At 62.6% G+C, this 55,538-nt stretch carries 52 protein-coding genes and 1 pseudogene (2 of these 53 only partly in view); 20 read left to right on the top strand and 33 right to left on the bottom strand.

From position 1 onward, the window contains the following. Nucleotides 1–145 carry the beginning of a hypothetical protein gene (locus tag AC1RT4_RS18205; protein WP_007951010.1) on the bottom strand. It extends 149 nt beyond the left edge of the window, so only the first 145 of its 294 coding nucleotides appear in the window; its start codon is at nt 143–145; its stop codon lies off the left edge, out of view. Between the two features lie 143 nt (nt 146–288). On the opposite strand from AC1RT4_RS18205, the gene AC1RT4_RS18210 reads away from it, so the two are divergent. The 5 genes from AC1RT4_RS18210 to AC1RT4_RS18230 all read left to right on the top strand — a co-directional run bounded on the left by AC1RT4_RS18210 (nt 289) and on the right by AC1RT4_RS18230 (nt 4,709). Next, a complete protein-coding gene (locus tag AC1RT4_RS18210) occupies nt 289–591 on the top strand; it encodes a MazG-like family protein (RefSeq protein WP_011332275.1) in 303 nt (100 codons plus the stop codon). Beyond that, nucleotides 591–1,340 carry a methyltransferase gene (locus AC1RT4_RS18215; RefSeq protein WP_085700971.1) on the top strand — a complete coding sequence of 250 codons (750 nt, stop codon included), beginning with the start codon at nt 591–593 and terminating at the stop codon, nt 1,338–1,340. Before AC1RT4_RS18210 ends, AC1RT4_RS18215 begins: the two co-directional genes overlap by 1 nt. A gap of 12 nt (nt 1,341–1,352) precedes the next feature. Next, nucleotides 1,353–1,967 (top strand): DUF4136 domain-containing protein, encoded by a 615-nt coding sequence (locus AC1RT4_RS18220; protein WP_493086747.1) that lies wholly within the window; start codon nt 1,353–1,355, stop codon nt 1,965–1,967. A gap of 54 nt (nt 1,968–2,021) precedes the next feature. Further along, complete coding sequence (locus tag AC1RT4_RS18225) at nt 2,022–2,579, top strand: DUF4136 domain-containing protein (protein ID WP_007951006.1); 558 nt, start codon at nt 2,022–2,024, stop codon at nt 2,577–2,579. Between the two features lie 150 nt (nt 2,580–2,729). Then, a complete protein-coding gene (locus AC1RT4_RS18230; RefSeq protein WP_493086749.1) occupies nt 2,730–4,709 on the top strand; it encodes a pilus assembly protein TadG-related protein in 1,980 nt (659 codons plus the stop codon). On the opposite strand, the gene AC1RT4_RS18235 is transcribed toward AC1RT4_RS18230, so the two are convergent. Together AC1RT4_RS18235 and AC1RT4_RS18240 are read right to left on the bottom strand one after the other, a co-directional pair. Further along, on the bottom strand, nt 4,679–7,444 hold the full coding sequence (locus AC1RT4_RS18235; protein ID WP_493086752.1) for a PAS domain-containing sensor histidine kinase: 2,766 nt from the start codon (nt 7,442–7,444) through the stop codon (nt 4,679–4,681). The genes AC1RT4_RS18230 and AC1RT4_RS18235 overlap by 31 nt on opposite strands. After that, entirely contained in the window at nt 7,441–7,881 is a 441-nt protein-coding gene (locus AC1RT4_RS18240) for a TadE/TadG family type IV pilus assembly protein (RefSeq protein WP_493086755.1), read from the bottom strand. Before AC1RT4_RS18240 ends, AC1RT4_RS18235 begins: the two co-directional genes overlap by 4 nt. Before the next feature lie 75 nt (nt 7,882–7,956). On the opposite strand from AC1RT4_RS18240, the gene AC1RT4_RS18245 reads away from it, so the two are divergent. Both AC1RT4_RS18245 and AC1RT4_RS18250 read left to right on the top strand, forming a co-directional pair. Further along, on the top strand, nt 7,957–8,427 hold the full coding sequence (locus AC1RT4_RS18245; protein ID WP_493086758.1) for an A24 family peptidase: 471 nt from the start codon (nt 7,957–7,959) through the stop codon (nt 8,425–8,427). Between the two features lie 91 nt (nt 8,428–8,518). Beyond that, entirely contained in the window at nt 8,519–9,328 is an 810-nt protein-coding gene (locus AC1RT4_RS18250; RefSeq protein ID WP_493086763.1) for a response regulator transcription factor, read from the top strand. 642 nt (nt 9,329–9,970) lie between these two features. Here AC1RT4_RS18250 and AC1RT4_RS18255 read toward each other — a convergent pair. From AC1RT4_RS18255 to cpaB, 8 genes are read right to left on the bottom strand one after another with little or no spacing between them, the layout of a single operon-like run. Then, a complete protein-coding gene (locus AC1RT4_RS18255) occupies nt 9,971–10,243 on the bottom strand; it encodes a DUF3613 domain-containing protein (RefSeq protein WP_493086765.1) in 273 nt (90 codons plus the stop codon). 11 nt (nt 10,244–10,254) lie between these two features. Continuing rightward, nucleotides 10,255–10,944 carry a tetratricopeptide repeat protein gene (locus AC1RT4_RS18260; protein WP_273899118.1) on the bottom strand — a complete coding sequence of 230 codons (690 nt, stop codon included), beginning with the start codon at nt 10,942–10,944 and terminating at the stop codon, nt 10,255–10,257. A gap of 10 nt (nt 10,945–10,954) precedes the next feature. Continuing rightward, the gene (locus tag AC1RT4_RS18265) at nt 10,955–11,845 is read right to left on the bottom strand and encodes a type II secretion system F family protein (RefSeq protein ID WP_493086768.1); all 891 of its coding nucleotides are present in this window, start codon (nt 11,843–11,845) and stop codon (nt 10,955–10,957) included. Then, nucleotides 11,842–12,723: a type II secretion system F family protein gene (locus AC1RT4_RS18270; protein WP_273899116.1), complete on the bottom strand. Its 882-nt coding sequence runs from the start codon at nt 12,721–12,723 to the stop codon at nt 11,842–11,844. The genes AC1RT4_RS18265 and AC1RT4_RS18270 overlap by 4 nt, the downstream gene beginning before the upstream one ends. A gap of 10 nt (nt 12,724–12,733) precedes the next feature. After that, nucleotides 12,734–14,005 carry a TadA family conjugal transfer-associated ATPase gene (locus AC1RT4_RS18275; RefSeq protein ID WP_230735196.1) on the bottom strand — a complete coding sequence of 424 codons (1,272 nt, stop codon included), beginning with the start codon at nt 14,003–14,005 and terminating at the stop codon, nt 12,734–12,736. Next, nucleotides 14,002–15,192 (bottom strand): CpaE/TadZ family protein, encoded by a 1,191-nt coding sequence (locus AC1RT4_RS18280; RefSeq protein WP_273899114.1) that lies wholly within the window; start codon nt 15,190–15,192, stop codon nt 14,002–14,004. The genes AC1RT4_RS18275 and AC1RT4_RS18280 overlap by 4 nt, the downstream gene beginning before the upstream one ends. Beyond that, nucleotides 15,189–16,457, bottom strand: a complete 1,269-nt coding sequence (locus AC1RT4_RS18285) for a type II and III secretion system protein family protein (protein WP_493086773.1) — start codon at nt 16,455–16,457, stop codon at nt 15,189–15,191. The genes AC1RT4_RS18280 and AC1RT4_RS18285 overlap by 4 nt, the downstream gene beginning before the upstream one ends. 21 nt (nt 16,458–16,478) lie before the next feature. Further along, nucleotides 16,479–17,417 carry a Flp pilus assembly protein CpaB gene (gene cpaB / locus AC1RT4_RS18290; RefSeq protein WP_493086776.1) on the bottom strand — a complete coding sequence of 313 codons (939 nt, stop codon included), beginning with the start codon at nt 17,415–17,417 and terminating at the stop codon, nt 16,479–16,481. Between the two features lie 338 nt (nt 17,418–17,755). On the opposite strand from cpaB, the gene AC1RT4_RS18295 reads away from it, so the two are divergent. From AC1RT4_RS18295 to AC1RT4_RS18305, 3 genes are all read left to right on the top strand, one after another. After that, complete coding sequence (locus AC1RT4_RS18295; protein WP_493086779.1) at nt 17,756–17,962, top strand: Flp family type IVb pilin; 207 nt, start codon at nt 17,756–17,758, stop codon at nt 17,960–17,962. A 78-nt stretch (nt 17,963–18,040) separates the two neighbouring features. Continuing rightward, nucleotides 18,041–18,448 carry a response regulator gene (locus AC1RT4_RS18300; protein WP_493086781.1) on the top strand — a complete coding sequence of 136 codons (408 nt, stop codon included), beginning with the start codon at nt 18,041–18,043 and terminating at the stop codon, nt 18,446–18,448. Between the two features lie 198 nt (nt 18,449–18,646). Then, nucleotides 18,647–21,055, top strand: a complete 2,409-nt coding sequence (locus AC1RT4_RS18305) for an autotransporter family protein (protein ID WP_493086783.1) — start codon at nt 18,647–18,649, stop codon at nt 21,053–21,055. Between the two features lie 17 nt (nt 21,056–21,072). Here AC1RT4_RS18305 and AC1RT4_RS18310 read toward each other — a convergent pair whose 3' ends face one another. The 4 genes from AC1RT4_RS18310 to AC1RT4_RS18325 form a co-directional block, all read right to left on the bottom strand. Continuing rightward, a complete protein-coding gene (locus AC1RT4_RS18310; RefSeq protein ID WP_493086787.1) occupies nt 21,073–22,740 on the bottom strand; it encodes a ShlB/FhaC/HecB family hemolysin secretion/activation protein in 1,668 nt (555 codons plus the stop codon). 134 nt (nt 22,741–22,874) lie between these two features. Beyond that, nucleotides 22,875–24,449, bottom strand: coding sequence for a collagen-like triple helix repeat-containing protein (locus AC1RT4_RS18315; protein WP_493086841.1), 1,575 nt, complete (start codon nt 24,447–24,449; stop codon nt 22,875–22,877). 318 nt (nt 24,450–24,767) lie between these two features. Continuing rightward, entirely contained in the window at nt 24,768–25,622 is an 855-nt protein-coding gene (locus AC1RT4_RS18320) for a MaoC family dehydratase (RefSeq protein WP_493086789.1), read from the bottom strand. Nucleotides 25,623–25,624: 2 nt separating this feature from the next. After that, nucleotides 25,625–26,977, bottom strand: a complete 1,353-nt coding sequence (locus AC1RT4_RS18325) for a 3-oxoacyl-ACP reductase (protein ID WP_207984928.1) — start codon at nt 26,975–26,977, stop codon at nt 25,625–25,627. A 177-nt stretch (nt 26,978–27,154) separates the two neighbouring features. Here AC1RT4_RS18325 and AC1RT4_RS18330 point away from each other — a divergent pair, with 177 nt between their 5' ends. After that, the gene (locus tag AC1RT4_RS18330) at nt 27,155–28,432 is read left to right on the top strand and encodes an acetyl-CoA C-acetyltransferase (RefSeq protein ID WP_064379268.1); all 1,278 of its coding nucleotides are present in this window, start codon (nt 27,155–27,157) and stop codon (nt 28,430–28,432) included. A 49-nt stretch (nt 28,433–28,481) separates the two neighbouring features. Here AC1RT4_RS18330 and AC1RT4_RS18335 read toward each other — a convergent pair whose 3' ends face one another. Further along, nucleotides 28,482–29,249 carry a methyl-accepting chemotaxis protein gene (locus tag AC1RT4_RS18335; protein WP_371850984.1) on the bottom strand — a complete coding sequence of 256 codons (768 nt, stop codon included), beginning with the start codon at nt 29,247–29,249 and terminating at the stop codon, nt 28,482–28,484. A 90-nt stretch (nt 29,250–29,339) separates the two neighbouring features. Then, a pseudogene (locus AC1RT4_RS18340) lies at nt 29,340–30,428 on the bottom strand (cache domain-containing protein); the annotation flags it as partial. A gap of 442 nt (nt 30,429–30,870) precedes the next feature. Between AC1RT4_RS18340 and AC1RT4_RS18345 the strand changes: the two are divergent. Both AC1RT4_RS18345 and AC1RT4_RS18350 read left to right on the top strand, forming a co-directional pair. Further along, the gene (locus tag AC1RT4_RS18345) at nt 30,871–31,767 is read left to right on the top strand and encodes a PA4780 family RIO1-like protein kinase (RefSeq protein ID WP_011332300.1); all 897 of its coding nucleotides are present in this window, start codon (nt 30,871–30,873) and stop codon (nt 31,765–31,767) included. Nucleotides 31,768–31,823: 56 nt separating this feature from the next. Next, nucleotides 31,824–33,041, top strand: coding sequence for an MFS transporter (locus tag AC1RT4_RS18350; RefSeq protein ID WP_493086792.1), 1,218 nt, complete (start codon nt 31,824–31,826; stop codon nt 33,039–33,041). Here the strand turns inward: AC1RT4_RS18350 and cueR are convergent. The 3 genes from cueR to AC1RT4_RS18365 all read right to left on the bottom strand — a co-directional run bounded on the left by cueR (nt 32,995) and on the right by AC1RT4_RS18365 (nt 36,259). Then, the gene (gene cueR / locus AC1RT4_RS18355; protein ID WP_007958485.1) at nt 32,995–33,408 is read right to left on the bottom strand and encodes a Cu(I)-responsive transcriptional regulator; all 414 of its coding nucleotides are present in this window, start codon (nt 33,406–33,408) and stop codon (nt 32,995–32,997) included. The two genes, AC1RT4_RS18350 and cueR, sit on opposite strands and share 47 nt — an antisense overlap. Beyond that, a complete protein-coding gene (locus AC1RT4_RS18360; RefSeq protein ID WP_493086795.1) occupies nt 33,405–35,798 on the bottom strand; it encodes a heavy metal translocating P-type ATPase in 2,394 nt (797 codons plus the stop codon). The genes cueR and AC1RT4_RS18360 overlap by 4 nt, the downstream gene beginning before the upstream one ends. 77 nt (nt 35,799–35,875) lie before the next feature. Next, nucleotides 35,876–36,259: a hypothetical protein gene (locus tag AC1RT4_RS18365; RefSeq protein WP_085609268.1), complete on the bottom strand. Its 384-nt coding sequence runs from the start codon at nt 36,257–36,259 to the stop codon at nt 35,876–35,878. 148 nt (nt 36,260–36,407) lie between these two features. Between AC1RT4_RS18365 and AC1RT4_RS18370 the strand changes: the two genes are divergently transcribed. Together AC1RT4_RS18370 and AC1RT4_RS18375 are read left to right on the top strand one after the other, a co-directional pair. Continuing rightward, a complete protein-coding gene (locus AC1RT4_RS18370) occupies nt 36,408–36,605 on the top strand; it encodes a heavy-metal-associated domain-containing protein (protein ID WP_096819700.1) in 198 nt (65 codons plus the stop codon). Nucleotides 36,606–36,721: 116 nt separating this feature from the next. Beyond that, nucleotides 36,722–37,924 carry a multidrug effflux MFS transporter gene (locus tag AC1RT4_RS18375; RefSeq protein ID WP_493086843.1) on the top strand — a complete coding sequence of 401 codons (1,203 nt, stop codon included), beginning with the start codon at nt 36,722–36,724 and terminating at the stop codon, nt 37,922–37,924. Between the two features lie 11 nt (nt 37,925–37,935). Here AC1RT4_RS18375 and AC1RT4_RS18380 read toward each other — a convergent pair whose 3' ends face one another. From AC1RT4_RS18380 to AC1RT4_RS18390, 3 genes are all read right to left on the bottom strand, one after another. Continuing rightward, nucleotides 37,936–38,109: a hypothetical protein gene (locus tag AC1RT4_RS18380; protein ID WP_493086798.1), complete on the bottom strand. Its 174-nt coding sequence runs from the start codon at nt 38,107–38,109 to the stop codon at nt 37,936–37,938. 166 nt (nt 38,110–38,275) lie between these two features. After that, a complete protein-coding gene (locus tag AC1RT4_RS18385) occupies nt 38,276–39,289 on the bottom strand; it encodes a zinc-binding alcohol dehydrogenase family protein (RefSeq protein WP_493086800.1) in 1,014 nt (337 codons plus the stop codon). A gap of 31 nt (nt 39,290–39,320) precedes the next feature. Further along, entirely contained in the window at nt 39,321–39,614 is a 294-nt protein-coding gene (locus tag AC1RT4_RS18390; RefSeq protein ID WP_011332308.1) for a putative quinol monooxygenase, read from the bottom strand. Nucleotides 39,615–39,731: 117 nt separating this feature from the next. Between AC1RT4_RS18390 and vimR the strand changes: the two genes are divergently transcribed. From vimR to AC1RT4_RS18405, 3 genes are all read left to right on the top strand, one after another. Next, entirely contained in the window at nt 39,732–40,661 is a 930-nt protein-coding gene (gene vimR / locus AC1RT4_RS18395; protein WP_007958495.1) for a transcription regulator VimR, read from the top strand. 305 nt (nt 40,662–40,966) lie between these two features. After that, nucleotides 40,967–41,701, top strand: a complete 735-nt coding sequence (locus tag AC1RT4_RS18400) for an ArsR/SmtB family transcription factor (protein WP_007958496.1) — start codon at nt 40,967–40,969, stop codon at nt 41,699–41,701. A gap of 126 nt (nt 41,702–41,827) precedes the next feature. Further along, nucleotides 41,828–43,207: an MFS transporter gene (locus AC1RT4_RS18405; protein ID WP_493086803.1), complete on the top strand. Its 1,380-nt coding sequence runs from the start codon at nt 41,828–41,830 to the stop codon at nt 43,205–43,207. 49 nt (nt 43,208–43,256) lie between these two features. Here the strand turns inward: AC1RT4_RS18405 and AC1RT4_RS18410 are convergent, their stop codons facing one another. The 3 genes from AC1RT4_RS18410 to AC1RT4_RS18420 form a co-directional block, all read right to left on the bottom strand. Next, the gene (locus AC1RT4_RS18410) at nt 43,257–44,210 is read right to left on the bottom strand and encodes an adenosine deaminase (protein ID WP_007958502.1); all 954 of its coding nucleotides are present in this window, start codon (nt 44,208–44,210) and stop codon (nt 43,257–43,259) included. 80 nt (nt 44,211–44,290) lie between these two features. Then, nucleotides 44,291–45,256 (bottom strand): 2-oxoglutarate and iron-dependent oxygenase domain-containing protein, encoded by a 966-nt coding sequence (locus tag AC1RT4_RS18415; protein ID WP_493086806.1) that lies wholly within the window; start codon nt 45,254–45,256, stop codon nt 44,291–44,293. 57 nt (nt 45,257–45,313) lie between these two features. Continuing rightward, the gene (locus AC1RT4_RS18420) at nt 45,314–46,387 is read right to left on the bottom strand and encodes a BMP family ABC transporter substrate-binding protein (RefSeq protein ID WP_262161739.1); all 1,074 of its coding nucleotides are present in this window, start codon (nt 46,385–46,387) and stop codon (nt 45,314–45,316) included. Between the two features lie 287 nt (nt 46,388–46,674). Here AC1RT4_RS18420 and AC1RT4_RS18425 point away from each other — a divergent pair, with 287 nt between their 5' ends. Continuing rightward, the gene (locus AC1RT4_RS18425; RefSeq protein WP_493086809.1) at nt 46,675–47,766 is read left to right on the top strand and encodes a calcium:cation antiporter; all 1,092 of its coding nucleotides are present in this window, start codon (nt 46,675–46,677) and stop codon (nt 47,764–47,766) included. Between the two features lie 123 nt (nt 47,767–47,889). Here AC1RT4_RS18425 and AC1RT4_RS18430 read toward each other — a convergent pair whose 3' ends face one another. From AC1RT4_RS18430 to AC1RT4_RS18440, 3 genes are all read right to left on the bottom strand, one after another. Next, nucleotides 47,890–49,248, bottom strand: a complete 1,359-nt coding sequence (locus AC1RT4_RS18430; RefSeq protein ID WP_493086811.1) for an 8-oxoguanine deaminase — start codon at nt 49,246–49,248, stop codon at nt 47,890–47,892. 183 nt (nt 49,249–49,431) lie between these two features. Then, entirely contained in the window at nt 49,432–50,118 is a 687-nt protein-coding gene (locus AC1RT4_RS18435; protein WP_493086845.1) for an SDR family oxidoreductase, read from the bottom strand. Between the two features lie 36 nt (nt 50,119–50,154). Beyond that, entirely contained in the window at nt 50,155–50,505 is a 351-nt protein-coding gene (locus AC1RT4_RS18440; protein ID WP_492620191.1) for a MerR family DNA-binding transcriptional regulator, read from the bottom strand. Between the two features lie 83 nt (nt 50,506–50,588). On the opposite strand from AC1RT4_RS18440, the gene AC1RT4_RS18445 reads away from it, so the two are divergent. After that, entirely contained in the window at nt 50,589–51,005 is a 417-nt protein-coding gene (locus AC1RT4_RS18445; RefSeq protein ID WP_493086813.1) for a hypothetical protein, read from the top strand. On the opposite strand, the gene AC1RT4_RS18450 is transcribed toward AC1RT4_RS18445, so the two are convergent. From AC1RT4_RS18450 to AC1RT4_RS18465, 4 genes are all read right to left on the bottom strand, one after another. Beyond that, nucleotides 51,002–51,928 (bottom strand): ABC transporter permease, encoded by a 927-nt coding sequence (locus tag AC1RT4_RS18450; RefSeq protein WP_115076438.1) that lies wholly within the window; start codon nt 51,926–51,928, stop codon nt 51,002–51,004. The two genes, AC1RT4_RS18445 and AC1RT4_RS18450, sit on opposite strands and share 4 nt — an antisense overlap. Next, on the bottom strand, nt 51,928–53,034 hold the full coding sequence (locus AC1RT4_RS18455; protein WP_493086816.1) for an ABC transporter permease: 1,107 nt from the start codon (nt 53,032–53,034) through the stop codon (nt 51,928–51,930). Before AC1RT4_RS18455 ends, AC1RT4_RS18450 begins: the two co-directional genes overlap by 1 nt. 12 nt (nt 53,035–53,046) lie before the next feature. Continuing rightward, on the bottom strand, nt 53,047–54,597 hold the full coding sequence (locus tag AC1RT4_RS18460) for an ABC transporter ATP-binding protein (RefSeq protein ID WP_493086818.1): 1,551 nt from the start codon (nt 54,595–54,597) through the stop codon (nt 53,047–53,049). A 536-nt stretch (nt 54,598–55,133) separates the two neighbouring features. Beyond that, nucleotides 55,134–55,538, bottom strand: partial view of an IMPACT family protein gene (locus AC1RT4_RS18465; RefSeq protein WP_493086820.1) — the 3' portion only. The gene runs 177 nt beyond the window's last position; only the last 405 of its 582 coding nucleotides appear in the window; its start codon lies off the right edge, out of view — the gene reads right to left on this strand; the stop codon is at nt 55,134–55,136.

Consider the following 55,538-nt stretch of genomic DNA (forward strand, 5'->3'; position numbering starts at 1 on the left):
TGCCCAGCGCCTTCGACAGCCCGTCGACAAAGTTGCCGCCAGCGTTGCCGAGCAGATTGAACAGGCCGCTGAGGCCGTCGACGATGAAGCGGATGATCGAGCCGAGCGCCTGGCCCAGCCATTCGAAAAAGCTTTCTACCTGCATGTCTGTTTCCTGATGAAAGAGCTGAGCCTTGGGCCGCAGCGGGTGCGGTCGAGTTCCCTGCAAGCATAGAGGGTTTTAACGGGCGACTGGCCCTTGCCTTCGCTCGGCATCCCCCCGAAGCTATACGCCTTCAGGAGAGCCCGATGAACCTTGTTGAACTGACCGAACGCCTGCACGCCATTCGCGACCGCAATGACTGGCGGCAATTTCACAGCCCGAAAAACCTGGCCATGGCCGCCAGTGTGGAAATGTCCGAACTGGTGGAAATCTTCCAGTGGCTGACCGAAGACCAGTCCCGCGAACTGCCGGCGGACAAACTCGCCCACGCCGGGCAGGAAGTCGGCGACATCGTTCTGTATCTGTTGCTGCTGTGCAGTGAACTGGGGCTGGACATGAATGAAGTGGTGCGCAGCAAACTCGCCGACAGCGAACGGCGGTTCAGCTGATGAGCGACCGTCATTTCGATCAGTTGGCGACCCGTTTCGCCGAAAAAATCTACGGTGGCGCCAAAGGCGCGATCCGCCTCGCGGTGCTGCAGGCCGACCTCGCCGAAGCCCTGCCGGATCGTCCGTTGCGGGTGCTGGACATCGGTGGCGGCCTGGGCCACATGTCGCTGTGGCTGGCCGAACGCGGGCACCAGGTGACTTTCACCGAGCCGGCCGAACCGATGCTTGAAGGCGCACGCCAGCGCTTTGCCGACGCCGGGCAAACCGCGACGTTCATTCAGGCGCCCTGGCAGGAACTGCTCGGCCAGCTCACCGAACCCTACGACCTGGTGCTGTGCCATGCGGTGCTGGAATGGCTGGCAGAGCCCCACGCGATCCTGCCGGTGCTGCATCAGTTGACCAAGCCCGGCGGCTGGCTGTCGCTGGCGTTCTACAACCGTGATGCACTGATTTACCGGAACCTGCTCAAAGGCCATTTCAAGAAAATGCGCAAGAACGACATGGCCGGTGAAAAGCAGAGCCTGACGCCTCAGCAGCCACTCGATCCACGGGAACTGGCAACGCAACTCGCCGGGTTGTGGCAGGTCGAAACCCAGAGCGGGGTGCGGGTTTTCCACGACTACATGCCGGTGGAATTCCAGGCCCGCGCCGAGTTGATTGATTTGCTCGAGATGGAGCTCGCCCATCGTCGTCACCCAAGCTTCGCCGGGCTTGGGCGCTACTTGCACTGGATCTGCCGGCCGATCTGATCGGAGCGAGATATGAAAGGTCATTCAGGGTTACTGCTGATCTGTCTGGGATTGGCCGCGTGCCAGGGCAGCAACCCTTACGTGGCGCAGTCGCGACCGTTGCCGCCGGCACCGCTGCAAGCGGCGACCACCTTCGACCGCAGCGCTTATCCCGCGCCGCCTCGGGATTACGGGCGTTACCGCAGCTGGGCGTGGCTCAACGGTCAGTTGCCGCCGGGCACGGCCTGGGCGGATTCGGCGCAATTGGCCGAAGCCGTGAGCAGTGCGCTGGACCAGCGCGGTCTGCGCCCGCTGCATGACAATCGCCCGGCCGATCTGCTGGTCAGTGCCAACCTGAGTCTGGAAACCCGCCTGCGTCAGGTGCAGGACGATTACGGTTATTACGGCGGCGGCTACGGTGGTTATGACCGTTACGGCCGCGGTTACGGGATGTACAACACGGTGCCGATCGTTCGTACCTACCAGGAACAGGTCGTGGTGGTGCGGGTCGATCTGTTCGACGCCGGCAGTGGTCAGCCGGTCTGGAGCGCCAGCGCCGAAACCGGCACCCAGGGCAAGCAAAGTGATCGCACCGATGCGATTCGGGAGGCTGTCGAAAAGGCCATGTCGGCGTATCCTCCCAGTTAGCTTCCTGCAATTGAGAAGCTCCCTCAGGTTCATGTCTTCCACCGGAGAAAAACCATGTTCCGCCGTCTCGCTTTACTGGCCGTGGCCGCACTGCTCAGTGCCTGCGCCGCCAACCAGGTCAATCATGACTTCGACGCCAGCCGCGACTTTGCCGCGTACCGCAGCTGGAGCTGGAAAGACCCCGCCCTGCAATACCGTCCCGACGATCCACGGATCAAGAGTGATCTGACCGAGCAACGCATCCGTCAGGCCGTCGCCGACCAACTGGATCAACGTGGCCTGCGCCCGGCCGCTTCGGGTGCCCGGGGCGATCTGTTTGTGCAGACCTACCTGATCGTCGAGGACCGCCAGCAACAGGTGACCACCAACTACGGCGGCGGTTGGGGTGGCCCGTGGAACGGTTATTGGGGCGCGCCGATGTACAACGAAACCCGCAACATCACCTACAAGGTGGCGACCATTCAGGTCGATCTGCTCGACGGCAAGGACGGCAAACTGGTGTGGCGCGGCAGCGACGAGCAAATGCTCAGCCGCACGCCGAACCCGGCGGATCGCAGCAATGCCATCCGCGAGACGGTGGCGCGGATCCTGTCCAACTATCCACCGCGTTGAGTTTGTTTGAAAAAAGACGGGAGTCCATGGCTCCCGTTTTTTATGGGTGGATGAAACTGGCGTCTTGCCAGCAGTGTTGCCTGCGCATGTCTACACTCATACCCATCCATGGAGGTTGCGCCCGGCCGTGCGCCGGCAAAGGAGTGCGCCATGTCCCGCCATTCGCCGTTCATCGATCCTGCCCGACAACGCGGGGCCATCGGCCTGATGGCGGCGCTGACCCTGAGCATGGCGCTGGTGTTCATCCTGGTGGTGGTCGACAGCGGCCGCTTGTACCTCGAGCGTCGCCATCTGCAACAGATCGCCGATGTCGCCGCCCTCGAAGCCGCGACCCGTGGCGGCAATTGCGGCGCCGGGGCCACGGCCAACGCCTATGCGCTGGCCAGCGTCGTGCGTAACAATTTCCCGATTCCCAGTGCCGGTCGCACCCTGGCCGTCGCCTGCGGCACGTTGAACCTGGACGCCAGCAATCTGCGGGTGTTTGCCGTCAACGCCGCCAGCACGGATGCGATCCGCGTTGTCGTCAGCCATACCGTGCCTCAGAGCTTTGCCGGTGCCATCGGCGGACTGTTCGGCGGCGCCGGGCGCAATGCAACCATCAACCTCAGCGCCACGGCAGTCGCGGCGCTCCCGCCACCTCTGGCATCACTGACCATCCGCAGCACGGCGCTGAACATCGACACGGCCCGGTCCGCCGCACTTAATGCGCTGTTCGGTGGATTGCTCGGCGGCAACCTCAATCTCAGCGCGGTGAGCTGGAACGGACTGGTCAACACCAACATCAACCTGCTCGGCTATCTGGACCGGTTGAAGGTCGATATCGGTCTCAGTGCCGGCGGCTACGAGCAGGTGCTCGGCAACACCATCGCGGTCAGTCAGCTCGTCCAGACCGCGATCAACGTCCTCGACCCCAACGGCACCCTGAGTGCCACGGCGACCATCCTCGGCTTGCAGGCGATCAAGGCGGCGGCCGGTGCCACACAAGTGGTGCTGGGCAATCTGCTGAAGGTTCAGGCTGGCACCCAAGCCACGGCGCTGGCGGTGGATTTGCGGGCATTCGATCTGATTCAGGGCTTCGTGCAACTGGCCAACAAGCAGAACGGCCTGGTGGCCAACCAGTCGATCAACCTCGGCGTGGCGCAAATCACCGCTCGGGTGCAGGTGCTGGAGCCGCCGCAATTGTCGGCCATCGGTAACCCTCGGCTGGCGGCCGCCAACCCCCTGGGGCCGAACCGGATTTACGTGAAGACCGCGCAGGTGCGAACCCTGTTGTCGGTCAATCTGCCGTTGCTGGATACGATCCTGTCGCTGGTCAATGGCGTGGCCGATCTCGCGGGCCCCTTGGTCAACACGCTCAATGCCTTGCTCAGTCTGAACCTGGTGGGGGTGATCAATTCGCTGACTTGCGCGCTCGGCGCCCCCTGCCAGACCCCTTCGATCGAAGTGTTGTCAGGCCCGATTCAGCTCGACGTGGCACTGGATGTGGCGGCGGCCAGCAGCTATGTCACCGCGTTCAGTTGCCTGACGCCAACCAACAAGACCCTGACCACCAACACCACGACGGCAGTCGCCAACCTGAAGTTCGGCCGGATCGACCCGGCGGCCGTCTTCGGCAGCAACATCGCGCCACCTACCGTCGTGGTGCAGCCTTTGCGGGTGGTCGATATCGGCGTAAAGACCTGCCGGCGTTTTCTTGTGCTGCCGGTCAGTTGTGACCCGCGTATTCCTTCTGTCGGCGGCGGCCTCAGGATCTCGGCCGATACCACCATCGGGCAGAACTCCAATATGCCTCACGTCTATTCCGCTCCGCCGGCCACCACGTTGCCGGAGATCAACCAGCCGCCGTTCTATTACAGTTTCACCACCTCCAATATCGTCAGCAGCCTGGGCAATACCCTGAGCAACATCACACTCGACATGTACGGTCCGACCGGTAGTGTGGTCGGCGGGCTGGGGGCCATTCTGAGTTCGGTGAAAGTGTTGCTGGTCGACGCCATCAATACGGTGCTCAGCCCGCTGCTCGACACCCTGATCAACACCCTGCTGATGGCTCTGGGGATCAACCTCAACCAGGTCGACGTCGGCGCCAATCTCAGTTGTCAGTCGGGGCGGGCGACGCTGGTGATCTGATCGTCGAGGGCAATCGGCAATTCGATGCAGAACCGTGCGCCGTCGTCGCCGTTGCGCACGCTCAGGCGTCCGCCCATGTTCTCGACGATGCCGTAGCTCACCGACAAGCCCAGGCCAGTGCCGACGCCCACCGGTTTGGTGGTGAAGAACGGCTCGAAAATCCGCTCCAGCAAGCGCGGGTCGATGCCGCCGCCATTGTCCTCGACCCACAGCCGCACCACGTGTTCGTCGTGTTCGGCACGCACGCCGATCCACGGCTGGAAGTCGCGATTGGATTCGCGCTTGCCCAGCAGCGCATCCCGGGCGTTGACCATCAGGTTGATCAGCACTTGTTCCAGCTGATCGACGTACCCGCGCACCTGCACCTGAAAGTTCGCCTCGCCGATCCGCAATTCGACCCCTTTGCCGCGCAGGCCTTCGGACAGCAACGACAGGGTGCCTTCGATGGCATCGAGCGGATTGAACGGGTGCTGTTCGATTTCCGAGCGCCGACCGAACACCCGCATGTGATCGACCACCCGCGCCGCACGCTGGACCTGAGCGTCGATGCGGTTGAGTTTGTCGGTCAGGTAATCGATTTGCACATCGCCGTTGCCCAGACGTTTGAGCACGTTGACGATGGCCATGCGCATCACGTTCAGCGGCTGATTGATTTCGTGGGCGAGCCCCGTGGCCATCTCGCCGAGGGTGGCCATTTTTGCGCTCTGGGTCAGTTGCTGTTGCGAACGCCGGACCTCGGTGTTGTCGCGGCCCACCGCCTGCACCTCAAGCAGGCGACCCTGTTCATCGAAGACCCCACGATCCGACCAGATCCACCACGCATGCTCGCGGCCCGGCAGGCGCAGGTTGATTTCAGCGCTGCTTACCGGCGCGTCCGGGGTCAGTTGCGCCAGGCGCTGGACAAAGGCCTCCCGTTGTTCGTCGGACATCCAGCTACCCAGATTCACTCCCGGCAGTTGCTCCGGGGCGCACTCCAGATACATCGCCAGTGGCCGGTTGCCGAAGGTCAGGGTCAGGTCCGGGCGATAGCGGCAGATCATCGCCGGCGAATCTTCGACGAGGATCCGGTAGCGTTCTTCGCTGGTCTTGATCCGCTCGGCGGCTAGGGTTGCATCGGTGACATCCAGCCACAGTCCGACAGCTTCTACCGGCAGGCCGAGGTCGTCGCGCAACAATTTGGCTTCGTCGAGCAGCCAGTGGACGTTGCCCTGAGTGTCGAGCATCCGGTAGCGCGTGCTCACCGAACCTTCACGCAGCAAATGTCGGGTGCGTTCGAAATAGGCCGCACGGTCCTCGGGATGCACATGATTCACCAGCGCGCCGTCGGCACAGTCGGCGAGGCCCCAACCCAGCAGCGGTTGCAGGCTGGCGCTGAAAAACGTCGGCTGCAGCGCGCCTTCGACATAGCGCTGCACGTAGATCACCGCTGGCGCGCTGGCGATCAGGTTGTCCAGTCGCGCATGGGCGGCGGCGGCCTGTTGTTGCTGGTTCTTGATGTCGCTGATGTCGAGCATGAAGCCCACGAGACGCCGCTCGGCACCGATGCCCAGCGACTGGCCCTGCAAGCGGAACCACTGCGGTTGCGCCTGATCGTCGGGTTGCAGGCGCACGCACAGCTCCAGTGGCTGACCTTCGTCCTGCAAGGCTTGCAGACGACTGCGCAGTTCTTCGCGGTCGGCCGGGTGCACCCGGGCGAACCAGTCCTGGATCGGCAGGCGCCCGGCGCTCAACCCGAGGCTGGTGGCCAGCGCGTCGGCCAGCAGCACTTCGGCGCTGTCGCTGAACACCTCCCACCAACCGGTGCCGAGCAGGCTTTGCAGGATTTCCAGACGTTCCAGCTGCAAGTGGTGACGATGTTCACGCAGGCGTTCCAGCAGCGGCGCGGCCACGGCAGCGGCCAGTTGCAGCCAGTCGTGATCGTTCAAGTCGGCGGTGTGTGGCTGCACGCTGAAGCAGCCGAAGAGCAACCACGCGGCCACGCCATAGGCATCGCGATAAGGCACGGCAAACCCTTCGGCGGGGCCGAACACACTGCTCAGGCGGGGATGCTCGGCGGGCAGCACGCGTTGTGGTGCGGCACCGTTGAGGCTGTCGAGGCCGGTGCCCAGGCGCTGCACGGTGTCCCACAACTGCGGGGCGTCGGGTGCACTGTAATGCTGATGGATCTGCCAGCCCTCGGTCTCTTCATCCAGCAGCGCCACGGCCAGGCAAGGCACCTGAAAACGCTGGCTCAGGCACTGCAACTGTTCGCCCAGCACTTGTGGCAGACGCGCCAGGCCGCAGAGCCGCAAGTGGTCGCGAATGTGTGCGGCGAGCCACTGGCACTGCTCGCGGCTGCGCGCCTGGCGCCTTTCCCCCAACAGGTCGCCGATGTCCAGCAGTTGCAGAACCCAGCCATCCCCCTGCGGTTGCACCCAGCCGCGCAAGTGCAGTGGCGGGCCGGCGAGGCTGAAAAAATCCAGATCGAGCAATTGTCCCTGCCAGTCGGCGGGCACGCCTTCGACCGCAAGCGCGCTGTGCGGCAGCAGGTAATCGAGCAGATGCAGCGTGCGGGTGGCGGACAGTTGTTGCGCCAGCAGATGGCGCAGCGGCCCGGTCAGGTGGGTGACCTGACCTTCGCCATCCAGATGCAGCTGCAAACCGACGCCGGGCACCACGGGGTTGTCCACGACCGCTGACGGTGTGGGTGTTTGACGATTGAGCAGACGGTCGAACAGCTTGTCGCCGGAACTCAAAATTGCAGGCTCGAGCTGGCGGTCAGGTTGGCAGGCAGATTGGGCACCGCCCCGATACCGGGCAAGACCAGAAACGGTAACGCCTGATTGAGCTTGTTGGTCGGGTAGTTGACGGTCACGGTCAGCAGACCGCCCACATAGGTAACCGTGGCGTCGGTGGCCGCGTTGAAGTTCAGTGCTGACGGCAGCCACGCCAGTCGCCGGGCCAGTTCGGCACGAGCGACGTTCTGGATCGCGGTGGCGTAGTTGGCGGTCGCCGGATCCAGCGCCACCCCGCGTCGCACGGCTTCGGACGTCGACTGGGTGAAGGCCTGCATCAGCAACATCGGCAGGCTGTAGCTCACGATCCCGTAAAACACGGCAAAGAAGATGACGAAGACCAAGGCAAATTCGATGGCGGCGGCGCCTTTTTGCTTGCGGGGGAGGCCGGTTTTCATGAGCGCGTCTACCCTGACAGTCACTACGTAGTATCAGCATAGAATCATTCAGCCAAAACGGACGATTTTTACCGGATGCACAGCTTTGTCCTACTGATCTGGCTGACACTCTGCGCCGCGCAGGATGCCCGCGAACGCCACATCGGCAATGTCCTGACCCTCGGCGTCGGCGCGTTGGCGCTGGTCTGGTTGCTGGTCACCGGCAGCACCTGGCTCGGGGCCGATGCGGCGCAGGGCGGCTGGGCAGTGTTGCTGGCGCTGGCGCTCACGCTGCCGGGTTACCTGCTGGGGCGAATGGGCGGCGGCGATGTGAAATTAATGACAGCCCTGGCCCTCGCGACAGACGGTCAGCACCTGCTCGGCGCGTTCATCGGCGCTGCTCTCTGCAGTGCGATCTGGATACTCCTGGTGCCAAAAGTCTGGCTGCATGCAAGTCAAGGGGTTAGAGAACGTCTTCGATATTTCAGTCCTGAGATGTCAAAAAAGCTGCCATTTGCACCGTTCGTGCTGGTTGGAACAATCCTGACTTTTTATTGGATCCATTAGTCGCCACTCGCCACTACTGCTATGTACATAGTCGGAAAGTGCGTCTACTTTCAAATGAGCGGTTATACAGCCACAGACTGGCGGTACAGGAATGGTCAGCTTTGGCCCGGGCATGGAGTGGCACGTGAACAAGCTTACGTCGGCGGTGAAGGTTCTTGTGGTCGATGATCAGGCGCTGATCGTTGAAGAGCTTTGCGAGTTTCTCGAGAGCAGCGGTTATCGCTGCGTTCCCTGCGGGTCCAGTCAGGAGGCGATCACCCGGTTCAGTGAAGATCCGGCGATCGGCCTGGTGCTGTGCGACCTGCACATGCCGGACATGGACGGCATCGAACTGGTGCAGGCGCTGCAACGGTTGTCCGGCAAGAATCGGGCGTTCGAAGCGATCATGCTCACCGGCCGCGCCGACAAGCAGGATGTGATCAAGGCGTTGCGCGCGGGGATTGCCGATTACTACCAGAAGCCGGTGGATCTGGATGAATTGCTGGACGGTCTGCGGCGTCAGGAGGCGGTGCTGCAGGAGCGGCAGAAGACGCTGCAATTGGGGCACCTGAATCAGAAGCTGCAGGATCTTTCTTCGTCGATCGATGATTTGTATCAGGATCTGGACAAGGTTCGGCGCGGGCCTGCGCCGGCGGCCCAGTCGTTGCCTGAGGGTGACAGTGTGGAGATGCCGGCGATTTTCGAGCAGTTGTCGCCGCGGCAGCTCGATGTGGCCCGGCTGGTGGGCAAGGGGCAGACCAATTATCAGATTGCCTGTGAGTTGGGGATTACCGAGAACACGGTGAAATTGTATGTGTCGCAGGTTTTGCGCTTGACGCATATGCATAATCGGACGCAGTTGGCTCTGGCCCTTGCGCCCGGCAGTTCTTCCTCGGTTCGGCGGGGGGTTACGGCGCATTGACCTTGGCGGCCTTTGGGCCGGCCAGGTTCTTGGGGTTTTGGGTGAATATCCGTTTTTTTGGGTGTTGCGGCTGGCGGTTCCGCCCTTACGGCGGGTCCCTTTTTCAAACGCCAAAAAGGAACCAAAAGGCTGTGCCCCTGCGTTCGGCGCCTCGCTGTGGCTCGGCGTTCCTTCGTTACGGGATTCATCCGGGGGCATCGCCTACGGTTTGCTTCGCTGCACCTCCTCTCGATGCATGCGGCTGCGCCGCACGGTCGCTGCGCTCCCACCCCCGGATAAATCCCTCCACTCAGCCTTCCGATGGGGCCAAAAGATCAAAAGCTTTACTCGAGCTAACGCTCATCGTGTTGAGTGGTGGGAAGCGAACAGCAGACTGCTTTTTCTTGATCGTTCCCACGCTCTGCGTGGGAATGCAGCCCTTGACGCTCTGCGTCCCAATTCGAGCTGCCAGTGACGATGGCACTCTCTGGCAAGTCCGTTCAGTCTGAGCGGCTTGGCTGTGGGTTGGATCACGCTGTACTTCGACGTTATCCAGTACTCGGTTCACCGCCAGTTCGGTGGGCATGGTGTTGGAAACATCCACCAAAATCACGTCATCTGTAGGACGACAAACACGTTAAGAAATGTGTGCTTGTGCCCCGTTTATCCCCCCGACCCACTGTCCACAGTCCCTGCCTGCTTCTGATCAAAGAATTCAGGAATCTCGTGTGTGTAGCTCTTCAACCAGCGTTGCATGCTCAGTTCGCGTTCGGTGGGGGTGCTGGTCTGGGGTTTGGTGGAGGCGGCTTTGTTGCGGCTTTGCAGGAGCAGCCAGCCTTCGGTTTCCTGTTGTTGCGCCGAGGCGGGGCCGGGGTCGATGGCGTGGGTGGTCAGGGGCAGGGCGAGGAGGGTGAGGCAGAGCGCGGTGGCTTTCATGGCGGGGCTCCTTACTTGAGCATCGCGGTGGCGGCTGCGGTGACGGGGCTTGGGGTTTTGAGTTTCTGGGCGCGGGCCTGGGCTTCGCTGAATTGTTCGGGGCTCAGGTTCAGGCGGCTGACCAGTTCGGCGGCGCGGGTCCAGTCGTCCTGGTAGAGCAGCAGCGTCACCAGGTTCAGGGCGGCCAGCGAGTCGCTTTGCTTGAGTTCCATGGCGGTGAGGAATTCGAAGCGGGCGTCTTCGATGCGCAGTTGGTTGAGGTACACCACGCCCAGGTCGTTGCGGATTTTTTCGTCGGTGGGGGCCAGGCGGGCGGCGCGTTGCAGGTGGGCCTGGGCCTGGCCGTAGTCGGCGCGGGCGGCGGCGAGTTGGCCGAGGCCGTGTTCGGCTTCGGCGGCCAGGCAGCTGCCGAGCAGGCCGCGATACAAAGGTTCGGCTTCGCTGCGCCCCAGCAGGCGATAGACCTTGGCCTTGCGCAGGCGGACGTCGGCGAGGTTGTCCGGCAGGCTTTGCAGGTTGGCCAGGCTGGCGTGCAGTTTGCCGTCCTTGGCCATGTCGTCGGCCAGGGTCATCGACAGTTGTTGCTCCTGGCTCAACGGGCCGCAACCGGCGTTTGGGGTCAGCGCGTTCCAGGGCGCCTGGCCGTTGCTGGCGCAGCCGCCGAGCATCAGCAGGGTCAAACAGGCAATCATTGCTTTCATGGCGATTCCTTTATGAGCCCAGCGCCCGTGCCAGGGCACTGAAGCCCGGGCCGGCGAGGACGATCAACAGCGCCGGGAAGAGAAACATCATCATCACGACGGACATTTTGGCGGACATTTTCGAGATGTATTCCTGCAGCCTTGTCAGGCGCCGGTCATCGAGCAGTTGCTTGAGCGCCAGCAGCGATTTCATCGCGCCGCCGCCCTGTTGCAGCAGTTGCTGAAGGATCACGCAGGTGTCGGTGAATTCGTCCACCGCCAGCAGGCGCGTGGCCTTGTTCAGTTCCTCGCCCAGTTCCAGGCCCGAGTCGACCCGGGCCAGCACCAGGCGCAATTCCTGGGTCAGCACCGGCAGCAGCGTCTGGCCTTCGTGGCTGAGCACGCGCAACGCCTGCTCCACGGCCATGCCGGCTTCGAACAGGATGCGCAGCAGCGGGATGAAGGTGGAGATTTCCGTGGCCAGTTGTTTTTGCCGGCGGCCGGCGGCCATCGCCAGCAGGCGTTTGGGCAACAGGTAGCCGATGCCGAGGGCGAACAGCGGGGCGATCCATTGGCGTTCGATGTGAGGAAACAGCACCCCTTGCAGCAACACCGCCACGGTCAGCAACAGCAGCGGCGAGCCGATCTGGCAGGCGGCGAACAGCGAACGCTGGCGGGCGCTGCGCCAGCCGAGGCGGTTGAGCAGGGTCTGGGTTTCGTTGTCGAGTTTGACCGCGCGCTGGCCGAGGGCACTGCCACCGAGCACTTGCAGCAGGTTGCCGAAGCGATTGTCGCGCAGCAGCGCACCTTCCAGCCGCCGCGTGACCTGTCGCGCGCGACGGCGGCGGTCGAGCAGGCCGCTGATCAGCAACAGTGCGGCGCCCAGCATCAACAGGGCGCTGATCATCAGGGGCATGGTCATAGGCTGCGCAACATCCGCCAGAGCAGCAGGCTGCCGATCACCTGCAGGCCGAAGGCGCTGGCGAGCATCATCTGGCCTGAATGGTCGTTCCACATGGCGATCAGGTATTTGGGATTGGACAGTAGAAAGTACCCGGCCAGCCCCACCGGCAGCAGGCCGAGCACCCAGGCGGTGATGCGGGTTTCGCCGGTCATGGCGCGCAACTGGCGGGATGCCTGATCGCGTTCGCGGATCATCCGGATCAGGTTTTCCAGCAGTTCGCTGGCATTGCCGCCGTAGCGGTGATTGACCTTGAGGCCGACGGCGAACAGCCGCAGTTCGTCCTTTTCATACAGCTCGGCCACATCGCCCACCGCTTCCGGCAAGCTCACCCCCAACTGCACGTTGCGCTGTACCCGGCCCATGGCGTTTTTCAGCGGGTCTTCGCTGGCGTCGATCGCGCCCAGTACCGCGTCGGCCAGGGTGCGTCCGGATTTCAGGCTGCGCACCGTGTGATCGAGCAGTTGCGGCAGTTGTTCGATCATCCGCCGCAGCCGTCGCTGGTAGCGCCAGCTGACGTAGAGACGCAACGCCAGCGGTGGCAGCACCAGCAGCAACACAAAACCGATCCAGCCACCGATTGCCAGGCCGATCACGCTGCCGAAGGCCCATAGCAGCAACCACAATTCGAGGCGATCCGGGCGACCGAGACCCGCCCGCAAAAAGGCTCGCTCCAGTCCGGCCCAGCGCGGTTTCTCCGCCAACAACTGCGGTTGTCCCTGATTCAACCGGTCCAGCACCCGTTCGGTGCCGCCCTGGCGCCAGCCGTTGTAGAACAGGCGCAGCGACAGCCCGAGCAGCGCCAGACAGATGAGGATCAGCAACAGCGGTTTGAGCATGCCGTGGCCCTCACTGTGACAACGCCGGTTCGCGGCGCAATTTGTCACCGGCCGGGTTGACCGCTTCGCGCAGAAAACCGAAACCGGTGCGACGGTCGAGACGGAACAGGGTGTTGGTGACATACACGTCATCGCGTACCCCGACCACTTCCACCACTTCGCTGACACAGCGGCGGCCGTCGGGCATGCGTGTCAGCTGGATGATCACGTCGAGCGCAGCGCAGATCATCTGGCGCAGGGTGCGTTCGGCAATGGTGCGTCCGGTCAGGCCCACCAGGGTTTCCAGGCGCAGCAGCGCGTCCTGGGCATTGTTGGCGTGGACCGTACTCATCGAGCCGTCGTGGCCGGTGTTCATTGCGGTCAGCACGTCGACCACTTCGACCCCGCGAATCTCGCCGAGGATGATCCGGTCAGGGCGCATCCGCAGGGCGTTGCGGATCAGGTCGCTGGCCTTCACTTCGCCGTGGCCCTCGGCATTCGGGGGGCGGGTTTCCAGGCGCACCACGTGAGGATGGCCGAGTTGCAGTTCGGCGACGTCTTCGATGGTCACCAGCCGTTCGTGGGGGTTGATCAGCTGGCTGAGAATGTTCAGCAGGGTGGTCTTGCCGGTGCCGGTGCCGCCGCTGATGAGGATGTTGCAGCGCTTGCCGACCGCCTCGGCGATGAAGTCGAAAATCGCCTGGTCGATGGTCTGCATCGCCATCAGGTCGGTGCTTTTGAGCATGTCCTTGCGGAATTTGCGGATCGACAGGCACGGGCCGTCGAGGGCGATCGGCGGGATGATCGCGTTGACCCGGCTGCCATCGGGCAGGCGCGCATCGACCATCGGCGACGACTCGTCGAGGCGTCGTCCTAGCGGGGCGAGAATGCGCTGCATCACCCGTTCGACGTGGTGCGCGTCGATAAAGCGCAGGTCACTCAGGTGCAGCACGCCCTCTCGTTCGATGAACACCCGGTGCGGGCCGTTGACCAGAATCTCGGTCACGGCGCTGTCGCGCAGCAGCACTTCCAGCGGGCCGAAACCGGTCAGCTCGTCGACGATTTCTTCGGCCAGACGCTCCATCTCATAGCGGGAAATCGCCAGGTGCAGGCGGGCGATGTATTCGGCGACCTTGTCGATGACGAACTGCGACAACACTTGCCGCGAGCCTTCCAGCAGGTTTTTCCCCGACTCTTCGATGGCGTCGATGATGTAGCGGTGCAGCACCAGTTTCAGGCCGTCGTGGTCGGTGTTGCCGGTGGCGTTGCGCTGTGGCCCGCCGAACAATTGCTCGCTGCTCATGAGCTGCCTCGCAAGCGGTCGAACCAGGTGATTTTGGGTTTGGCCAGGCCTTCGGAGCGCTTGGCCAGTCGTTCGCCGAGGGTGCGCAGGCTCTGGCTGATGGCTTCGCGCGGGGCCAGCTCGAACAGGGTCACGCCCTGGTTCTTGGCGTTGAGGCGCAGTTCCGGGCTGTAGGCGAGCACCGCGATGACTTCCAGGCCGAAGGTCCTGCCGAGGGTGTCGGAGTCCGGTGCGACATTGCGCAGGTAGCGATCCACCAGCAGCCGGCCGTGATCGAGCTTCATGCCTTTCTCGCGCCACAGATTGAGCACCGCAAGGTTGCGCCGGCAGTCGAGGACATTCTGGTCGGTGTACCACAGCAGCTTGTCGCAATGGCTGACGAAGGTGCGCAGCGCTTCGCTGTCGGGCTGGCCCGTGAGGTTCACCACGATGTGCTGGAAGTGCTGGCGCAGGGCGCTGAGCAACATGTACAGCTCGGCGGCGCTGGTGCGTTCCAGCGGTTCGTCGCCGGGGGCGTAGGCGAGAATGCGCAACCCGGCCTCGGCGCTGGTGAAGGCGCTGTCGATCAGGGTCGCGTCGAGGCGGCGCAGATGACGCAACGCGTCGCCGAAATGAAACGAACTCTCCAGCCCCAGCAGGGCGAGGCTGTCACCGCGCGGCAGGCCGAGGTCGAGCAGCAAGGTCTGCTGGCCGCTTTTCTGAACCACCAGCGCCATGTGATTGGCCAGCAGCGCACCGTCGGCGTTGCTCTGGATGCCGTACAGAACGGTCAAGCCGCCGAGCTGGGTGTTCGGCGTTACCGCCGGCAGGCGTTTGCTGAGGCGACGCACCAGTCCGGCGACTTCGCTTGAGCGCGAACCGTAGGCCACGAAATCCCGGGCACCGGCGCGCATTGCGTTGAGCACCAGCTGATTGTCCATGCCGTCGCCGAGGGCGACGATCGCCAGCATCGGTTTGGCTTCGAGCACGCCTTCGATCAACGCACTCTGGGCCACCAGATGTTCACGGTCGAGGCCGACGAACACCAGGCTGGCGAAGGTCACGTCCACCAGCGCCAGCAGTTCGTCCAGACTGCCGCCACCGGCGCTGACTACCTGGCCCAGCGGCGCGAGAGCGCCTTGCAGCCACTCAAGATCAGTGGTGTTGCGGGTGATGGCGAGGAACGTCTGGCTCAGGCTCTGGCTCATTGCGATAACCCGCTGCGTTTATCGAAGTTGCCGTTTTCCAGGAAGTACAGGCGATACCAGTTCGGGTCGTAGTTGCGCAGTTTCTCGCCGGGCAACGACGGCAATGGCGCGTTGACGGCCAGCGGTTGCACCAGGTGCGGGGTGACGATCATCAGCAGTTCGCGTTCTTCTCGGTTGATCGACGAGTTGCGGAAAAACGCGCCAAGCACCGGGATGTCGCCCAGCCCCGGAAACTTGTTCACTTCCGAGGCGTTGCGGGTACTGATCAGGCCGCTGATGACGAAGCTTTCGCCGTCGGCCAGGGAGATGCTGGTGTCGGTGCGGCGAATGGTGAACGCCGGCACTTTGGTGCCGCCGATGGTCACGCCGTTGTTGTAGTCCAGCTCGCTGACTTCCGGGGCGACCTTGAGGGCGATCCGGTCGTTGCTGACCACGGTCGGGGTCAGGGTCAGGCGGATACCGAATTCCTTGTACTCGATGGAATAGCTGTTGCTGTTGGCGCTGGGCACCGGGATCGGCACCTCGCCGCCGGCGAGGAAGCTCGCACTCTGTCCGCTCAACGCAACCAGGCTTGGCCGGGCGAGGGTGTAGGCAAACCCGCTACCTTCCAGTGCGTTGACGATGCCGAGGAACTTGCTGCTGCCACCGCCCCAGACGATGTTGAACATGTCGTTGGCCAGCGGAATGCTCGGCGCGGCGATGCGTGGATCAATGTTGAGCAGCGGCACCACGCCGGGCGTGACGCCGGTGTTCGGCACGGTGCCCGGCGCGCCGAACAGAAAGTTGTTGGAGCCTTTGCCGTAGATCGACGTACCGGCCTCCTTGAGTTTGGTGCGGCTGACTTCGACGAAGCGGATGTCGGTCTGCACCTGCGAGGGCAGGTCCGGTTCGCTGCTGGACGGCAGCGCTGCCGCGGTCATCGCCGCGCTGGCCTTGCCCTGCACGAACACCATGCTCTGACGCGGCGTGCTGGCGCAGGCCGTCCAGATCATCAACGTGGTGGCACCGGGGCCGACGCCGGTGAGCAGCACGCCCTGATCGCCGGTCACGCGTACGTCGGCGATCTTCGGATCGCCCACTGCCACCCGGGTGATCGCCACCGGTGACTGCACGGCCTGTTGCAGGCCTTCGCCGATTTCCAGCACGGCCGGCAACGGCGCGAGCGCGGCGCAATTGCCGGTGGCGGCAGCCGCGCTGCCGATCGAAGCCACGCTCAGCAAGGAAAACTGCAGCCAGTGGAACAGGGGCGTAAAGCGTTTGCGCATGGAGGTGCGTCCTTGCTCGATTCAGGGGGTGGGTTCGACGGATTCGGTGCCGCGAATCACTTCCACGGCCGGTTTTCTGGGGGCGGTCTGACTGGCGACCGCCAGGGGTTTGGGTGGCGGCGTCAACGACAGTTGGCTGAACTCGATCAACTCGCGCCGAGGGCTGTCGAGGCCGGTGGAGACGTTGTTGTCGCCGGCCCAGTAGCGGGCCAGTTGCTGCTCGTCGGCGCTGCGCACGGCCAGCCGCAATACGCCGGCGCTGGAAGCCAGCATCAGGCGGTTGAGCAACGGTTCAGGCACCGCGAGTACCACGCTGCGGGCGGCGGCGCGCAGTTGTTCCTGTTTGAGTTTTTCTTCTTCGCTGTGGGCGGGACTTGCAGGCTGGCCGCTGTTGGTCAGGCCCATCTGATTGCCCACGCCCAGCACCCGCACGGCAGGCACCACCAGTTGGGCGGTCGGTTGCGGGTTGTTTTCATCCTTGCGCAAGAACAGCAGCACATCGACGTAATCCCCCGGCGCCAGTTGGCCGCCGGCATTGATCACTTCATCCACCGCCACCGCGAGTGCACGTTCGCCGGGGCGGATCATCCGCGCCAGCGGGCTGCCGGCCTCGAAGCTTTCCTCGGTCAGCCAGGTGCCGGCGGAGAGTGCGCGCCAAGGTGTGCGGCCGATCACTTGATCGACGCTGGCCAGGCTGCCGGCGGGGGCGGTGCGCAGTTTTTCCACGGCGACGTCGGCGGCGGTGATGGTCACGAACGGAGCGATGTCGCGCACCAGCACTACCACCGGTTGGCGAGTCGGATCTTCCGCCGGTGCCGGGGTGTCGACAGGGGTAGCAGGGGTGGCAACCACGGGTTCGGCGGCCGGGGCCTGACGACTCAAGGTGAGCCCCCAGTAACCGGCAATGATGGCACCCAGCAGCAAGATGCCGGCCAGGCCCAGAGTGACGCGACTGTTCATGACGGCTCTCCCTTTCCCGCTGCACCATGTCTCTTGCAACAACCCGTGACTTCCAACGAGATAACTTCGCAATCAGGCAGCTATGAACCAGTAACTATTTCGCTATTTGACGGTAGCGCAGCCCGAACAAAATGCCATTACACCGGTTGAAATAACCGCCGAAAGCAGGGGGCTAAAGCGCCAAACATGGTTTTTTGCCGTTGTTTGGGCCGTTACTACTTTGGTGTTAATCCGTTCTTACAGTTGTAGGTCCGGACATTGCCGACAATGCTGATGCTGGCACGGGGAAATCATGTTGCGAACGCCGCAACACCCCATGCCTTCAAGGAGAATCAGTCATGTCCTTCGCAAAAAAAGCCGTGCAGACAATCAAATCCCAGGTCGCCTTCTACAAAGGGCTGGCCAAGGACACCGAAGGGGCATCCGGTATCGAATACGCGATCATCGCCGGGATGGTGGCCGTGGCGCTGGCGGTGTTCGTGGCGCCGATCTCCGGTGCCGTGACCACGATGTTCGGTACCATCCGGGACGCGCTGATCGGCTGATGTACATCAAGCGTCAGCTTGCGAATGCGCCTAAGGGGTTCTAACGTCAGCGCTCAGTCCATCGCAAGGTAATGCCTTATGTCTTCCTCCCCGACTCCCCGCCAACAGTTGCTTCTGGTCGATGACGAGGAGGACGCACTGCTGGAACTGGCGGAGTTGCTGGAGGGGGAAGGCTTTGTCTGTCATACCGCCACGTCGGTGAAGCTGGCCCTGCATCATCTGACCCGGCATCCGGACATTGCGCTGGTGATTACCGATCTGCGCATGCCGGAGGAAAGTGGCATGTCGTTGATCAAGCGCTTGCGTGAACATACTTCGCGTCAGCATTTGCCGGTGATCGTGACGTCGGGGCATGCGGACATGGAGGATGTGAGTGACATGCTGCGCTTGCAGGTGCTGGATCTGTTTCGCAAACCGATTTATCACGTGCGACTGCTGGAGACCCTGGACAATCTGTTTCCCGATCCCAAGGTCAATGTCTCCTGAATGCCCGGGCAGACTCGATTTTGAATGAGACGCTTTGAAATTGACGTCATCTATTTGACTTTTAGATGGTGTCGAAATGATGGCTCGTGTACATTCCCCGCGCCCAGACCGGACGAGCCGGTGGGGTCGGTAGGGATGCCTGAGTGAATTTGATGACCCTGCTGAAACTGTTTTTCATGTTTTGGAAGGGAATCCCGTTTGAATACCGCTCGCCTGCGCCACTCGCTCCTGGCGCTTTGTGTTTTTGCCGCCATCACTCATATGCCTCTCGGTCATGCCGTCACGCTCGATTACGATCTGAGCGGCGGGCCGCTGAACAGCGTCGATCAGTACTATGACTTCCTGAATCTCGTCGGCACGGCCAACGTGGTGCAGACGTCGCCGTCGGCTGTGACCAGCGCTGCACAGTTCACGCGGCCAATGGCCAATCACGATGTGTCGAACAAGGCGCAGATCACCATCGACGGCGCCACCCACGGGGTCGGCATTGGCCTGTATCCCGGCGGTGTGTCCTGGTCAAAGCTCAATTACAACCTGTTCAACCGCGGCACGATCGACGTCCACGGCCTGGCCGACAGCGGCGACTCGACCGGTTTCCTCGTAGAGGGCGTGCAGATCGGGGGCAACTTCAGTAACGAGCGCGGCGCCCGGATCAACGTCAGCGGCAATCGGGCCACCGGGGTTTCACTCACCGGCGTGAAACTGACCTATGGCGTGACCAACTATGGTTCGATCACGGCCAGTGGTACCGGCGCTCGTGGCATCTATCTGGAAAACACCTCGCAGTCCATGCCGGTCTACAACGAAGGCACCATCAAGGCTACCGGCAGCGGAGCCGAGGGCTTGACCCTGAACGGGGTGAGCGTTGTTCCCAGGCCTGGCGTCAATGCCAACAGTGTCGTCAACTCGGGCACCCTGTCGGGTGAAAGCATCGGCGTGCACGTGAGCAATCAGCCGGTCGGCGGCGCGATGTTCAGCATCCGGCAATTCGGGGGGGTGATCGAAGGTGGAAAAGCCGCCATTCAGGTCGATGACGGCCAGGCCTATTTCCACTGGGGGAGCGGTGACGTCAAAGGCGATCTGCTGGGCCTGTCTGGTGTAACGATTGACGGTGAAGCGGGTTTTTCCGGTTCGACGATCAAGTCCGGCTACGTCACCGTGCAAGAGGGAACGTTGACCCTCCTGCAGCCTCACACCACGATCATCGGTGATCTGGACATGGAGGAAGCGGATTCGGTGATCGCGATGTCGGTCGGCAACGACACCGATATCAACCGTCCGGTCCTCACCGTCACCGGCACGACCGAAATCGAACCGGGCGGTCATTTGCAGCTGCAGGCTCGTTCGAGCGATTTCCGCACGGCTGCCGGTGGCAACCGTTACACCCTGATCCGCTCCGGCACATTGATCGGCGGCCAGAATCTGGCGGTTGAGTCGACCTCGGCATTGCTGGAGGTGAAGAGCTACGGGGTCGAAGGCAATGATGTGAAGGCGTTGGTCAGCACCCGGTCGGAAGAGGCGGTGGTCGAAAATACGCTGGATGCCGGTGGTTCGAGCAACGGAGCAAAAGCCGTGGGTCGTCTCTCCAGTGGGCTGATGTACGGTCTCGACGAACATGACCCGGTGTTCCAGTCATTCGCCAACGCCGGCACTGATGCGCAACTGGCGCGGTTGTCCGAAACCCTCAGTCCGGATGTCAGCCGTGGGGTGATTCACGCCGCCACCAACAGTCAGACACTGGTGTCGGGTGTCATCAACGAACGTTCCAGTCGCGCCCGTACCGCCGGTGTTGCCACAGACAAAGGTTTCTGGCTGCAAGCCTTGAGCAGCGACGCAAACCAGGATGAGCGCCGTGGTGTCAGTGGTTACGATGCCGACAGCCACGGCATCGCGGTGGGTGTTGATGGCCAGTTGAATGCCGATCTGGCGGTCGGTCTGGCATACAGCTATCTCGACACCGATGTGAAATCCGATCGCGGCAACAAGACCCAGGTCACCGGCCATGCGCTGACCCTGTACGGCAACTGGACTCACGACAACTGGTTCGTCGATTCGTCGTTGATGTACGGCTGGAACGACAACGAGTCCCGTCGCTACATCGTCGGCACCCGTGCCAAGGGTGATTACGACAGCAACGTGTTCGGCGTCAGCGCGCTGGCCGGGTACACCGTCCACCTGATGCCCGACGTGATGCTTGAACCGCAGCTCGGTGCGCGTTACGCCAACGTGGGCATGGACAGTTATCGCGAGAAGGGCAGTTCGGCCTCGCTGAATGTCGGCAGCCAGCGTTATGAAGTGGGCGAAATGGGTGTTGGCGCGCGTCTGGCCGCTGCGTTCGATGTGGGCACCGGCAGCCTCGAGCCTGAGGCAAAGCTGATGGCCTGGCATGACGTCATTGGCGACAAGACCGAGACCACTTCGTCGTTCGTGCTGGGTGGCGATTCGTTCACCAGTCGTGGCACGACACCGGTTCGCGATAGTTATGAACTGGGCCTGGGTGCCAATTATCGAATGGGTGCCTGGAGCGTTGGCGGGTCCTACAACTATGTGACCGCCAGCGGTTTTGACGCTGACGGTTTCACGGCAAAAGTGCGTTACGCCTTCTGAGTCTGCGGTCGGTCGTGCTACAGCTGATAGCTGAAACTGATGCTGTAGCGCGGCCGGCGATTGAACGTATCGAACGCTTCATCGGACATCGCCTTGGCGGCTTCCAGGGCGATGTTGTAGTACTTGGCATCGCCGAATCTCAGGCCGAACGCCGCCGATGACAGGTTGTTGGCCTGCACCGGCAATTCATTGAACCAGCTGCGCGAGCGGTCGAGCACGAAGTATGGTTGCAGGATGCGTACCCAGTTGCCGTCGCGGTTGAAGCTGTAGTTGATCTCGTAAGCCACGCCCCAGCCCTTGTCGCCGGACGCCTGATCGTCGGGGTAACCGCGGCCGAAGTTCTGCCCGCCGAATACGGCGCGCTCGCTGTCGGGCAGGGTGTCGCTGCTCCAGTACAACGCGGCCGACAGCACCCCTTGCCAGTTATCGAGGAACTTGTCGCTCTGCACCCCGGAAAGGCGCAGACGAAAGAAGTCGAGGTCGATGGCGCTGTTGTTGGTGTGCGCGCCCAGGCTGTCGAAGCCTTGATACACCCCGCCACTGAGAATTCGCAGTTGCCGGGCATCGGCCTTGCGCCAGTCGCTTTCGAAGGCGAGGGCTCGGATGTCGGTGCGTTCTTCGACGCTCAGCGGGTAGCCGATGACGTTGTAACGGGTCTTGTCGTTGACGGCGTACAGGCGCGATCCGGCTGTCAGCAACTCATCCGAAGCGGCAATCAGTGGCAGGCTGAAACCGAGCGAGTAACGGTCGTTTTCGCGATGCGGCTTGAGTTGCAGGCCGTTGTTCAGCAGAACGTTGGTACCGGGATCGGCTCGATAGCGAGAGGCGGACAGGTTCAGTTGTGCACCTTCGTCATTGATGAACTGGTTGTAGTCCAGCCGGTAGTAGTGCTCGTGATCATCCCCCGGTGGAAACAGCCCGCTAAGCGTCAGTTGCTCGCCCATCGAGGTTTGTGAATTGCTGCTGACCCCGAGCAGAGCCTGGGTGCCGTTGCGGTTGTCTTCGGTGGTGCTCAGGGTGCTGGTGAACGGTTTGCGGCTGGCCTGGGCAATCAATGTCGTTGCGCCATCGGTCGTGCCGGGTGGTGGCACCTGGGCCTGGATCGTGACACCGGGAATGCGGGTCATCAGGGTGGTGTAGCGTTCGAAGGTCTTGCGGGTCAGCGGCCGTTCGGCCTGGATTTTTGCAATCAGTTTGTCGAGCAGCCCCCTGACCCGACCGATGTCGCCCTGTACCTGCACATCCCGCACGTAACCTTCTACCAGCACGACTCGCGCTACGCCCTCGTCGAAGGTCTGTTGTGGCAGGAAGGCGTAGGACAGCAGATAACCGTCCTGTTGATAACGACGGGTGATCGTGCGGGTGGCTTCGATCAGGTCGGCGAGGCTGCTTTCACGACCGATCAGGGGTTTGTAGATTTCTGCCAGTTCATTCAGTGGATAAAGCGTGCCGCCCTCGATCTGCACGGTATTGAGTCTGATCTTCGTGCTCGTCATCAACGGCTCCGCGGCGGCGCCGGGTTCCGGCACTTGCAATGGCGCTGCACCCGGTCGATAGGCATCGGCGGGCAGGTTCGGCACCGGCAGATTGCGGATCGTTTCGTTGCTGTTGAGAAAGCTCGGCAGGGTGTCGGCAAGGGCAGAGGAACTGAGACTGAGAAACAGCAGGGATGCCATGACACGCATAGGACACTCCATGTTCAAACCCCAGCACCTGGCGGGTGTTCTCCTAAGAAAAAAGCGGAAGACTCGTGGGAATCTTCCGCCCTCAACCAAGCGTAGGCGCTGTAGTTCAGGCCGTCGAATCGGCCAGGTGCAATTCAGCGTTTGTTGCCACCCAGGGCGCCGGTCAGGCCGCCGAGAGCCCCGCCCAATCCGCCGCCGGCTCCGGCGGCAGTGCCTCCGTTGACCAGTCCGCCCACCGCAGTGACCGTGTTGCCCACCGTGGTGACGGTGTTGCCGACCGCGGTGACGACAGGGTTGGCCTGGGTGCTGGCAATCGTGTTGCCGAGGCTGCCAACGGTACCGCCGACCTGGCTGGTCAGACCGGCGACCGGGGTCCCGAGCCCGGTGCTGGCACCGACATTCTGGGTCAGGCTGGTAACCGCTGTGGTGACTGGCGCAAGCCCGCTGCCCACGTTGGTGCCCAGGGTTGCCAGGGGAGCGGTAGGGCTGGTGATCGGGGATCCCGAGCCGCCGAGCACGGTGTTGAGCGAGGCCACGGTATTGCCCGCGGCGGCCAGCGCGCCTCCCGGTGCGGCGAGGCTGCCATTGCCGCTGCTCAACCCGGCGCCGACGTTGACCACGGCGCCGCCGACGGTTTGCAGCAAGCCGGTGTTGCCCAGACCGCCACCGGCGCCTGTTCCCGAACCGGTGCCGTTGGCGACGAGTCCGCCGGCGTTGCCGACGGTGGTACCGACATTGCTCAGGGCTCCACCGACGGTGGTGGTCAGGGCATTGCCGTTGCCGGCGGCAGTGACCTTGTCGCCTACACCATCAACGGTGCCGCCAACCTTCTGGATCAAACCGTTCAACGGAGTGCCCAGCCCCGTAGCCGTGCCGAGCCTGTCGGTGGTGCTTTCGACCATGGCGATCACCGGCACCAGTCTGCCGCTGACCTGGGTGGTCGCCGAGCCGAGCGGACCGGTGGTGGTCGCAGTGCTCAGGGTGTCACCGATCATGGTGACTTTTTCGCCGACCCCGTTGAGCAGCGGTGCGACTTTGGTCACCACACCGCCGACCACCGGAACGCTGCCGGTGGCGGTCGCCAGTTTTCCGCTCAGATCGGACACACCGTTGCCCACATCCTGTACCACGCCGCCCACCGCTGAAGCCGTGACGCCCAGGCCGTTGTCGGTCGTTGCAAGCTTGCCTATGCCATTCCCCAGGCCATCGCCCAGTGTGGTCACAACATTGCCGGCGGTATTGGCCACGCTTTGCACGACGCCGCCGACGACGGGCACCGTGCTGAGAGAATCCCCGACTTGACCCACTCCATTGCCGACGCCGGCGACGGTGGTCCCGACATCCTGTACCAGGGTTGTGGTGACCAGCCCCTGGGGATTGCTCGGATTGGTTGGATTGGTGGGATCCGTCGGGTCGGTAGGATTCGTCGGGTTGGTCGGATCCGTTCCGCCCGTGCCGCCAGTTCCACCTGTTCCGCCGGTGCCCCCCGTTCCTGCTGTTCCACCCGTCCCGCCGGTACCTGTTGTACCGCCTGTTCCGGTGGTCCCGCCGGTGTCCGACGACCCGCCAGTACCGGCGGTGGAACCGTCCGGCGAAGAGCTGCCGGACGTGCTGTGATGACCGCCGCCGCCACTGCTGCAACCAGCCAGACCGAGGGAGAGAATAAGGGCCAGTGCTGTTGCCGATTTGCACCACGCCTGGGCTTTCATGTGGGTTTTCATGAGGGTTATTCCTTGCACCTGTCACAACGTTCGTTGACTTCGACGGCTCGCCGGTTCTGTTGCCGGCAATGCCTTCGTCCGTTGTGTTCATCTCAATCGCAAGGCTGGATCCACGCCATTCTCAAGTTGGTATTAACGCCTTTATGCAGGTGGTTGCGGGTGCCGCCTAACGACTAATACCGAGGATATAGGCGCGCAAAAAAAAGCCTTGAAAATCAAGGCTGGGTGTCGGCGATGAAAGCGTGTGCGGCGCGGGAAAACTTAAGTGATATATACACAATTGATCAGGCTTTCCCGGCCTCGATGTCAGGCCACCGGTTGCCAGTTGCCCACCATGTGCTCCAGATCCCCGGCACCGATCAGGCGCAACTCACCGCTGGAACCGGCCGCGCTGGCGAACAGGCTCACCTCGCTCGGCAGGCGCACCGGCTTGCGAAAGTGCACGGTGACCTCAAGGTTGGCCTTGGGCAGGTGATCCGCCAGCGCCGCCAGTGTGCGGGCCTTGTTCCACAGACCGTGGGCGATGGCCGTAGGAAAACCGAACAGCTTGGCGCTGGCGGTACTCAGGTGGATCGGGTTGTAGTCGCCGGAGACTTTCGCGTACTGCCGGCCGATGTCCGCCGGAGCCTTCCATTGCGCCACCTGCATCAGCGGCAGTGTTGGCTCCCAGACTTGCTCGACCGCTTCGCCTTCGAGCTTCACGCCACGACAGAGCATCTGGCTCTTGGCTTCCCACAACGGCCCGAGTTGATCGTCGAGAGTGGTCAGCAGATCGAAGGTCGCACCTTTCGGATGGGGTTGCAGGTTATGCACCCGGACGCTGACTTGCGCGCGACTGATCCCGCCCATTGGCCGCAACACGCGGATGCGGTTGCTCAGATGAATCAGCCCCAGCAGCGGGAACGGAAACTCCTTGGCCGTCAGCAATTGCATCTGCAGGGCGAACGCCAGGATATGCGGATAGGTCGGCGGCAGCAGGCCGTCATCGGTGAAACCGCAGACCTTGCGATACGCCGCCAGCCGTTTTCCATCCACTTCGACTGCGCAACGCAAGCCGCTGTCCGGCAGGGTGGTGCCGGTGATTTTGCGCCGGGTCGCCGCCCGGGCATACAGCCCCGGCAGGCTCGGCTCGTGGTGCAGGGTTTGCCATTCGATGGTCATGTTCAGGCCCCCAGAACGCTTTGGCCGCACACCCGCAACGCTTGCCCGGTGAACGCGCCGGTGCCCGGTTGCGCCAGCCACGCCACGGCTTCGGCAACGTCTTGCGGCAGGCCGCCCTGGCCCAGCGAACTCATGCGCCGCCCGGCTTCACGCAGGCCGAACGGAATGTGCGCGGTCATCTGGGTCTCGATGAACCCCGGCGCCACGGCGTTGATGCTGATGCCGCGTTCCAGCAGCGTCGGCGCCCAAGCCTGGGCCAAGCCGATCAGCCCGGCCTTGCTCGCCGCGTAATTGGTCTGCCCGCGATTGCCGGCGATGCCGCTGATCGACGCCAGCAGAATCACCCGGGCGTTATCGCGCAAGGTGCCGCTGTCGAGCAGGGCTTTGGTCAGCACTTGCGGTGCGTTGAGGTTGACCGCCAGCACCGCGTCCCAGAATTCCGGGGTCATGTTGGCCAGGGTCTTGTCGCGAGTGATGCCGGCGTTGTGCACCAGAATGTCGAGGCCGTCCGGCAGCTGTTCAATCAGTTGCGCAGCGGCGTCTTCGGCGCAGATGTCGAGGGTGATGGCGCGCCCGCCGAGGCGAGCGGCCAGGGCTTCCAGATCGGTCTTGGCTGGCGGCACGTCGAGCAGGATCACCTCGGCGCCGTCACGGGCCAGGGTTTCGGCGATGGAGGCGCCGATGCCTCGCGCCGCGCCGGTGACCAGCGCCTTGCGCCCGGCCAATGGGCGCGTCCAGTCGGTAACTTGAGTGGCGCAGGCCGTCAGACGAATCACTTGCCCGGAGACGAAAGCGCTTTTCGGCGAGAGGAAAAACCGCAGCGGCCCTTCGAGTTGATCCTCGGCACCTTCACCGACGTAGATCAGTTGCAGCGTGCCGCCGCTGCGCAGCTCCTTGGCCAGCGAACGGGAGAAACCTTCGAGCGCTCGCTGCGCACTGGCGGCAAACGGTTCGCGCAAGGTTTCCGGGGCGCGGCCGAGGATCACCAGATGCGCGCTGCTGTCGAGGTTCTTCATCAGAGGCTGGAAGAATTCGCGCAGTTGCTTGAGCTGGTCGGTGTGCTGCAAATCGCTGGCGTCGAACACCACGGCCTTGAGTTTCGGGCCGTGGCCGGGAATCCATTGGGTGGCGGTCGCTGGTTGGTCGCCGTAGCGGTAGATCGCGTCGGTCAGCCGGTTGGCAAACGCACTGACCCGCTCGGCCAGCGGCCCGCCGCCGATCAACAGCGCACCTTCCACCGGCCGCAGGCGCCCGGCCTGCCAGCGTTCCAGCCGCACCGGCGACGGCAGGCCCAGGGCCCCGACCAGACGGTGGCCGATGGACGAGTTGGCGAAGTCGATATAGCGGTCAGACATGGAACGCTCTCCAGAAGATGGGGTTCAAAGTGTGGACTGCGAAGGGCAATCAATCGTTCGATCCACGCAATAAGGCCTACGCTAGAACAGCAGAGTAGTTTGCCCTCGGCGCTTTTGTGGCCCGACCGGGTTTTCAGCGCTCGATTTTCAGACCGGATATTTCACAAGGAGCATTTCATGAGTCAGCTGCGCCGCGTCGCGATCATTGGTGGCAACCGCATTCCGTTCGCCCGTTCCAACGGGCCGTATGCCACCGCGAGCAATCAGGTGATGCTCACCGCCGCCCTCGAAGGCCTGATCGAACGCTACAACCTGCACGGCCAGCGCATCGGCGAAGTGGTCGCAGGGGCGGTGCTGAAATTGTCACGGGATATGAACCTGACCCGCGAATGCGTGCTCGGCTCGCGGCTGTCGCCGGCAACCCCGGCCTACGACATTCAGCAGGCCTGCGGCACTGGTCTGGAGGCCGCGTTGCTGGTGGCGAACAAGATCGCCCTCGGCCAGATCGATTGCGGCATCGCCGGCGGCGTCGACACCACGTCGGACGCGCCGATCAGCGTCAGCGAAGGCCTGCGCAAGATCCTTTTGCAAGCCAACCGCGCCAAGACCACCGGCGACAAGCTCAAGACCTTTCTGCAATTGCGCCCGAAACACCTGATCCCCGAGTTCCCGCGCAACGGCGAACCGCGCACCGGCCTGTCGATGGGCGAGCACTGCGAATTGATGGCGCAGACCTGGAACATCCCCCGCGAAGAACAGGATCAACTGGCCTTCGAAAGCCACCACAAACTGGCGGCGTCCTACAGCGAAGGCTGGCACAACGACCTGATGACCCCGTTCCTCGGCCTGACCCGCGACAACAACCTGCGCCCGGACCTGACCCTGGAAAAACTCGCGACCCTGAAACCGGCCTTCGAGAAAAGCGCCAAGGGCACCCTGACCGCCGGCAACTCCACACCACTGACCGATGGCGCGTCGGTGGTGTTGCTGGGCAGCGAGGAGTGGGCGAAGGAACGTGGTCTGCCGATCCTCGCGTATCTGCGCGACGGCGAAGCGGCGGCGGTGGATTTCGTCAACGGCGCCGAAGGGCTTTTGATGGCTCCGGTGTACGCGGTGCCACGCTTGCTGGCGCGCAATGGCCTGACCTTGCAGGACTTCGACTACTACGAAATCCACGAGGCATTTGCCGCGCAAGTGTTGTGCACGTTGAAGGCCTGGGAAGATCCGGAGTACTGCAAGACCCGGTTGGGACTGGACGCGCCGCTGGGCTCGATTGATCGCAGCCGCTTGAACGTCAAGGGCAGCTCGCTGGCGGCGGGGCATCCGTTTGCTGCGACGGGCGGGCGGATTGTGGCGAACCTGGCGAAGCTGCTGGATGCGGCGGGGCAGGGGCGGGGGTTGATTTCGATTTGTGCGGCTGGTGGCCAGGGTGTGACGGCGATCATCGAGCGCTGAAAGAACAAGAATCCCCTCTCCCGAAAAGAGAGGGAATTCCAAAGGTTAATCAGGTGCGGAACCGCCGCACCAACCCATCCAGCTCATTCGACAACCCCGCCAGACTCTGCGAATCCAGCCGTGCCGAATTCGCCAGCTCCGCCACCAACTGCGCATCCCCATGAATCTGGCTGATGTGCCGATTGATGTCCTCAGCCACCTGATGCTGCTCCTCCGCCGCAGTCGCGATCTGGGTGTTCATGTCACGAATCACATCCACCGACTCACGGATCTGCCCAAAGCTCTCCCGCGCCTCGCCGATCCGCGCTACCGATTGCTGCGACACATCAAGACTGGCGCGCATCTGCTGGGTCACCGCGCTGGTGCGTTTGGCGAGGTTGCCCAGCAGCCCGTCGATTTCCGCCGTCGAATCCGCCGTGCGTTTGGCCAGGGCGCGAACTTCATCGGCCACTACCGCAAAACCACGTCCCTGCTCACCGGCCCGCGCTGCTTCGATGGCCGCGTTGAGCGCCAGCAGGTTGGTCTGTTCGGCGATGGAACGGATGGTGCCGAGAATCGACTGGATGTCGTTGCTGTCGCGTTCCAGTTGTTGCATCGACTGCGCCGATTGCTCCAGTTCCTGGCTCAGTTGATCGACGCTGTGCACCGCCGCATCGATCTGCTGCTGACCTTCGCGGGCCTGGCGCTGGCCGCTGTCTGCCGACTCCGCCGCCTGGCTGCACGAGCGGGCGACTTCGTTGGCGGTGGCGACCATTTCGTGGAACGCGGTCGAGACCATGTCCACCGCTTCGCGCTGGCGTCCGGCGGCTTCGGCCATGTCGCCGGAAACCCGGGTCGAGCTCTGCGAAGTGGCGAGGATTTTCCCGGCCGCGCCGCCGATGTGCTGGATCAGACTGCGGATCGCGGTAAGGAACTGGTTGAACCAGTTGGCCAGTTGCGCGGTTTCGTCGCTGCCACGGATGTCGAGGTTCTTGGTCAGGTCGCCTTCGCCCTGGGCGATGCCTTCCAGACCGCTGGCCACGCTGCGGATCGGCCGCACGATCAGGCTGGCGAAACTGGCGCCGACCGCCGCGAAGATCACCGCCAGCACGGCCGCGATGATCGCGATCAGCCAGGTGAGTTTAGTGGCCGAGCTCATCACGTCGTTCTGTTTGATCAGGCCGATGAAGGTCCAGCCCAGTTGCTCCGACGGCCAGACGTTGGCCATGTAACGTTCGCCGTTGAGCTCGACTTCCACCAGCCCTTTGCCGGCCTTGGCCAGTTGCGCGTAGCCCTCGCCGAGGCTGTCGAGCGGCTTGAAGTTATGCTCGGGCTGCTTGGGATCGACCAGTACGGTGCCGCTGTTTTCCAGCAGCATCAGGTAACCGCTTTCGCCGAGTTTGATCTGTTTGACGATCTCGGTGAGCTGCTTGAGCGTCACGTCGATACTGACCACGCCGCCGTTGCTGCCGAGCTTGTTGTCGATGGTGCGCACGGTACTGACGTAGGTCGCGTCGTCCTGCGCCCAGTAATAGGCGGCGGTGCGGAACGGCTTGCCGGGTTTGGCTTGTGCGGCTTTGTACCAGGGACGCTGACGCGGGTCGTAGTTGCTCAGCTTGGGATCGTCGGGCCAGGAAACGTAGCCGCCGGCAGCGGTGCCGACGATCGCGTAGGCATAGGCCGGGTGACTGTTGCCCAGATCCTGCAGAAAGGCGAAGACCTTCTTGTCCATCTCGCCCTGCGGAATGCTTTCGGCGTTGGCGCTCATGTAGGTCTTGAGGCTGTCGTCGGTGTTCTTGATCAGCGGTTGCGTCGCCAGGTAATCGACGTTCTGGCTGATGCCGTCAAAGAAAAGCTGCATGGCGTTGCTGACCTGACGGATCTCGCGCCCGCTGCTGTCGACAAAATCGTCCCGGGCATCGCTGCGCAGGTTCAGTACCACCAGCGTGGCGACCAGCACCACGGGCAAGCAGGCGATGATTGCAAACGCCCAGGTCAACTTCTGTTTGATGTTCATCCGCGCTCCAGATTTTCTTGTAGGCCCACGCAGTGCAGATGACTCGCGGTTATTGGCAGCCGAAAAACGTTGTTTTCCACCCGTTTCCTTGAGTGCGACATCGAAGTTTTTTTTGGAACGATTGTCGGACAAATTCCTCTGTCTCTGAGGAATTCGGCTGCCGGAGGGGGAAATTGAGGCCGGAAGAGAAAATTCTTACGAGCTGCATGCGGCGGGATGTCAGATTCTGTCGCAAATGCCCTCAAGTCCTGTCGCCAACAACTTCGACAGCCTCGGCTATGATTCGCAGCGGTCGATAAAGCGGCGGATCGGCCCGGTTTATCCGGCACAGTGTGTGCATCCACAGGTTCACAGGTCGGCAACCCCTCCCCGTGATGCGAGGATTGCCGTATAACGAATGACATTCGCGTGTTTGGTAATAAAGGACCCACAATAAAAGCTGATGAAGACTCCAAAACGCATTGAACCCCTGATCGAGGACGGTCTGGTCGACGAAGTGCTGCGTCCACTCATGAGTGGCAAAGAAGCAGCTGTTTATGTGGTGCGCTGCGGCAATCAGTTACGTTGCGCAAAGGTCTACAAGGAGGCGAACAAACGCAGTTTCCGCCAGGCGGCCGAGTATCAGGAAGGCCGCAAGGTTCGCAACAGCCGACAGGCCCGGGCGATGGCCAAGGGTTCCAAGTTCGGGCGCAAGGAAGCCGAAGACGCCTGGCAGAACGCCGAAGTCGCGGCGCTGTTCCGCCTGGCCAATGCCGGGGTGCGAGTGCCAAAGCCGTACGACTTCCTTGAAGGCGTGCTGCTGATGGAACTGGTGGCCGATGAATACGGCGATGCCGCGCCGCGTCTCAACGACGTGGTGCTGGAGCCGGATCAGGCCCGCGAGTATCACGCGTTCCTGATTTCGCAGATCGTGCTGATGTTGTGTACCGGTCTGGTGCACGGTGACCTTTCGGAGTTCAACGTGCTGCTGACGCCGACAGGGCCGGTCATCATCGACCTGCCGCAAGCGGTGGACGCCGCCGGCAACAACCACGCGTTCAGCATGCTGGAACGTGATGTCGGCAACATGGCTTCGTACTTCGGCCGGTTCGCCCCGGAGTTGAAGAAGACCAAATACGCCAAGGAAATGTGGGCGTTGTACGAAGCGGGTACGTTGCACCCGGCCAGCGTGCTGACCGGCGAGTTCGACGATCCCGAGGACCTGGCCGATGTCGGCGGGGTGCTGCGCGAGATCGAAGCGGCGCGTCTGGATGAGGAGCGCAAGCAAGCCATCCGCGCGGCGGACGACGAGCCCAAGGGCAAGTCCGACGAACCGCCTCCGCCACCGTGGATGCAGTGAGCATCTGAAAAAGAAAACCCGGCTTCGGCCGGGTTTTACACATTCAAGGATTGATTGTGACCACCACTTCCCGCAATGCCCGGCTGATCATCACGGCGCGGCTGATTTCCGATTTCGGCGCTTTCCTGAACATGGTGGCGCTGGCCACTTATGTCTACCTGCTGAGCAACAGCGCGATAAGCGTGGGGATTTTTCTCGCCAGTCGCGTGGGCGGCGGGATTTTCGCCAGCCTGATCGGCACCGCGTTTTATCGTCGATGCAGCGGTCGCTTGCCGTTGATTGCCTTCGATCTGCTGCGCGCCGCTGTGCTCGGATTGTTGCTGATCGTTCCGGTCAGTCAGCAGGCGTTGTTGCTGCCGCTGATTGCGTTCGGTCTGGGTTTTGGCAATTCGATGTTCGCCATCGGCCTCAACAGCCAGTTGCCGCGCTTGATCGAGCCGGCGCAGTTGCTCAAAACCAATGCCTGGATCACCTCCGCCTCTTCGATGGCGATGGTCGGCGGCAGCCTGGTGTCCGGGTTGCTGGTCGCGGGGTTTGGTTTTGAAACGGTATTCGCGCTGAATGCGCTGACCTATCTGCTGGCGGCAGTGTTGATTGCGCCGCTGCGGTTCAGCGCACCGGAGCCGGTGCTCGAATCCAGCGTCAAACAGGGTGAATGGTCGGCGTTGTTGCAAGGCCTGCGCAGCGCTCCGGTGGTGGCGGCGATGCTGGCTGTCACGATGGCCGACACCCTTGGCAGCGCTGCGCACAACGTCGGTTTTCCGATCATTTCCAAACTGCTGACGCCAGACTCGGCGAGCACCACGCTGGGCCTGATGCTTGCGGTGTGGGCCGCCGGCAAACTGCTTGGTGCGCGGATCGCCAGTCGCCTCAACGGCTCGGAAAACATCCATCTGGAGCGCCGCTACTTCGGTGGCGTGTTGCTGATGTCCTGCGGTTTCATCCTGATGTTCCAGCAGCACAGCGTCGTCGGTCTGTTGCTGTTTTCGCTGCCGGCCGGACTGGGCGACGGTTTCTCGGAAGTCGGCCTGATGTCACGGCTGCAACGGGAACCGGAGCCCCTGCGCCTGCCGATTTTCAGTTTCCTGACGCTGTTGCAGATGACCGGGTTCGGCGTCGGCATGCTGATCGCCGCACCGTTCTATGAGTGGTGGGCGCCGGGTGCCGTGGTGCTGCTGTTCCACGGCATTCCCCTCGTTACTGTGCTGTCGATGAAAGTCCTGTTGCTCAGGCGCGAGCGGGTTGCGCGCAGCAGCCCGACGCCAGTTCCTTGAGGATCGGGCAGTCCGGGCGATGGTCGCCGTGGCAGTGTTCGACCAGATCCTGCAGGGTGTCGCGCAGTTCGCCGAGTTCGCGGATCTTCTGATTCAGCTCGTCGATGTGCTGGCGGGCCAGGGCCTTCACATCGGCGCTGGCACGCTGACGATCCTGCCAGAGGGTCAGCAGCTTGCCGACTTCCTCCAGCGAAAAGCCCAGGTCCCGCGAGCGCTTGATGAATGCAAGTGTGTGCAGGTCATCGTCGCCGTAGACGCGATAGCCGCTGTCGGTGCGATGAGCGGCCTTGAGCAGGCCGATCGACTCGTAATAACGGATCATCTTCGCGCTCAGGCCACTGTGGCGGGCCGCTTGGCCGATGTTCATCGGTTGTCCTCCAGATCCTCGGGTTTCCAGGTTTTCAACAGTAGCGCATTGCTCACCACGCTGACGCTCGACAGGGCCATCGCCGCACCGGCCAGCACCGGATTGAGGAAGCCGAACGCCGCCAGCGGAATGCCGATCAGGTTGTAGACGAAGGCCCAGAACAGGTTCTGGCGGATCTTCGCGTAGGTCTTGCGGCTGATTTCCAGTGCGGCCGGCACCAGCCGTGGATCACCGCGCATCAGGGTGATGCCGGCGGCGTGCATGGCCACGTCGGTGCCACCGCCCATGGCGATGCCGATGTCGGCCGCCGCCAGTGCCGGTGCGTCGTTGATGCCGTCGCCGACCATGGCCACGACGCCGGTCTTTTTCAGCTCGGCGACGGTGGCAGCTTTTTCCGCCGGCAGCACTTCGGCGTAGACGTTTTCGATGCCCAGCGCTTCGGCGACCACCCGGGCGCTGCCGCGGTTGTCGCCGGTCAGCAGGTGGCTGTGGATATGCTGGGCGGCCAGTTGTTGCACCGCGTGCAGCGCGCCGGGCTTGAGGGTGTCGCCGAAGGCGAACAGCCCGAGTACGCGGGGCTCCGGACTTTGCTCGATCAGCCACGACAGCGTGCGACCTTCGGTTTCCCAGGCCTTGGCGGATTCGCTCAGGTTTCCGGCGTTCAGACCGCTTTCTTCCAGCAAGCGCCGATTGCCCAGCGCCAGGCGCCGGCCGTCGAAGCTGCCGGCGATACCGCGCCCGGTCAGGGACTGGCTGTCGCTCACATCCGGTACGTTCAGGCTACGTTCGGCACAGGCATCCAGCACCGCTTTGGCCAGTGGATGCTCACTGCCGCGTTGCAGCGCGCCGGCCGCTGTCAGCAGGGTGTTTTCGTCGCCGTCGATCGCGCTTAAATGCGCAATGCGCGGCGTGCCGGAGGTCAGGGTGCCGGTCTTGTCGAACACCACGGCGCTGACTTCATGGGCACGTTCCAGTGCTTCGGCATCCTTGATCAGAATCCCGTGGCGAGCGGCGACGCCGGTGCCGGCCATGATCGCGGTCGGTGTCGCCAGACCGAGGGCGCAGGGGCAGGCGATCACCAGCACTGCGACGGCATTGATCAACGCGGTTTCCAGCGGCGCGCCGTACAGCCACCAGCCGATCAGCGTGGCCAGGGCCAGCAGCAACACGGTCGGCACGAACACCTGACTGACTTTATCCACCAGTTTCTGGATCGGTGCTTTCGCCGCCTGCGCGTCCTCCACCAGACGGATGATCCGCGCCAGCACGCTTTCCGCGCCGAGCGCCGTGGTGCTCACCAGCAAGCGGCCTTCGCCGTTGATTGCACCGCCGGTGACCTTGTCGCCCGGTTGCTTGGGCACCGGCAGGCTTTCGCCGCTGATCAGCGCTTCGTCGGCATGGCTCTGGCCTTCCAGCACTTCGCCGTCCACCGGGAAGCGTTCGCCGGGTTTGACCAGCACCCGATCGCCAAGGCGCAGGGCGCTGATGGCGACGTCCTGTTCGCGACCATCGATGACTTGAATTGCCCGCTCCGGCCGCAAGGCTTCCAGTGCGCGAATGGCGCTGGCGGTCTGGCGTTTGGCGCGGCTTTCAAGGTATTTGCCGAGCAGCACCAGCGCGATGACCACTGCCGAGGCCTCGAAATACAGGTGCGGCATGCCTCCGTCGGCGGTCGCCCATTCATAGAGACTCAGGCCATAACCGGCGCTGGTGCCCAGTGCTACCAGCAAGTCCATGTTGCCGGCCCCGGCGCGCACGGCTTTCCACGCGGCGACGTAGAAGCGTGCACCGAAAATGAATTGCACCGGAGTGGCGAGGGCGAATTGCGCCCAGGCCGGCAGCATCCAGTGAATGCCGAACGGTTGCAGCAACATCGGCAGCACCAGCGGCAAGGCGAGGGCGATGGCGCAGATCAACGCCCAGCGTTCATGGTTCAGGCGTTGCTGGCGATTGTCGGATTGTGGATGTTCGAGTTCGAAGAGACTGGCCGAATAGCCGGCCTTGCTCACGGCGGCGATCAGGGTTTGCGGGTCGACCGCGCCGAGCAATTCGAGGTGGGCGCGTTCATTGGCGAGGTTGACGCTGACGCTCTTCACCCCCGCAACCTTGTTCAGGGCGCGTTCGACGCGACCGACGCAGGACGCGCAGGTCATGCCGTCGATGTTCAATTCCACGGTGTGCTGCGGAACGCTGTAACCGGCGCGTTCGACCGCTTCCATCAGCGCCGGCAGGCTGTTGCCGGGGGCCTGCACCCGGGCCTGTTCGGTGGCGAGGTTGACGCTGACGGCACTGGCGCCGCTGACTTTGCTCAACGCCCGCTCGACACGGCCGGCGCAACTGGCGCAGGTCATGCCGCTGATGGGCAGATCGAACGTGATGGAATCGGACATCGGTCGTACTCCCTGTAGAAGATGCCTACAGGATCAACCTTGCCATGCTGGCAAGGTCAAGCGCCAATCCGAAAGCGTCAGTAGCCGAGGCCGGTCGGCTTGAGGTACATGCCTTCCTGGTTCATCGCGATGCGGAATTTCAGGATGTCGCCGGCATGCAGTCTGATCTCCTGCGAACCCGGCGCGAGCATGCCCGGGTTGCAACCCGGCATTTGTCCCGGCAGCAGTTTCAGGCGCAGCGAGACATTGCCCGGCGGCAGGTTGAACGACGTGCTTTGCTCCTGGAACAGGCGCGCCGACAGTTGATCCTGAATGTACACGCCGATTTCGCACGAGGTCGCGACTTCCAGGCGCTCGCGGGAAATGATCAGCACCCCGTAATCTTCCCCGGCGGCATGCACCGAAGGGATTGCGGCAAAGAGGCTGAGAAAGCCAAACAGGCTGAAAGCTGACCAGCGCATGGCTGAATCTCCTGAATTCATGTCATTGATGCATGCAGCTTGGCCGAGCGCGGCGACGATTGCCAGCCCGGCAGTTTTTTGCAGAACTTGACCTTGCCATCGTGGCAAGCCCGAAACTGCCGGCAACCTCACTCAAAGGAGTCATTCCATGCAAGTGTTCACTGTTGAAGGCATGTCCTGCGGTCACTGTGTCAAAGCCGTCACCCAGGCGGTGCAGAGCAAGGATCCGGCCGCCAGCGTGCGGGTCGATCTGGCGGCGAAGGAAGTCGGCGTCGAAAGTGCGCTGAGCGCCGAGCAGGTCATCGAAGCGATCAGCGAAGAAGGTTACGTCATCAAACTCGCCTGATCTTTTTAATAGTTAGCGAGCTACCGGAATGTTCAAGGCGTTCTCGCGCGGCTAGACTGTCGGGCTGCACTCTCTACTAAAGTGCCCTCCCAATGCCTGCCGAACGTGGACGCCTGATGAACTTCCGTACCCTTCTGATTCTCGGTGCCCTGACCGCTTTCGGTCCGTTGGCGATCGACTTCTATCTCCCCGCATTTCCCACCATGGCGCTGGCGTTCGGCACCGATGAGAAACACGTCCAGCTGACGCTGTCGGCTTACTTCTTCGGCCTGTCCATCGGCCAGTTGGCTTACGGTCCGGTGGCGGATCGCTTCGGTCGGCGGATTCCGCTGCTCATTGGTCTGACGCTGTTCACGCTGGCGTCAGTGGCCTGCGCCTATGCGCCGAATCTGGAATGGCTGATCGGCGCGCGGCTCGTGCAGGCGCTGGGTGGTTGTGCGGGGATGGTGATTGCCCGGGCGGTAGTCAGCGACAAATGCGACGCGGTGGGTTCGGCGAAAGTCTTCTCGCAGTTGATGCTGGTGATGGGGCTTGCCCCGATTCTGGCGCCGATGCTCGGCGGTTTGCTGGTGAACACGTCGGGATGGCAGTCGATCTTCCTGGTTCTGACCGGTTTCAGTGCCTTGGCCGGACTGGCGGTGGCCCTCGGCCTGCCGGAAAGTCTGCCGGCGCATGTTCCGCGTCAGCCGTTGTCCGGCGCTTTGCGTCAGTACGGCCGGCTGCTGGCGGATCCGGTCTACATGGGCCATGCCCTGACGGGTGGCATCGCCATCGCCGGGATGTTTGCCTACATCGCTGGCTCCCCGTTCATTTTCATCAAGTTGTATGGCGTACCGGCCGAGCACTTCGGCTGGCTGTTCGGCACCAACGCGGCCGGGTTCATTCTGGTGGCACAGGTCAATGCGCGACTGTTGGCCAAACGTGGTCCGGCCTTTCTGCTGTCGCGGGCGGTCTGGGTTTACCTGTGCGCCGGGCTGACGCTGCTCGCGGTCAGCGCCTTGCACACTCAGGCCCTGTGGCCATTACTGATTCCGTTGTTCATCTGCGTGGCCAGCCTCGGCTGCATCAGCCCCAATGCGGCGGCGTGTGCGATGAACGGGCAGGGCGGTCGTGCCGGCAGTGCTTCAGCGTTGCTCGGCAGCATGCAATTCAGCGTCGCCGCCGGGGCTTCGGCGCTGGTGGGTATCCTGCACGATGGCACCGCCGTGCCGATGGCAATCGTCATCAGCTTGTGTGGTTTGCTGGTGGTGTGCGCAGCAACGCTCACCCGGCGCATGCAGAATGCCCGGGCGCTGGCAAAGGCGCAGGCTGAAATCTAAGACGAAATGCCTCAGCCGACAGCGCGCTGCTGGCCGGGGTCGGGAATCTGGTGGGGCGCGTAGATACGCGCTTCGAGGGTGCGAGTGAAGGCGCGAGCTTCGGCCTCACTGCGGAAGGTCACGGCGTGCTGGTCGAGACGAACTTGCCACTGGGACTTTGCCACTTCTTTTATCAGGATCTTCATTGCTGACCTCCCGTACGTAAAAGATTGCATCGCAGAGGACTCGATTGTAGTCCTGAATACGATCGCAATTGTGACAAGGGTCAAGCATCTGACTGACGGCAAAAAAACACCGCAGCCCCCGAGCCAGCCACATCGGAGGCTGGAGAAGGCTGCGGTCTTCCGATTTTTAGAAACCTTCTAAAACAATTTTCCCCTTGGCCTTGCCGCTTTCCAGCAGTTCATGGGCGCGGCGCAGGTTGCTCGCGTTGATCGTGCCGAAGTGCTCGCCGACCGTGGTTTTCAAGGTCCCGCTGTCGATCAGCCCGGCCACCCGGTTGAGCAGTTTGTGCTGCTCGATCATGTCCGACGTTTCGAACAGCGAGCGGGTGTACATGAACTCCCAGTGCAGCGACAGGCTCTTGCGCTTGAGTTTGGTCACGTCCAGCGCCTTCGGATCGTCGATCAGCGCCAGTTTGCCTTGCGGCGCAAGGGCTTCGACCAGTTGGTCCAGATGCTGGTCGGTCTGGGTCAGGCTGGCGACGTGGGTCACGTGGGTGACACCGGCGCGTTTCAGTTCTTCGCTCAACGGCTGGCTGTGATCGATCACCAGATCAGCGCCCAGCTCGGTCACCCAGTCGCGGGTCTCCGGGCGGGAGGCGGTGCCGATGACCTTGAGGCCGGTCAACTGGCTGGCCAGTTGGGTGAGGATCGAACCGACACCGCCGGCCGCGCCGACGATCAGCAGGCTCTGGCCTTCATCGGTGTTGCCTTCGCGAATCTGCAGGCGTTCGAACAACAGCTCCCAAGCGGTAATGGCGGTCAGCGGCAGGGCAGCGGCTTCGGCGAAACCGAGGGTTTTCGGCATATGGCCGACGATCCGCTCATCCACCACGTGCAGTTCGCTGTTACCACCGGCCCGGGCGATGGAGCCGGCGTAGAACACCTTGTCGCCGGCCTTGAACAAGGTCACTTCACTGCCGACCGACTTGACCACACCGGCCACGTCCCAGCCCAGCACCTTGGCGGCGCCGCCTTCCGGCGCGACGTTCTGGCGAACCTTGGTGTCGACCGGGTTGACCGAAATCGCTTTGACTTCCACCAGCAGGTCGCGCGGGCCGGCTACCGGTTCCGGCAGTTCGATGTCTTGCAGGGATTTTTCGTCGCTGATCGGGAGCGAGGCGTAATAGGCGATGGCTTTCATGGAGAACTCCGAAAGTGAATAAAGGAAGGCTTCAGGCGATGACGCGCAGGCGCTTGAGTTCGAAGTGTTCGAGGAACGCCTCGGCCTGGCTGCGGAAATGCTGGATATGGGCGCTGGCATCGTGGGCTTGCAGGGCTTCGTCGCTGGCCCACTGCTCGATCATGTAGAAGGCCAGCGGGTTGGCCAGATCCTGGTGCAGTTCGTACTGACCGCAACCCGCTTCGGCGCGGGTCGGTTCGATCAGGGCACGCAGGTGCTGTTCGAGAGCGTCCTGCTGGCCAGGTCGGGCAATCAGGGTGGCGATGGCGGTGAAAGGCTGGGACATGTTCGACTCCGGGACGGGATGAATTCGATGGATGGCATGATTGGCTATTTCTGCCGGAGATAAAACCGGCTAAAAGAGCAGTCTCTTTCAATATTTTTTTGATAATCGGGGCTGAAGATGCTGCGTTTCGATGACTTGCAGTTGTTCGTCCGGGCGGCGGATCTGGGCAGCCTGTCGGCGGCGGCGCGGGTGATGGATATGTCTGCCGCCGTGGCCAGTGCCGCGCTCAAGCGGATCGAGCAGCAACTGGGCGCACGTTTGTTGGCGCGCTCCACCCGCAGCCTGCGGCTGACGGCCGAAGGTGAAGGGTTTCTCGAGTACGCCCGGGCTGCGCTGAGCAACCTTGATGAGGGGCGGCGTCTGCTGGCCAGCGGGCAGGATCAGGTCAGCGGGATTCTGCAGCTGTCGGCGCCTTCGGACTTCGGGCGCAACCTGCTGCTGCCCTGGCTCGATGATTTTCAGCGCGAACATCCGAAACTGACGGTGCGATTGCTGCTTGGGGACCGCATCGCCGACCTGTTTCGCCAGCCGGTGGACATCGCCTTGCGCTATGGCGAGCCGGAGGATTCCAGTCTGGTGGCGTTGCCGATTGCCCCGCACAACCGACGGGTGTTGTGCGCATCGCCCGCCTACCTGGCCCGGCACGGCGAGCCGCTGCATCTGGAACAGCTCGCTCAGCACAACTGCCTGCTGTACATGCTCGGCGGCCGGGTGCACGACCATTGGAGTTTCCACGACGGCAAGCGCGAGGTCGGCCTGACCGTCAGTGGCGACCGCTTCAGTGACGACGCCGATGTAGTGCGTCTTTGGGCGGTGGCGGGAGCCGGCATCGCTTACAAGTCCTGGCTTGATGTGGCCGGTGATGTGCTGGCGGGACGGCTGAAAGTGCTGTTGCCGGAGCTACTCTGCGAGCGCGCTCCGCTGAATTTGCTGTGCGCCCATCGCGCACAATTGAGTAAGCCGGTGAACCTTCTAAGGGAGATGCTCGCCAGCCGTTGCGCCGAATTGAGTAGCCGTTTTCCCGTTTTCCAGAAGTCTGACCATTAGTCGCAGGTAAATAGCGAAATTTCTCTCAGGAACAATCACCAACCACGGCCGCTCCGGCGCAGGACGCCGCGAGCAACCCGCTTATACTAGCGGCCGCCTGATGCCCGCACCAAAAGGCCGATGCGAGGACGATCAGACCGCAACCGGCCGGGTAGGGACGAGGGTCGCGACAGTGCTGCGGTTTCCTTGCTGCGGCGCGCTGCCTCGCTTCGGCTCAAGGTATTTTGCGCGCCTTGGCCGACGACTGATTACTGGTCAAGATGTCTATGAGCTGTAGACGATACGATTCAACAGGGAGTGAATAGATGGAACATGCACCTTGCATCAGCCAGATCGCCACGTTGCTGGCCGATCCCAAACGCAGCGCAATGATGTGGGCGCTCATGGATGGCTCGGCGCGGCAGACCGAGGAGCTGGCGTTGCTGGCGGGGCTATCGCCGTCATCGGCCAGTGCGCATCTGGGGCGCTTGTCCGCTGGCGGTCTGTTGAAGGTCGAGGCGCGCGGTCGCAAACGCTTCTTCCGCCTGGCGGCTCCCGAAATCGGCGCAGCCATTGAAGCGCTGGCCAGCGCCACATTGGCCAGCGCTCCGCGAGAAATCCCCGACGTGTTCAAGCGTGCCTCGCCGGTCGTCAGACCCCAGGCCGCGCCTTCGTCACTGCTGCGCGCGCGGTTTTGCGACGATCATCTGGGGGGAACGCTGGCCGCCGACCTGTACCAGCGCCTGCTCGACGCCGGCTGGATCGAGCAGCTTGAGCATAGAGTGGTGGTCACGCACAAAGGCTCGACACAACTGGCCGGACGCGGGGTGTACATCCAGGCGCTGGCCCACCGCAACGCCCAGGTGGCCTGCGCCTGCCCGGACTGGAGCGAGCGTCGCCCGCACATGGGCGGATCGTTGGGGGCGGCGTTGCTGCAGCTGTTCATGCAGTCGGGCTGGCTGGTGCTGCCCAACGATTCCCGCGCCCTGCAACTGACGGCGGCGGGCCAGCGGGAAATTCACCGGTTTGCCTGTGAAACCGAGCTGGAAATGGCGTTGTAGAGCGCTTTCTTCCGCTGGTTTGCTATTGAACGTCGTCAACGGTTGCGAACACGTCGCATCTGGCACAGGCGCGCAACCGCTATCGCGCACACTCGATCCGGGGACTTTTCGGATTGAGGAGGTGGCATGGACACGGGAAACTTCAGCGCGGCAGATCGACTGGAGCGCCTGCCAGTCAGCGGTTATCACCGGATCATCTTCATCATCATCGCCCTGGCGTTTTTCTTCGACTCCATGGATCTGGCGATGATGACCTTCCTGCTCGGCTCGATCAAAGCCGAGTTTGGCCTGAGCAGTGCGCAGGCTGGCCTGCTGGCCAGTTCGAGTTTTTTCGGCATGGTGCTGGGGGCGTCGCTGTCCGGATTGCTGGCGGATCGGTTCGGTCGCAAACCGGTGTTCCAGTGGAGCATTGTCTTGTGGGGGCTGGCCAGTTGCCTGTGTTCCACGGCGCAGACGGTCGAAAGCCTGACGCTGTTTCGCATCCTGCTGGGAATCGGCATGGGCATGGAGTTTCCGATTGCCCAGTCGATGTTGTCGGAGTTGATTCCTGCACAGCGTCGGGGTCGATACATCGCCTTGATGGACGGTTTCTGGCCGCTGGGTTTCGTGGCTGCCGGGGTGCTGTCGTATTTCCTGCTGCCGTTGATTGGCTGGCGCGACATCTTTCTGGTGTTGGCGGTGCCGGCGGTGTTCGTACTGGCGATTCGCTTTTTCATTCCCGAGTCGCCGCGCTGGCTGGAACAGGCCGGCAAACATGACGCGGCGGACAAGGTTTTGCGCGGGATCGAGGCGCGGGTACAGGCCTCACTCGGCGGTGCTGCCTTGCCGGAGCCGGTTCGTTTGCCACGAAGCGTGACTCCACCGGGTCATTTCCTTTCGGCGCTCAAACAGATCTGGTCACCGCTGTATCGCCAGCGCACGACGATGATCTGGAGCCTTTGGTTCTTCGCATTGCTCGGCTTCTACGGCCTGACCTCATGGCTCAGTGCACTGTTGCAACAGTCGGGTTTCGCTGTGACTCAGTCGGTGTATTACACGGTGCTGATTTCCCTCGGCGGGATTCCCGGCTTCCTGATGGCGGCCTGGCTGGTGGAGCGTTGGGGACGCAAGCCGGTGTGTATCGTCACGTTGCTCGGCGGCGGGGTGATGGCGTTTCTGTACGGACAAAGCGCGGTGTTTGGCGGCAACGTGGCGCTGCTGATCGGCACGGGTCTGTTGATGCAGTTTTTCCTGTTTGGCATGTGGGCGGTGCTCTACACCTACACGCCGGAGTTGTACCCGACCTCGGCGCGGGCGACGGGCTCGGGGTTCGCCTCGGCCATCGGGCGCGTGGGTTCGCTGCTCGGTCCGTTGGTCACCGGGCTGGTGTTCCCGATAACCGGGCAGGGCGGGGTGTTTGCGTTGGGGGCGCTGTGCTTTGCGATTGCGGCGGGAGTGGTGTGGCTGTTCGGGATGGAGACCCGGGGCAAGACGCTGGAAGAGCTGACCGAAGTGGTTGCGCGCTGAGAACTGAAAAGCCGTTCGAACATGGGCGTGTTCGAACGGCTTTGTGCTGTTACGGTTTTACCAACCGCGCATCCAGGCTGTTCTGGGCCAGGCGCTTGGCCTGATCCTGGGTCATGCCCAGGTGAGTGTGCAGCGCGTGGAAGTTCTCGGTCACGTAACCACCGAAGTACGCCGGGTCATCGGAGTTCACCGTGACCTTCACGCCGCGCTCAAGCATGTCGAGGATGTTGTGCTGCGACATGTGATCGAACACGCAGAGTTTGGTGTTCGACAGTGGGCACACGGTCAGCGGGATCTGCTCGTCGATGATCCGCTGCATCAGGCGCTCGTCTTCGATGGCGCGTACGCCGTGGTCGATACGCTGGATTTTCAGCAGGTCGATGGCTTCCCAGATGTATTCCGGTGGGCCTTCTTCGCCGGCGTGGGCAACGGTCAGGAAACCTTCGTGACGGGCACGATCGAACACGCGCTGGAACTTGCTCGGCGGGTGACCCATCTCGGAACTGTCCAGGCCCACCGCGACGAATGCATCACGGAACGGCAGCGCCTGGTCGAGGGTTTTCTGCGCTTCGTCTTCGCTCAGGTGGCGCAGGAAACTCAGGATCAAACCGCTGGTGATGCCCAGTTGCTGCTCGCCATCCTTCAGCGCGGCGGCGATGCCGTTGAGCACCACTTCGAACGGGATGCCACGGTCGGTGTGGGTCTGCGGATCGAAGAACGGTTCGGTGTGAATCACGTTCTGTTCTTTGCAGCGCAGCAGGTAGGCCCAGGTCAGGTCGTAGAAATCCTGGGAGGTGCGCAGCACGTCGGCGCCCTGGTAATACAGGTCGAGGAATTCCTGCAGATTGTTGAAGGCGTATGCCTTGCGCAGGGTTTCGACGTCGCTCCACGGCAGGGCGATCTTGTTGCGTTCGGCCAGGGCGAACAGCAGCTCGGGCTCCAGCGAGCCTTCGAGGTGCAGGTGCAGTTCGGCCTTGGGCAGGGCGTTGAGCCAGTCGTACATATTCTTTTCTCATCAGGTGCAATGACGGCATTCTACAGATGCCCGCCGAAACAATTGGCAAAACCTGACCAACCGATCCATCACACCGCTTCTTGCTCACGGCGATAGGCGTAGGTATCGGCGAAGCGCGAAAGCAGGAATTCGGCGCAGGTGGTGGCCGGATATTTCGCCGGATGCTGTGCGTCCTGGCAACCGGGCAGGCACTCGATGCGCGTGTCCGGGTGCGGCTCGGCGAAGAACGGCATCGAATAGCGATCCACGCCGAGCGGGCTGATGACCCGGTGCGGAGTCGAGCGATAACGGTCGTTGCTCCAGCGCGCCATCATGTCGCCGAGGTTGACCACGAAGGTGCCGTCGATGGGCGGTGCGTCGATCCACTGGCCTTTGACGTTTTTCACCTGCAAGCCGCCGGCGGTGTCCTGATACAACAAAGTGATGCAGCCGTAATCGGTGTGCGCGCCGGCACCTTGCTGCTCGGCGGAACTGGCGGTGTGGCGCGGCGGGTAGTGGATCATCCGCAGCACGCTGACCGGTTCGTTGAAGCGTGTATCGAAGAAGTCGCGCTCGATGCCCAGCGCCAGAGTCATTGCCCGCAGCAGGGTTTGCGCGAGTGCCTGCATGTCGAGGTAGTGCTGCTCCATAAGCGCTTCCCAGCCGGGAATGGCCGGGTGACGGTTGGGGCCACGCAAGGGTTTTGCTGCCAGCACCTCGGGATGATCGGCCGGCAGGTGCAGGCCCATGTCGAAGGTTTCCTTGAGGTCGCTGGGTTTGTCCGGGTCGAGCTGTTCGGTGGCGATGGCGCCGTAGCCGCGGTGATGGACGGTCCGGGTGATGTCGATCTTGAGTTTTTCCGCTGTCGGCAGCGCGAAGAAGTGCCGGGCGTGATCGAGCAGGGATTCGATGCGCTGCGCAGAAATCGGGTGGCCCTTGATGTAGAAAAAGCCCCATTCGCGGCAGGCGTGGTCGATCTGTTCGGCGACAGCGGGCCAGGCGTTCTGGTCGTCGGAGTAGAGCGGCGAGATGTCGATGATCGGAAGTTGGTTCATTTCGAATGCTCTTCAGCGACCGCTCCCATCCAGGCGGAGCGGTCAGGGTCAGGTGGATTACTTCGGCATCTCGGCCTTCATGCCTTCGACGTAGTAATTCATCGACGCCAGTTCGGCGTTGGTGGCGCTCACCCCCGCCGGGATTTTCTCGACGCCGGCCTGATCCTTGATCGGCCCGGTGAACGGTTGCAGGGCGCCGCTCTTGATGTCAGCGATGATCTGCTCGGCTTCGGCCTTCACCGGCGCTGGCACCAGATCGCTGATCGGCAGTTCGACCGTGCCTTCCTTCAGCCCGCCCCAGTAGTCCTGGGATTTCCAGTTGTGATCGATCACGCTCTGGGTCGCCTGAATATAGTGCGGTGCCCAGTCGTTGACGATCGAAGTCAGCACCGCTTTCGGGCCGAAGTGCGCCATGTCGGAAGCGTAGCCCACGGCATAGACGCCACGTCGTTCGGCGGCCTGGATTGGCGCCGGGCTGTCGGTGTGCTGGAACACCACGTCCACGCCCTGGTCGATCAGCGCGTTGGCGGCGTCGGCTTCCTTGCCCGGGTCGAACCACGAGTTGACCCACACCACTTTGATCTCGGTGCCGGGGTTGTACTTGTTCAGGGCCAACTGGATGGCGTTGATGTCGCGGATTACTTCGGGGATCGGGAACGAGGCGACGTAGCCGATCTTTTTGGTCTTGGTCATCTTCGCCGCGAGGAAACCGCCGACGTAACGACCCTCGTAGGTGCGCGCGAGATAGGTGCCGAGGTTCTTGTCCTGCTTGTAGCCGGTGGCGTGTTCGAAGGTCACCTTGGGAAACTGTTTGGCGACCTTCACCGTCGGGTTCATGTAGCCGAACGAGGTGGTGAAGATCAGGTCGTAATTGTCCTTGGCCATGTTGCGGATCACCCGCTCGGCATCGGCGCCTTCGGCGACGTTCTCCACGTAGTTGGTGGTGATCTGCGAACCGAGTTTTTCCGCCAGCGCCTTGCGCCCCTGTTCATGCTGATACGTCCAGCCGTGGTCGCCGATGGGGCCGATGTAGACGAAACCGACTTTCAGTGGATCGGCGGCACTGGCGCTCAGGCTGAGGCCAAGGCCCATGGCGATGCACAGCAGTGTTTGCAGTGGACGTTTTTGCATGAACGCGAACTCCCTTTTGTTGTGTGTGGGGAGGGCAATGCAAAAGGCTGACCAAGCGGACAACAAATCGAGTCGAAATCGCGGCGAGGCCTTCGCGAGCAGGCGCGCTCCCACAAAAATACCGCGATCCCTGTGGGAGCGAGCTTGCTCGCGATGAGGCCGGCCGGGCCGAAAAAAGTGCATGCTCGTACACGGACGCCATCCACTGGTGCGCTAAGGTGTAACGAACCATTAGCGCCGCCCCGCAGTCAGTAGCTCATTCGAACCCCTGCGCCAAAAGGCTCGCCATGCTCACGATCCTCAAGCAAGAAAGCTTTCTGCTGCTGGCCCTGATCGCGGCTTTTGTCGCGTATCCGCTGGAGCACTGGTTGCTGCACAGTGGCCAGCTCGTCGCGCTGACGGCCGGGCTGGTGCTGATCGCGTTCATCGTCGCCGCCTCGATGCGTGTCGCCCATCAGGCCGAATTGCTTGCGGAAAAAGTCGGCGACCCGTACGGCACGATGATCCTGACCCTCGCCGCCGTGCTGGTGGAAGTGGTGATCCTGGCGATCATGATGAGCAACGAAGCCTCGCCGACATTGGTGCGCGATACGATCTATTCGGCGGTGATGCTCGACATCAACGGCATCCTCGGCCTCGCCGCGCTGATGGGCGGGATCAAGCATGGCGAGCAGTCGTACAACGACGACTCGGCTCGCAGTTACAGCGTGATGATCCTCACCGCCATGGGCGTGTCGATGGTGGTGCCGGAGTTCATTCCCGAGGCCAACTGGAAAATCTATTCGGCGTTCACCATCGGCGCGATGGTGGTGCTTTATGCGTTGTTCCTGCGCATGCAGGTCGGCCCGCACAGCTACTTTTTCAGCTACAGCTACCCGGACAAACGCCGCAAGAGAGAGCCCGTGGAACAGGAGCCGAAACCGGTCAGCCTGGCGCTGTCGATCGGCATTCTGGTGTTCGGAGTGGTGGTGATCGGCGCACTGGCCGAGGTGATGTCCAAGACCCTCGATCTGGGCCTGGAAGGGACGGGTGCTCCGCCGGTGATTACGGCGATTCTGGTGGCGGCGATTTCGGCGGCGCCGGAGATTCTGACCGCGTTGCGCGCGGCGTTGGCCAACCGTATGCAGTCGGTGGTCAACATTGCGATGGGCGCTTCGTTATCGACGGTGATTCTGACGGTGCCGGTGATGGAAGCGATGGCGCTCTATACCGGGCAGCCGTTTCAGATGGCGATGACGCCGGTGCAGACGGTGATGATCTTCATCACGCTGATCGTCAGCGCGATCAACCTCAATGACGGGGAGACCAATGCCATTGAGGGCATGACTCACTTTGTGCTGTTTGCGACGTTCATCATGTTGTCGCTGCTGGGGTTGTGATTGATCGTTCCCACGTTCTGCGTGGGAATGCCGCAAAGGACGCAGAGCGTCCCGGTATGCATTCCCACGCGGAGCGTGGGAACGATCAGTACCTCGACGTGGGAACAATCAAAGGGGGGGAGATCAGGTACCGGCAATCAACTGCCGAGCCGCCTGGCTGTGATCGGCAATCAGGCCTTTGAGATCCAGCCCTTCAACCTGCCCGTCAATCACACGCCACTTGCCGCCGACCATCACGCGATCCGCGCGGTCCGCGCCGCACAACAGCAGCGCCGAGATCGGGTCATGGCTGCCGGAGAAGCGCAGCTCATCGAGCTTGAACAACGCCAGATCCGCCTGCTTGCCCACCGCCAGTTCCCCGATATCGGTGCGGCCCAACAGGCTCGCCGAGCCCTTGGTCGCCCAGCCCAGCACGCGTTCCGGGGTGATCTTTTCGGCGCCATAACGCAGGCGCTGGATGTACAGGGCCTGACGTGCTTCAAGGATCATGTTCGACGCATCGTTGGACGCCGAACCATCCACACCGATGCCGAACAACGCGCCGGCATCGGTCAGTTCGATGCTTGGGCAGATGCCGGACGCCAGGCGCATGTTTGAGCTCGGGCAATGGCAGATACCGGTACCGGCGGCGCCGAGGCGGGCGATTTCGTCGGGGTTGAAATGGATGCCGTGGGCCAGCCAGGTGCGCGGGCCGAGCCAGCCGACGCTGTCCAGATAATCCACGGTGCGCAGGCCGAAGCGTTGCAGGCAGAAGTCTTCTTCGTCGAGGGTTTCGGCAAGGTGGGTGTGCAGACGCACATCGAGTTTGTTCGCCAGTTCGGCGCTGGCGGACATGATTTCCGGGGTCACCGAGAACGGCGAGCACGGCGCCAGAGCGATCTGGATTTGCGCGCCGTCACCACGTTCGTGGTACTCGTGAATCAGCCGCTGACTGTCGTCGAGAATCACCTGGCCTTCCTGCACGGTCTGTTGCGGAGGCAGGCCGCCGTCCTTCTCGCCGAGGCTCATCGAACCACGGGTGAGCATCGCGCGCATGCCCAGTTCGCGCACGGTTTCGACTTGCACGTCGATGGCGTTTTCCAGGCCATCCGGGAACAGGTAATGGTGGTCGGCGGCGGTGGTGCAACCCGACAACAGCAACTCGGCCAGCGCGACTTTGGTGGCGAGGGCGAGTTTTTCCGGGGTCAGGCGCGCCCAGACCGGGTACAGGGTTTTCAGCCACGGGAACAACGGCTGATTGACCACCGGCGCCCAAGCGCGGGTCAGGGTCTGATAGAAGTGGTGGTGGGTGTTGATCAGGCCCGGCAGGATCACGTGTTCACGGGCGTCGAACACTTCATTGCATGGGGCGGAAGGTTGCTGGCCGGCGCCGAGCACTTCGGTGATCACACCGTCTTGCAGCACCAGACCGCCACGGGCATCGAGACCGTTGGCCGTGAAAATGGCGAGGGGATTTTTTAACCAGATACGGGTCGCAGGCATTGTGGCCGGCTCCTCTGAAAGTTGGGTTCAGGGTTGCCAGCTCAGTGTTGCCCTGTCTGCTGATCCAGGGTCGCCGCGAAGGACGAGGTGCGGAGTTTCGAACAAAATGTTGCGACGGGCAAGCCCAACCCGACCAGACACCGGGATAACCCTGTGGGAGCAAGCCCCCACAGGGTCCAGTGATTACCAGGGAATGGTTTCACCCTTGTAGTTCACGAAGTGGTGGCCGCCCTTGCCGGCAAACGCGTCCACCTGATCGACCAGGCCACGGGTGCTGGTCTCCACGTCGATGTCGGCGCCTTCGCCGCCCATGTCGGTTTTCACCCAGCCCGGATGCAGCGACAGCACGGTGAGTTTCTGATCGCCCAGTTGCGTGACGAAGCTGTTGGTCATCGAGTTCAGCGCCGCTTTGCTGGCCTTGTACAGCGCCAGTTCCGGCGCGTCGGGCATGGTCACGCTGCCGAGTACCGAGCTCATGAACGCCAGCACGCCGCTGCCGTCGCGGATCTGCCCGACGAAGCGCTGGGCCAGGTTGATCGGCGCCACGGCGTTGGTGAAGAACAGCTGGCCGACTTCCGCCAGCGTCGCGCCGCCCGGGGTTTGCACGTCAGGGCCCTTGACCCCGGCGTTGACGAACAGCAGGTCGAAGGTCTCGCCTTTGAGCTGCTGGCTCAGGGCGATCACCGCTTGCTGGTCATCCATGTCGAGCTTTTCGACTTGCACGTTGCCCAGTGCTTTCAGCGCCTCGGCATTCGCAGGGTTGCGCACCGTGGCGGTGACTTGCCAGCCGTCGGCCAGCAGGGTTTTCACCAGTCCCAGGCCCAGGCCCCGGGAGGCGCCGATGATCAGTGCGTGCTTGGCAGGATTCAGTGCGGACATGATGGGCTTTCCTTGAAAGTTGAAAGATCACGGGTTCAATGGACAGCGTTGACCGAGGCGTTGCTGCAATTCGTGACGCAGCTCGCCGAGTTCGGCCATGCGGGTTTCGATCAGTTTGAGTTTGTCTTGCAGCAGTTGCGTGACGGCTGAGTCGGGGTTGGGCGATTGCCACAACGCGCCTACGCTGCTGCCGATCTCGCCGAGGGTAAAACCCAGACGCTGCGCAGTCTTGATGTAGAGCACCAGTTGCGCCATCTCCGGTGGATAGTCGCGATAACCGTTGGCGCTGCGTTGCGCCGCGATCAATCCGCGCTCCTCGTAGAAACGCAGCGTGTCGCGGCTGACATCGCAGGCCTGGGCCAACTCACCAATGCGCATCCCGGAGATCTCGAAAGTGTTTGACCCTGGAGCATACTCCAGGCTTTACCGTGGTTGCTCCCTGAATTTTCGGAGCAAGGACGATGTGGAATTCAACGCAGTATCGGCGATTGGTGCGCGGCAGCGCCTGGTATGACTTGATCGTGACGGCGGCGTTTGCCACGCCGTGGAGTTTTACCGCATTGCATGGAGTTTTGACGGCGCTGAGTCAGGCGCTGAACCTGCCCGGCGAACTGCCGGCGTTCGAACCTGTGCACATGTTGATGGCGAATCTGTTGGGTTCGGTGGTTTGTGTTTGGGCCGTGCTGCGGATTCGTGATCCGCAGCCGGTTTATGGGCGCTATGACGCGGTGGCGCGGTTTCTGTTCGCCGCGTGGCAGGCATATGCCCTGGCCCACGGCGCCAGTTCGTTGCTGGTGGGTTTCCTGGTTTTCGAACTGGTGTGGGGCATTGCTCAGGTGTTGCCGGTTCGGCCGCTGTCGCGAGCCGTCACGGCTTAGTGTCCGGCCTGCCACGGCTGCCCGAGTGAAACCGGCGCGTACAACCGCGTACGCACCGCATCCCGGGACAACAACACCAGCACCAGAATGGTCGCGACGTACGGCAGCATCGCCAGCAAACTCGAAGGAATCGCCAGCCCCAACCCCTGCGCCACCAGGTGCAGGATGCTGGCGAGTCCGAACAGATACGCGCCGAGCAACAACCGCCACACCCGCCAACTGGCGAACACCACCAGCGCCAGCGCGATCCAGCCACGTCCGGCGGTCATGTTCTCGGCCCACATCGGCGTGTACGCCAGCGAAAGATAAGCCCCGGCCAAACCGGCCATTGCGCCGCCAAACAATACCGCCAGGGTGCGCACGGTCAGCACCGGCAAGCCCATGGCACTGGCCGCATCAGGATTCTCGCCCACGGCTTGAATGATCAGCCCGACACGGCTTTTCACGATCACCCACGCCACCAGCGCAAACAGCGCGAACGACAGGTACACCAGCAGATCCTGGGCAAACAGCATCCGCCCAATCAGTGGGATTTCGCTCAGGTATGGAATCGCCATCGGCTCGAACCCCGCCAGCGGTTTGCCAACCCACGCCGCGCCGACAAAGGTCGACAGGCCCACACCAAAAATCGTCAGCGCCAGACCGGTTGCCACCTGATTGGCGTTGAACACCAGCGCCACCAAGGCAAACAGCGACGACAACAGCATCCCGGCGAGCATCGCCAACACCACGCCCAGCCACAGGTTGCCGCTGTTGAACGCGACGATGAAACCGATCACCGCGCCAAACAGCATCATCCCTTCCTGACCGAGGTTGAGTACGCCGCTCTTCTCGCAGATCAATTCACCCAGCGCCACCAGCAGCAATGGCGTACCGCAGCGCACCATGGCGTAGAAAATATTGCTCAGCAGATCGATATCCATCACAGCGCTCCGGCGGTTACGGCGGTGGTAGACGTGCGTCGCACCCAGCGCAGGTTCAGGCGTGGCCGATAGAGGATCAGCACGTCACAGGCCAGCAGGAAAAACAGCATCATTCCCTGGAACAATTGGGTGATCGCCTGCGGCAGATTCAGCGTCATCTGCGCGCTCTCGCCACCGATGTACAGCAGCGCCATCAACAGGCTGGAAAACAGAATCCCGATGGGGTTGAGCCGCCCGAGAAACGCCACGGTGATCGCCGCATAGCCGTAGCCCGGCGAGACTTGTGGCACCAGTTGCCCGATCGGCCCGGTGACTTCGCAGACACCGGCAAGTCCCGCCAACCCCCCACTGATCAGCAGTGCGAGCCAGATCAGACGCTTCTCGCGAAACCCGACAAACCCAGCCGCACGCTTGTCCAGCCCCAACACCTTGATCTGGAAACCGACGAAGCTTTTCTGCAACAACACCCACACCGCGACCAGCGCGAGCAAGGCGAAATACACGCCGATATGCGCCCGTCCGTCCTCCATCAACAGCGGCAGGCGGCTGGCATCGCTGAACATCGCCGACTCGGGAAAGTTGAACCCGGCCGGATCTTTCAGCGGCCCGTGTACGCAGAACAGCAACAGGTTCAGCGCGATGTAATTGAGCATGATGCTGGTGAGGATTTCGTTGGCGTTGAAGCGTGTGCGCAACCAGGCAGTGAGCCCGGCCCACGCGGCGCCGGCGAGGGTGCCGGTGAGCAGGACCAGCACCAGCGCCCAGCGACTTTGCATATCGATGATGTTCACCGCCAGCGCACTGCCGGCCAGGGCGCCGAGCAGCAACTGGCCTTCGGCGCCGATGTTCCAGATCCGCGCTTGGTAAGCCACGGCGAGGCCCAACGCACACAACAGGATCGGCAGGGTTTTGACCAGCAGTTCGGAAACTCCGTACAGATCGCTGACCGGGGCGATCAGCAAAGTATGCAAAGTCTTCAGTGGATCATGGCCAAGGGCGACGAACAGCAACGATCCGCAGACCAGCGTCAGCGCCGCCGCCAGCACCGGCGAGCACCACAGCATCAGGCGCGACTGCCGGCCACGGGGTTCGAGAGAAAGCAACATGGGGAAACTCCGTTAAACCGTGGCCGGTTGTGATTGAGGGGTGTCGAACTGGCCGGCCATCCAGCCGCCGACGTCGCTGAGTCGGGTTTGCGCGGTGTCCTGCAACGCCGACAGGCGCCCGCTGCACAGCGCGCCGAGGCGGTCGCTGATCTGGAACAGTTCGTCGAGGTCTTCGGAGATCACCAGAATCGCCGCCCCGGCATCGCGCAGGGCAATCAGCGCACGGTGAATGGTGGCCGCCGCGCCGACATCCACGCCCCAGGTCGGGTGCGCGGCGATCAGCAGTTTCGGTTGCTGGAGGATTTCCCGGCCGAGGATGAATTTCTGCAGGTTGCCGCCGGACAGGCTGCGGGCGGCGGTTTGGGTGTCCGGGGTTTTCACGCCGAAGCGCTGGATGATCGTTTGGGCAAGGGCTTCGACCTTGCCGCGCTCGATCAAGCCGTGGCTGACCAGGCCTTGTTGAAAGGCGGTGAGCAGGGTGTTGTCCACCAGGCTCATGTCCGGCACCGCACCATGCCCGAGGCGTTCGGCGGGGACGAACGCCAGGCCGAGTTTGCGTCGCGCATCCGGACGCTGATCGGCGACGGCGTGTTCTCGGAAACGGATGGTTGCCGCTGATTCGCGGGGCAACGTTTGTTCGCCGCTGAGCAATGCCAGTAACTCGTCCTGACCGTTGCCCGCCACGCCGGCGATGCCGACGATTTCACCGCTGCGTACCTGCAGATCGATATTGCTCAGGGAGCAGCCGAACGGGTCCGGGTTGTGCCAGTTCAATCCGCTGACCTGCAAGAACGCCGCGCCACCGGTGACCTTCGTGAACTCGCCGATCAATGTCGCGGCTTCTCCCACCATCAATTGCGCCAGTTGCCGGTCGGTGCAGTCGGCAGGCACGCAATGCCCGGCCACCCGACCTCCACGCAACACCGTGGCGCTGTGACACAAGGCGCGCACCTCACCAAGTTTGTGGCTGATGAACAGAATGCTGCAGCCCTCGGCCGCGAGCCGACGCAGGGTGATGAACAACTCGTCGGCTTCCTGCGGCGTGAGCACCGAGGTCGGCTCATCGAGAATCAGCAGGCGAATGTCCTGCATCAGGCACCGGACAATCTCGACTCGTTGCCGCTCGCCGATCGACAGGCTGTGGACAAGTCGCTGGGGTTCCAGCGCCATGCCATATCGGCGCGACACTTCACGGATTTTCGCCTCAAGCTGTTTCGGCGAGCCGGCTCCTGCGCCCATCGCCAGTGCAATGTTTTGCGCCACGCTCAAGGTCTCGAACAGCGAGAAATGCTGGAACACCATGCCGATGCCCAACTGCCGCGCCTGGGCCGGGTTGCGCATGCTCACCGGTTGACCCTGCCACAGCATCTCGCCCGAATCGGCCTGGGTGACGCCGTAGATGATCTTCATCAAGGTGCTTTTACCTGCGCCGTTTTCACCGAGCAGCGCGTGGATTTCACCGGGGGCAATGCTCAGGTCGATGGCGTCATTGGCGAGGCAACCGGGATAACGTTTGCTGATGTGGCGCAGTTGCAGGCGCGGTGGGGACGTGGGGTTTGGCATGACAGGCTCGGTAGCTTGGAGTTGTGCCTGTGGATAAAGCAATTTCCTGGCCATTGAGTCAGGAACGCAGACGGCCGCTGTTTGCCAGCCTGTGGCGTAGAGCCTGTGAAATGAATTCGACGTCTTGCGCGGCACCACTTGAGGGCAAAGCCTTTGATCAGGCTCCAGTTTTGCCCGCACCTGGCTGATCAAAAAACGAGCAACCCCGCCGAAGCCATGCAGAACCTGCGACTGCGCCAGCCATGAACGGCTTATCCACAGGTTGCTCCACAGTATTTGTGCGCAAGACAAAATCCCGGGCATAAGCACTGCCGGGCTTTCTTCTAAAGGCGATAAACAACGCTAAGCGATTGTTTTTACGTGAAATTGTTCGTTGCGTCAGTCGATTGGACGAAAAGTGAACAAATCCCGCAAAGCCACGTGACAGAAGGGTTACAGCATCCTGTGCTCAGGTTATCCACAGCCGGGTGCACAGCGGATGTGGGCAAGTCTCGGGCATAAGCAAACGGGCTGGTGCCCCAAAACATGGCGGGGCTTCAACGCTGCAGCAGGATTCGCCCACGGCTCAGATCGGCCAACTGATTCTGCAACAGCTCGATGTGCGTTTCGCCCACGGCCAGTTGCAGCTCGACACCATTGGCGGTGAAGTTTTCTTCGATCACCAATCCGCCCAGATCCGCGACCCGCAGCTTCACCAGCGCCAGTTCACTGAATGCGCAGGCGCAACGCACGGGCACGCGACTGATCAATTCGATCTTAGGCGCGGCCTGCAGGCATTTGTTGGCGCCGCCGCCATAGGCCCGGGCCAGACCGCCGGTGCCCAGTTGAATGCCGCCGTACCAGCGGATCACCAGCACCGCGACCTGATCGCAGTCCTGCGCTTCGATGGCTGCAAGAATCGGTCGCCCGGCAGTGCCACCGGGTTCGCCGTCGTCGTTGCT

It is taken from the genome of Pseudomonas sp. GW821-FHT11D10 (assembly GCF_058808435.1).

Coding starts and splice junctions, on each gene's coding strand:
- AC1RT4_RS18210 (WP_011332275.1), top strand. CDS start 289: ATGAACCTTGTTGAACTGACCGAACGCCTGCACGCCATTCGCGACCGC.
- AC1RT4_RS18215 (WP_085700971.1), top strand. CDS start 591: ATGAGCGACCGTCATTTCGATCAGTTGGCGACCCGTTTCGCCGAAAAA.
- AC1RT4_RS18220 (WP_493086747.1), top strand. CDS start 1,353: ATGAAAGGTCATTCAGGGTTACTGCTGATCTGTCTGGGATTGGCCGCG.
- AC1RT4_RS18225 (WP_007951006.1), top strand. CDS start 2,022: ATGTTCCGCCGTCTCGCTTTACTGGCCGTGGCCGCACTGCTCAGTGCC.
- AC1RT4_RS18230 (WP_493086749.1), top strand. CDS start 2,730: ATGTCCCGCCATTCGCCGTTCATCGATCCTGCCCGACAACGCGGGGCC.
- AC1RT4_RS18240 (WP_493086755.1), bottom strand. CDS start 7,881: ATGAAAACCGGCCTCCCCCGCAAGCAAAAAGGCGCCGCCGCCATCGAA.
- AC1RT4_RS18245 (WP_493086758.1), top strand. CDS start 7,957: ATGCACAGCTTTGTCCTACTGATCTGGCTGACACTCTGCGCCGCGCAG.
- AC1RT4_RS18250 (WP_493086763.1), top strand. CDS start 8,519: ATGGTCAGCTTTGGCCCGGGCATGGAGTGGCACGTGAACAAGCTTACG.
- AC1RT4_RS18255 (WP_493086765.1), bottom strand. CDS start 10,243: ATGAAAGCCACCGCGCTCTGCCTCACCCTCCTCGCCCTGCCCCTGACC.
- AC1RT4_RS18260 (WP_273899118.1), bottom strand. CDS start 10,944: ATGAAAGCAATGATTGCCTGTTTGACCCTGCTGATGCTCGGCGGCTGC.
- AC1RT4_RS18265 (WP_493086768.1), bottom strand. CDS start 11,845: ATGACCATGCCCCTGATGATCAGCGCCCTGTTGATGCTGGGCGCCGCA.
- AC1RT4_RS18270 (WP_273899116.1), bottom strand. CDS start 12,723: ATGCTCAAACCGCTGTTGCTGATCCTCATCTGTCTGGCGCTGCTCGGG.
- AC1RT4_RS18275 (WP_230735196.1), bottom strand. CDS start 14,005: ATGAGCAGCGAGCAATTGTTCGGCGGGCCACAGCGCAACGCCACCGGC.
- AC1RT4_RS18280 (WP_273899114.1), bottom strand. CDS start 15,192: ATGAGCCAGAGCCTGAGCCAGACGTTCCTCGCCATCACCCGCAACACC.
- AC1RT4_RS18285 (WP_493086773.1), bottom strand. CDS start 16,457: ATGCGCAAACGCTTTACGCCCCTGTTCCACTGGCTGCAGTTTTCCTTG.
- cpaB (WP_493086776.1), bottom strand. CDS start 17,417: ATGAACAGTCGCGTCACTCTGGGCCTGGCCGGCATCTTGCTGCTGGGT.
- AC1RT4_RS18295 (WP_493086779.1), top strand. CDS start 17,756: ATGTCCTTCGCAAAAAAAGCCGTGCAGACAATCAAATCCCAGGTCGCC.
- AC1RT4_RS18300 (WP_493086781.1), top strand. CDS start 18,041: ATGTCTTCCTCCCCGACTCCCCGCCAACAGTTGCTTCTGGTCGATGAC.
- AC1RT4_RS18310 (WP_493086787.1), bottom strand. CDS start 22,740: ATGCGTGTCATGGCATCCCTGCTGTTTCTCAGTCTCAGTTCCTCTGCC.
- AC1RT4_RS18315 (WP_493086841.1), bottom strand. CDS start 24,449: ATGAAAGCCCAGGCGTGGTGCAAATCGGCAACAGCACTGGCCCTTATT.
- AC1RT4_RS18320 (WP_493086789.1), bottom strand. CDS start 25,622: ATGACCATCGAATGGCAAACCCTGCACCACGAGCCGAGCCTGCCGGGG.
- AC1RT4_RS18325 (WP_207984928.1), bottom strand. CDS start 26,977: ATGTCTGACCGCTATATCGACTTCGCCAACTCGTCCATCGGCCACCGT.
- AC1RT4_RS18330 (WP_064379268.1), top strand. CDS start 27,155: ATGAGTCAGCTGCGCCGCGTCGCGATCATTGGTGGCAACCGCATTCCG.
- AC1RT4_RS18335 (WP_371850984.1), bottom strand. CDS start 29,249: ATGGCCGAAGCCGCCGGACGCCAGCGCGAAGCGGTGGACATGGTCTCG.
- AC1RT4_RS18345 (WP_011332300.1), top strand. CDS start 30,871: ATGAAGACTCCAAAACGCATTGAACCCCTGATCGAGGACGGTCTGGTC.
- cueR (WP_007958485.1), bottom strand. CDS start 33,408: ATGAACATCGGCCAAGCGGCCCGCCACAGTGGCCTGAGCGCGAAGATG.
- AC1RT4_RS18360 (WP_493086795.1), bottom strand. CDS start 35,798: ATGTCCGATTCCATCACGTTCGATCTGCCCATCAGCGGCATGACCTGC.
- AC1RT4_RS18365 (WP_085609268.1), bottom strand. CDS start 36,259: ATGCGCTGGTCAGCTTTCAGCCTGTTTGGCTTTCTCAGCCTCTTTGCC.
- AC1RT4_RS18370 (WP_096819700.1), top strand. CDS start 36,408: ATGCAAGTGTTCACTGTTGAAGGCATGTCCTGCGGTCACTGTGTCAAA.
- AC1RT4_RS18375 (WP_493086843.1), top strand. CDS start 36,722: ATGAACTTCCGTACCCTTCTGATTCTCGGTGCCCTGACCGCTTTCGGT.
- AC1RT4_RS18380 (WP_493086798.1), bottom strand. CDS start 38,109: ATGAAGATCCTGATAAAAGAAGTGGCAAAGTCCCAGTGGCAAGTTCGT.
- AC1RT4_RS18385 (WP_493086800.1), bottom strand. CDS start 39,289: ATGAAAGCCATCGCCTATTACGCCTCGCTCCCGATCAGCGACGAAAAA.
- AC1RT4_RS18390 (WP_011332308.1), bottom strand. CDS start 39,614: ATGTCCCAGCCTTTCACCGCCATCGCCACCCTGATTGCCCGACCTGGC.
- vimR (WP_007958495.1), top strand. CDS start 39,732: ATGCTGCGTTTCGATGACTTGCAGTTGTTCGTCCGGGCGGCGGATCTG.
- AC1RT4_RS18400 (WP_007958496.1), top strand. CDS start 40,967: ATGGAACATGCACCTTGCATCAGCCAGATCGCCACGTTGCTGGCCGAT.
- AC1RT4_RS18405 (WP_493086803.1), top strand. CDS start 41,828: ATGGACACGGGAAACTTCAGCGCGGCAGATCGACTGGAGCGCCTGCCA.
- AC1RT4_RS18410 (WP_007958502.1), bottom strand. CDS start 44,210: ATGTACGACTGGCTCAACGCCCTGCCCAAGGCCGAACTGCACCTGCAC.
- AC1RT4_RS18415 (WP_493086806.1), bottom strand. CDS start 45,256: ATGAACCAACTTCCGATCATCGACATCTCGCCGCTCTACTCCGACGAC.
- AC1RT4_RS18420 (WP_262161739.1), bottom strand. CDS start 46,387: ATGCAAAAACGTCCACTGCAAACACTGCTGTGCATCGCCATGGGCCTT.
- AC1RT4_RS18425 (WP_493086809.1), top strand. CDS start 46,675: ATGCTCACGATCCTCAAGCAAGAAAGCTTTCTGCTGCTGGCCCTGATC.
- AC1RT4_RS18430 (WP_493086811.1), bottom strand. CDS start 49,248: ATGCCTGCGACCCGTATCTGGTTAAAAAATCCCCTCGCCATTTTCACG.
- AC1RT4_RS18440 (WP_492620191.1), bottom strand. CDS start 50,505: ATGCGCATTGGTGAGTTGGCCCAGGCCTGCGATGTCAGCCGCGACACG.
- AC1RT4_RS18445 (WP_493086813.1), top strand. CDS start 50,589: ATGTGGAATTCAACGCAGTATCGGCGATTGGTGCGCGGCAGCGCCTGG.
- AC1RT4_RS18450 (WP_115076438.1), bottom strand. CDS start 51,928: ATGGATATCGATCTGCTGAGCAATATTTTCTACGCCATGGTGCGCTGC.
- AC1RT4_RS18455 (WP_493086816.1), bottom strand. CDS start 53,034: ATGTTGCTTTCTCTCGAACCCCGTGGCCGGCAGTCGCGCCTGATGCTG.
- AC1RT4_RS18460 (WP_493086818.1), bottom strand. CDS start 54,597: ATGCCAAACCCCACGTCCCCACCGCGCCTGCAACTGCGCCACATCAGC.